Source organism: Mycobacterium florentinum (assembly GCF_010730355.1).
GTDB classification, from domain to species: domain Bacteria; phylum Actinomycetota; class Actinomycetes; order Mycobacteriales; family Mycobacteriaceae; genus Mycobacterium; species Mycobacterium florentinum.
On record NZ_AP022576.1, the window covers coordinates 5024843 to 5082513 of the forward strand.

The 57671-nt window shown below is 67.0% G+C and carries 49 protein-coding genes (2 of these 49 running past the window's edge); 20 read left to right on the forward strand and 29 right to left on the reverse strand.

Annotation, left to right across the window (positions count from 1 at the left end):
* The 3 genes from dapC to G6N55_RS23950 form a co-directional block, all read left to right on the forward strand.
* Window positions 1–295: the end of a succinyldiaminopimelate transaminase gene (gene dapC, locus G6N55_RS23940; RefSeq protein WP_085221075.1), read on the forward strand. Its footprint begins 794 nt before the window's first position; 295 of the gene's 1089 nt are visible here — the last part of the coding sequence; its start codon lies off the left edge, out of view; its stop codon occupies window positions 293–295.
* A 113-nt stretch (window positions 296–408) separates the two neighbouring features.
* Window positions 409–2769 (forward strand): amino acid permease, encoded by a 2361-nt coding sequence (locus tag G6N55_RS23945; protein WP_085221074.1) that lies wholly within the window; start codon window positions 409–411, stop codon window positions 2767–2769.
* A gap of 48 nt (window positions 2770–2817) precedes the next feature.
* Window positions 2818–4074: an alpha/beta hydrolase gene (locus G6N55_RS23950; protein WP_085221073.1), complete on the forward strand. Its 1257-nt coding sequence runs from the start codon at window positions 2818–2820 to the stop codon at window positions 4072–4074.
* A gap of 30 nt (window positions 4075–4104) precedes the next feature.
* On the opposite strand, the gene G6N55_RS23955 is transcribed toward G6N55_RS23950, so the two are convergent.
* From G6N55_RS23955 to G6N55_RS24010, 12 genes are all read right to left on the reverse strand, one after another.
* Entirely contained in the window at window positions 4105–4797 is a 693-nt protein-coding gene (locus G6N55_RS23955) for a GAP family protein (RefSeq protein ID WP_085221072.1), read from the reverse strand.
* A 169-nt stretch (window positions 4798–4966) separates the two neighbouring features.
* Window positions 4967–6073: a YeiH family protein gene (locus G6N55_RS23960; RefSeq protein WP_085221071.1), complete on the reverse strand. Its 1107-nt coding sequence runs from the start codon at window positions 6071–6073 to the stop codon at window positions 4967–4969.
* A 176-nt stretch (window positions 6074–6249) separates the two neighbouring features.
* Window positions 6250–8169 (reverse strand): adenylyl-sulfate kinase, encoded by a 1920-nt coding sequence (gene cysC, locus G6N55_RS23965; protein ID WP_085221070.1) that lies wholly within the window; start codon window positions 8167–8169, stop codon window positions 6250–6252.
* Window positions 8169–9083: a sulfate adenylyltransferase subunit CysD gene (gene cysD, locus G6N55_RS23970; protein WP_085221069.1), complete on the reverse strand. Its 915-nt coding sequence runs from the start codon at window positions 9081–9083 to the stop codon at window positions 8169–8171. The genes cysC and cysD overlap by 1 nt, the downstream gene beginning before the upstream one ends.
* Window positions 9080–9883, reverse strand: a complete 804-nt coding sequence (gene stf0, locus G6N55_RS23975) for a trehalose 2-sulfotransferase (RefSeq protein WP_085221268.1) — start codon at window positions 9881–9883, stop codon at window positions 9080–9082. The genes cysD and stf0 overlap by 4 nt, the downstream gene beginning before the upstream one ends.
* Window positions 9884–10088: 205 nt before the next feature.
* A complete protein-coding gene (gene narI, locus G6N55_RS23980; protein WP_085221068.1) occupies window positions 10089–10823 on the reverse strand; it encodes a respiratory nitrate reductase subunit gamma in 735 nt (244 codons plus the stop codon).
* Window positions 10816–11484, reverse strand: a complete 669-nt coding sequence (narJ, locus tag G6N55_RS23985) for a nitrate reductase molybdenum cofactor assembly chaperone (RefSeq protein WP_085221067.1) — start codon at window positions 11482–11484, stop codon at window positions 10816–10818. The genes narI and narJ overlap by 8 nt, the downstream gene beginning before the upstream one ends.
* Window positions 11481–13064 (reverse strand): nitrate reductase subunit beta, encoded by a 1584-nt coding sequence (narH, locus tag G6N55_RS23990; RefSeq protein ID WP_085221066.1) that lies wholly within the window; start codon window positions 13062–13064, stop codon window positions 11481–11483. Before narH ends, narJ begins: the two co-directional genes overlap by 4 nt.
* Window positions 13064–16771: a nitrate reductase subunit alpha gene (locus G6N55_RS23995; protein WP_085221267.1), complete on the reverse strand. Its 3708-nt coding sequence runs from the start codon at window positions 16769–16771 to the stop codon at window positions 13064–13066. Before G6N55_RS23995 ends, narH begins: the two co-directional genes overlap by 1 nt.
* Before the next feature lie 63 nt (window positions 16772–16834).
* Complete coding sequence (locus G6N55_RS24000) at window positions 16835–17320, reverse strand: hemerythrin domain-containing protein (RefSeq protein WP_085221065.1); 486 nt, start codon at window positions 17318–17320, stop codon at window positions 16835–16837.
* Window positions 17317–18291, reverse strand: coding sequence for a Rieske 2Fe-2S domain-containing protein (locus G6N55_RS24005; RefSeq protein WP_085221064.1), 975 nt, complete (start codon window positions 18289–18291; stop codon window positions 17317–17319). Before G6N55_RS24005 ends, G6N55_RS24000 begins: the two co-directional genes overlap by 4 nt.
* A gap of 344 nt (window positions 18292–18635) precedes the next feature.
* Window positions 18636–20246 carry a PucR family transcriptional regulator gene (locus G6N55_RS24010; protein WP_139826724.1) on the reverse strand — a complete coding sequence of 537 codons (1611 nt, stop codon included), beginning with the start codon at window positions 20244–20246 and terminating at the stop codon, window positions 18636–18638.
* A gap of 83 nt (window positions 20247–20329) precedes the next feature.
* Here G6N55_RS24010 and pruA point away from each other — a divergent pair, with 83 nt between their 5' ends.
* Window positions 20330–21961 (forward strand): L-glutamate gamma-semialdehyde dehydrogenase, encoded by a 1632-nt coding sequence (gene pruA, locus G6N55_RS24015; RefSeq protein ID WP_085221063.1) that lies wholly within the window; start codon window positions 20330–20332, stop codon window positions 21959–21961.
* Window positions 21961–22917, forward strand: coding sequence for a proline dehydrogenase family protein (locus G6N55_RS24020; protein WP_085221062.1), 957 nt, complete (start codon window positions 21961–21963; stop codon window positions 22915–22917). Before pruA ends, G6N55_RS24020 begins: the two co-directional genes overlap by 1 nt.
* A 93-nt stretch (window positions 22918–23010) precedes the next feature.
* On the opposite strand, the gene G6N55_RS24025 is transcribed toward G6N55_RS24020, so the two are convergent.
* Genes G6N55_RS24025 through G6N55_RS24060 form a run of 8 tightly spaced genes read right to left on the reverse strand, consistent with a single transcriptional unit; the run spans window position 23011 to window position 29758 of the window.
* Window positions 23011–23625 carry a TetR/AcrR family transcriptional regulator gene (locus tag G6N55_RS24025; protein ID WP_085221061.1) on the reverse strand — a complete coding sequence of 205 codons (615 nt, stop codon included), beginning with the start codon at window positions 23623–23625 and terminating at the stop codon, window positions 23011–23013.
* A 24-nt stretch (window positions 23626–23649) separates the two neighbouring features.
* Window positions 23650–24816, reverse strand: a complete 1167-nt coding sequence (locus G6N55_RS24030; RefSeq protein ID WP_085221060.1) for a lipid-transfer protein — start codon at window positions 24814–24816, stop codon at window positions 23650–23652.
* Window positions 24813–25268 carry a MaoC family dehydratase gene (locus G6N55_RS24035; protein ID WP_085221059.1) on the reverse strand — a complete coding sequence of 152 codons (456 nt, stop codon included), beginning with the start codon at window positions 25266–25268 and terminating at the stop codon, window positions 24813–24815. The genes G6N55_RS24030 and G6N55_RS24035 overlap by 4 nt, the downstream gene beginning before the upstream one ends.
* Window positions 25269–25279: 11 nt before the next feature.
* Window positions 25280–26380, reverse strand: a complete 1101-nt coding sequence (locus G6N55_RS24040) for an acyl-CoA dehydrogenase family protein (RefSeq protein WP_085221058.1) — start codon at window positions 26378–26380, stop codon at window positions 25280–25282.
* An 11-nt stretch (window positions 26381–26391) separates the two neighbouring features.
* On the reverse strand, window positions 26392–26802 hold the full coding sequence (locus G6N55_RS24045) for a Zn-ribbon domain-containing OB-fold protein (RefSeq protein ID WP_085221057.1): 411 nt from the start codon (window positions 26800–26802) through the stop codon (window positions 26392–26394).
* The gene (locus tag G6N55_RS24050) at window positions 26799–27350 is read right to left on the reverse strand and encodes an FAS1-like dehydratase domain-containing protein (RefSeq protein ID WP_085221056.1); all 552 of its coding nucleotides are present in this window, start codon (window positions 27348–27350) and stop codon (window positions 26799–26801) included. Before G6N55_RS24050 ends, G6N55_RS24045 begins: the two co-directional genes overlap by 4 nt.
* Entirely contained in the window at window positions 27347–28552 is a 1206-nt protein-coding gene (locus G6N55_RS24055) for an acyl-CoA dehydrogenase family protein (protein WP_085221055.1), read from the reverse strand. The genes G6N55_RS24050 and G6N55_RS24055 overlap by 4 nt, the downstream gene beginning before the upstream one ends.
* A gap of 3 nt (window positions 28553–28555) precedes the next feature.
* Window positions 28556–29758, reverse strand: a complete 1203-nt coding sequence (locus G6N55_RS24060) for a cytochrome P450 (RefSeq protein WP_085221054.1) — start codon at window positions 29756–29758, stop codon at window positions 28556–28558.
* Between the two features lie 211 nt (window positions 29759–29969).
* Between G6N55_RS24060 and G6N55_RS24065 the strand changes: the two genes are divergently transcribed.
* Window positions 29970–31439, forward strand: a complete 1470-nt coding sequence (locus G6N55_RS24065) for an aldehyde dehydrogenase family protein (RefSeq protein ID WP_085221265.1) — start codon at window positions 29970–29972, stop codon at window positions 31437–31439.
* Window positions 31436–33652: a CaiB/BaiF CoA transferase family protein gene (locus tag G6N55_RS24070; protein ID WP_085221053.1), complete on the forward strand. Its 2217-nt coding sequence runs from the start codon at window positions 31436–31438 to the stop codon at window positions 33650–33652. Before G6N55_RS24065 ends, G6N55_RS24070 begins: the two co-directional genes overlap by 4 nt.
* On the opposite strand, the gene G6N55_RS24075 is transcribed toward G6N55_RS24070, so the two are convergent.
* Complete coding sequence (locus tag G6N55_RS24075; RefSeq protein ID WP_085221052.1) at window positions 33649–34812, reverse strand: cytochrome P450; 1164 nt, start codon at window positions 34810–34812, stop codon at window positions 33649–33651. The genes G6N55_RS24070 and G6N55_RS24075 overlap by 4 nt on opposite strands.
* 50 nt (window positions 34813–34862) lie before the next feature.
* Here G6N55_RS24075 and G6N55_RS24080 point away from each other — a divergent pair, with 50 nt between their 5' ends.
* From G6N55_RS24080 to G6N55_RS24090, 3 genes are all read left to right on the forward strand, one after another.
* Window positions 34863–35771 carry an alpha/beta fold hydrolase gene (locus G6N55_RS24080; RefSeq protein WP_085221051.1) on the forward strand — a complete coding sequence of 303 codons (909 nt, stop codon included), beginning with the start codon at window positions 34863–34865 and terminating at the stop codon, window positions 35769–35771.
* Window positions 35772–35807: 36 nt separating this feature from the next.
* Complete coding sequence (locus tag G6N55_RS24085; protein WP_085221050.1) at window positions 35808–37229, forward strand: acyl-CoA synthetase; 1422 nt, start codon at window positions 35808–35810, stop codon at window positions 37227–37229.
* 248 nt (window positions 37230–37477) lie between these two features.
* Window positions 37478–38734, forward strand: coding sequence for an MFS transporter (locus tag G6N55_RS24090; protein WP_085221264.1), 1257 nt, complete (start codon window positions 37478–37480; stop codon window positions 38732–38734).
* A gap of 3 nt (window positions 38735–38737) precedes the next feature.
* Here G6N55_RS24090 and dapD read toward each other — a convergent pair whose 3' ends face one another.
* A complete protein-coding gene (gene dapD, locus G6N55_RS24095; protein WP_139826723.1) occupies window positions 38738–39691 on the reverse strand; it encodes a 2,3,4,5-tetrahydropyridine-2,6-dicarboxylate N-succinyltransferase in 954 nt (317 codons plus the stop codon).
* Window positions 39692–39881: 190 nt separating this feature from the next.
* On the opposite strand from dapD, the gene G6N55_RS24100 reads away from it, so the two are divergent.
* Entirely contained in the window at window positions 39882–40619 is a 738-nt protein-coding gene (locus G6N55_RS24100) for a hypothetical protein (RefSeq protein ID WP_085221048.1), read from the forward strand.
* A gap of 34 nt (window positions 40620–40653) precedes the next feature.
* Entirely contained in the window at window positions 40654–41742 is a 1089-nt protein-coding gene (gene dapE / locus G6N55_RS24105; protein WP_085221047.1) for a succinyl-diaminopimelate desuccinylase, read from the forward strand.
* Here dapE and G6N55_RS24110 read toward each other — a convergent pair.
* Complete coding sequence (locus G6N55_RS24110; protein WP_085221046.1) at window positions 41739–43874, reverse strand: AAA family ATPase; 2136 nt, start codon at window positions 43872–43874, stop codon at window positions 41739–41741. The genes dapE and G6N55_RS24110 overlap by 4 nt on opposite strands.
* A 99-nt stretch (window positions 43875–43973) precedes the next feature.
* Here G6N55_RS24110 and G6N55_RS24115 point away from each other — a divergent pair, with 99 nt between their 5' ends.
* The 7 genes from G6N55_RS24115 to G6N55_RS24145 all read left to right on the forward strand — a co-directional run bounded on the left by G6N55_RS24115 (window position 43974) and on the right by G6N55_RS24145 (window position 49705).
* Complete coding sequence (locus G6N55_RS24115) at window positions 43974–44537, forward strand: LOG family protein (protein ID WP_085221045.1); 564 nt, start codon at window positions 43974–43976, stop codon at window positions 44535–44537.
* A gap of 33 nt (window positions 44538–44570) precedes the next feature.
* On the forward strand, window positions 44571–46355 hold the full coding sequence (gene fadD6, locus G6N55_RS24120; protein WP_085221044.1) for a long-chain-acyl-CoA synthetase FadD6: 1785 nt from the start codon (window positions 44571–44573) through the stop codon (window positions 46353–46355).
* A gap of 171 nt (window positions 46356–46526) precedes the next feature.
* A complete protein-coding gene (gene folP / locus G6N55_RS24125) occupies window positions 46527–47351 on the forward strand; it encodes a dihydropteroate synthase (RefSeq protein WP_139826739.1) in 825 nt (274 codons plus the stop codon).
* Window positions 47348–48343 (forward strand): glucosyl-3-phosphoglycerate synthase, encoded by a 996-nt coding sequence (locus tag G6N55_RS24130; RefSeq protein ID WP_085221043.1) that lies wholly within the window; start codon window positions 47348–47350, stop codon window positions 48341–48343. Before folP ends, G6N55_RS24130 begins: the two co-directional genes overlap by 4 nt.
* Window positions 48344–48392: 49 nt before the next feature.
* Window positions 48393–48749, forward strand: coding sequence for a DivIVA domain-containing protein (locus G6N55_RS24135; RefSeq protein ID WP_085221042.1), 357 nt, complete (start codon window positions 48393–48395; stop codon window positions 48747–48749).
* The gene (locus tag G6N55_RS24140) at window positions 48746–49324 is read left to right on the forward strand and encodes a DNA-3-methyladenine glycosylase I (RefSeq protein ID WP_085221041.1); all 579 of its coding nucleotides are present in this window, start codon (window positions 48746–48748) and stop codon (window positions 49322–49324) included. Before G6N55_RS24135 ends, G6N55_RS24140 begins: the two co-directional genes overlap by 4 nt.
* Before the next feature lie 213 nt (window positions 49325–49537).
* A complete protein-coding gene (locus G6N55_RS24145) occupies window positions 49538–49705 on the forward strand; it encodes a DUF3117 domain-containing protein (RefSeq protein WP_003406247.1) in 168 nt (55 codons plus the stop codon).
* A gap of 29 nt (window positions 49706–49734) precedes the next feature.
* Here the strand turns inward: G6N55_RS24145 and glgA are convergent, their stop codons facing one another.
* Window positions 49735–50898, reverse strand: a complete 1164-nt coding sequence (gene glgA / locus G6N55_RS24150; RefSeq protein WP_085221040.1) for a glycogen synthase — start codon at window positions 50896–50898, stop codon at window positions 49735–49737.
* A 210-nt stretch (window positions 50899–51108) separates the two neighbouring features.
* Here glgA and glgC point away from each other — a divergent pair, with 210 nt between their 5' ends.
* Window positions 51109–52323, forward strand: a complete 1215-nt coding sequence (glgC, locus tag G6N55_RS24155) for a glucose-1-phosphate adenylyltransferase (protein WP_085221039.1) — start codon at window positions 51109–51111, stop codon at window positions 52321–52323.
* A 7-nt stretch (window positions 52324–52330) separates the two neighbouring features.
* On the opposite strand, the gene G6N55_RS24160 is transcribed toward glgC, so the two are convergent.
* The 5 genes in view from G6N55_RS24160 to G6N55_RS24180 are tightly spaced (at most 30 nt apart) and all read right to left on the reverse strand, a layout consistent with a single transcriptional unit that may run on beyond the window.
* Entirely contained in the window at window positions 52331–54010 is a 1680-nt protein-coding gene (locus tag G6N55_RS24160; protein WP_085221038.1) for a CocE/NonD family hydrolase, read from the reverse strand.
* Between the two features lie 30 nt (window positions 54011–54040).
* Window positions 54041–54715 (reverse strand): methyltransferase family protein, encoded by a 675-nt coding sequence (locus G6N55_RS24165; protein WP_085221037.1) that lies wholly within the window; start codon window positions 54713–54715, stop codon window positions 54041–54043.
* A complete protein-coding gene (locus tag G6N55_RS24170) occupies window positions 54712–56343 on the reverse strand; it encodes an ABC transporter permease (protein ID WP_139826722.1) in 1632 nt (543 codons plus the stop codon). The genes G6N55_RS24165 and G6N55_RS24170 overlap by 4 nt, the downstream gene beginning before the upstream one ends.
* Entirely contained in the window at window positions 56343–57260 is a 918-nt protein-coding gene (locus tag G6N55_RS24175; RefSeq protein ID WP_085221036.1) for an ABC transporter ATP-binding protein, read from the reverse strand. The genes G6N55_RS24170 and G6N55_RS24175 overlap by 1 nt, the downstream gene beginning before the upstream one ends.
* On the reverse strand, window positions 57250–57671 hold the 3' portion of the coding sequence (locus G6N55_RS24180; protein ID WP_085221035.1) for a TetR/AcrR family transcriptional regulator. 217 nt of this gene lie beyond the right edge of the window; only the last 422 of its 639 coding nucleotides appear in the window; its start codon lies beyond the right edge, outside the window; it ends in the stop codon at window positions 57250–57252. The genes G6N55_RS24175 and G6N55_RS24180 overlap by 11 nt, the downstream gene beginning before the upstream one ends.

The following is a 57671-nucleotide window of genomic DNA, read 5'->3' on the forward strand; positions in this document are numbered from 1 at the left end:
ACTGGACGACGACGACCACGAGAAGGTGCAGCGCGAGTGCTACGCGCGGCGGCGCTTGATCCTCGCGCCGGCGCTGCGCGCGGCCGGGTTCGCCATCGACGATTCCGAAGCCGGGCTGTATCTGTGGGCAACCCGCGGTGAGCCCTCTCGCGACAGCGTCGGGTGGTTGGCCGGCCGGGGCATCCTGGTGGCGCCCGGCGAGTTCTACGGTCCGCGCGGCGGGCAGCATGTCCGCGTCGCCCTGACAGCCACCGACGAGCGCATCGACGCCGCGGTGCAGCGGCTCACCGCATAGCCAGCGCCCTGATTGCGAGAAATTGGGCGTCCGTCTGCCGCTGAGCAGGCGAAGCGGCACAATGCATCGAAGGCATTACCAGCCGCTCGCTCTCGGGTAAGGAATGTTGTGTCGTGACAACTTCGGCTAGCAAACTGCGCCTCCCGCTGTCGGTCCAGGACATCGCCAAGCGCATCTTCTTGGGAGAGCCGCTTATCACCGAGGAGCTGGCAGGCGAGAAACTGTCGAATCCGGTTGCCCTGGGCGCGCTTTCACCCGACGCGATCTCGTCGACCGCCTATGGCCCCGAGCAGATTCTGATCGAACTGCTGCCGGCGGCGGGCCTGGCGGCGTTCGCCTTGTTGCTTCCCATCACCGGCGTCATTCTGCTGATCCTGGTGTTGGTGACCGCGTCCTACCGGCAGGTCGTGATGGCCTACACGCGCGCGGGCGGGTCCTACATCGTGGCGCGCGAGAATTTCGGGCCGCGGGTCGCTCAGGTGGCCGCCGCGGCGCTGTTGATCGACTATGTGGTGACGGTCGCGGTGCAGGCGGCGGCCGGGACCGTGGCGGTGGTGTCGGCCATCCCGTCGCTGGGGCCGCACAGCCTGCAAATCACGGTCGGCGTGGTGCTGCTCATCTGCTTCTTGAACCTGCGCGGGTTGAAGGAAGCGGGCTGGCAGTTCGCGTTCGCCACCTACTTCTTCATCGTCATGGTCGGCCTGACGATCGTGGTCGGCGTCGCGCGGGTGCTGATCGGCGACCTGCCCGTGTACGACCCCATGCAGCTGCCAGGCACGGTGCCGGTGCACAAGGCGGACGGCTTGGTGATGGGCGCGACGATCCTGACCCTGCTGCGCTCGTTCGCCAACGGTGGTTCGTCGCTGACCGGGGTCGAGGCGATCTCCAACACCGTCGACCTGTTTCGAAAGCCGCAGGGCCGCAACGCACGTCGGGTGCTCACCGCGATGGCGACCGTCCTGGGGTTCCTGCTCGCCGGGGTCGCCTATCTCGCGTTCGAGACGCACGCGACGCCGTACGAGAGTGAATATCCGTCGGTACTGTCCCAGATCGCGCGTGCGGTCTTCGGTGGCGGCGTGCTCGGCAACATCTTCTACATCCTGGTTCAGACGGCCACGGCCGCGATTCTGTTCACCGGCGCGAACACCAGTTTCAACGGTTTCCCGGCGCTGGCGAGTTTCGTCGCCGAGGATCGTTTCCTGCCCCGGCAGTTGATGAAACGCGGTCACCGCCTGGTGTTTTCGAATGGCATCATCGCGCTCACCGCACTGTCGGTGGTTTTGCTGGTGGTGACCGGCGGTTCGGTCAACGCGCTGGTGCCGTTCTACGCGATCGGTGTGTTCACCGGATTCTCGATGGCCGGCTACGGCATGACCAAACACCATCTGACCCATCGCGAGTCCGGTTGGCGAACCCGGTTGGTGATCAACCTGTCCGCGGGAATCCTGTCCACCGTCGTGGTCGCCATCTTCGCGGTGGCGAAGTTCACCGAGGGAGCCTGGCTGGTCGTCATCGTGTTCCCGGTGCTGGTTTTCATCCTGATGCGGCTGAATCAGGAATATCGCGCGGAGGCCGCAATTCTCGAGATGTTCCGCACCGAACGGCCCGATTTGGTGAAGTACGCGCGACACAAGGTGTTCGTGTTCGTGAACTCCGTCGATCTCGCCGTGATCGAAGCGCTGCGATACGGCAAGGGATTACGGGCCGACGAGATGATCGCGGTGCACTTCATGGTCGACGCCGCCTACGCCGCGCAAATACGAAAACGCTGGGATCACTTCGAACTCGACACCCGGCTGCGCGTCGTGGACTGCCCGGACCGGCGGATCATCCGCGCCGCGCAACTGTTCATCGCCAAGTCGATTGACGAACAGCGGAACACCAACGTGACGGCGCTGTTGCCACGCCGCACGTACAACCCGTTGGTGGGCCGGCTGTTGCACGACCGCACCGCGGACAAGATCGCCCGGGCGGTCAGCATGATCCCCGACGCCGCGGCGACGATCGTTCCCTACGACGTCCAGACGCGGATCGAGGAGGCGTACCCGGAACGCTTCGAGCAGCGAATCGCGCACGAACTCGAGAAGTTCGGCGAGTGGGTTACCCGCGGTGAGGACGAGAAAGTCGAAGCCTACGAACATCCCGATCCGTCGCGGTCGGTGATCACCGTGGCGAGCCTGATTCCGGGGCGCCGCGCCACCTTCGAAGGACGGGTCAACGAGGTCGAGGACACCAGCAAGGGCCGGCGCACCATCCGGTCGATCGTCGTCGGCGACCACAGCGGCGAGATCACCGTGGTGTTCCCGTCCGGGCACGGGGGAGCCGACATCCAGCCCGGCCAGCTGTTGCGAATCACCGGCAAGCCCAAGCAGAGCGGCAACCGGCCGATGTCGATGGTCGATCCGATGTACCACATCGTGGAAGATCCGGCCCAGGCCGGCAGGCCCGGGGCATCGCAACCCAGCGCCACCTGAGCGTTAACGTGGTGACGGCATAACCGTCGTTGCACGGAAAGGACAGCAGTGAAGCGATTGCGCGCAGTACTGGCGTCCATTGTGAGCCTCGCATTCACCGCCAACGGTTATCGGCCGTTGAGCAAGGGCGGCTACGGCTCGGTCTTCGCATTCGCCTATGGCGTGTTCGCCTCCGAGCTGCCGCTGCAGGTGCTCGGCGTCCAATTCACCACGCTGGCGGCGCTGTCCCGTCGGGTGCCCGCGCGGACCCGGCGCATCAGCTGGCTGCTGACGGCGGTATCGGGGTTGGGCCTGCTGGCGTTGCGCCATTTCGGGCACAAGGCCAACGAACCGCTGACCGCCGCGCTCGACGCCGGGCTGGGAACCCAGCGCCGAACCGAGTCGGGGGACTTGTGGAAACGCCCGGCGCCCGGGGGTGCGACCGCGAAAAAGCCCGGCGCGGCACGCATGTTGCGCATCTATCGCGACTACGCGCATGACGGCGATATCAGCTACGGGGAGTGCGGTTCGCGCAACCACCTCGACATCTGGCGACGGCCCGACCTCGACCGCAACGGGCGTGCCCCGGTGTTACTGCAGATCCCAGGTGGCGCGTGGATGGTGGGAAACAAACGGGGACAAGCACATCCGCTGATGAGCCATCTGGCCGAACTGGGCTGGATTTGTGTGGCGATCAACTACCGGCTCAGCCCGCGCTCCACCTGGCCGGATCAGATCGTCGACGTCAAACGCGCGATCGCCTGGACGAAGGAGCACATCGCCTCCTACGGCGGTGACCCGGACTGGATTGCGATCACCGGGGGTTCGGCCGGCGGACATCTGACATCGCTGGCCGCGCTGACCCCCAACGATCCGCGGTTTCAGCCGGGCTTCGAAAGCGCCGACACCAGTGTGGATGTGGCCGTGCCGTTTTACGGCGTCTACGACTTCAACGCGACCGGCACCGCGATACATCCGCTGATGGCGGCGATGGTGGCCAAGAACGTGTTCAAGGTCAGTCGCACGGACATCGACGAGCCGTTCCGAGCGGCCTCGCCGATCGCCCACGTTCGTCCGGACGCCCCACCGTTTTTCGTGCTGCACGGCACCAACGACTCGCTGGTTCCGGTCGAACAGGCCCGCAGTTTCGTGGCGCGGCTGGGCGAGGTCAGCAACCAGCCCGTGGTCTACGCCGAGTTGCCTTGGGCGCAGCACGCGTTCGACATCTTCGGCTCGGCCCGCGCGGCACACGCCGCGGTGGCGGTCGAGCAGTTCCTTGCCGAAATGTATGTGCGCCGCAATCCGCTGCGGCAAACCGCGGGCTAGCGGGCTTGCGGCGCGCGGGCCGGCCGGGCGCTAAAGACTTCGCATGCCGATGAACACCAGCACGCCACCGGCCGCGGCCAGCAGGCTGGCCACCTCGACGCGCCGGCGCGAGCGGATCCAGATTTGCAGCGCGACCATCCAGTTACGTGTTTGGTCGGGCGCCAGCAGATAGGCCAGCAGCGGGATCTCGACGAGCGCGAACGCCACGACGTGAAATATCAGGAGCGCGCTGAACTGCGTCATGGCGGCGGTGCCGGAGGCCACGATGGCGGCCAGCGCCGCCAGATAGTCCACGGATGGCAGTGCGATCCCGAGACCGGCCACCCCAGCCACCCACAGCGAACGCCCCTGCAGCAGCCGCCTGGAAAACCGGCCCAGGCCGTGATGCTCGTGCAGGTCCGACTCGTCGGCGGAGCCGCGTTTGAACGCGCCGACCTTGTCTCGCAGCGCGACCTGTGCCGTTAGCACCACGGCGACAAGCAGCGCCGAACCGCCAATCAGAATCTGAAGTTTCGGCAAACTTACGTGCGGAGAACTCAGCAGTCTGCGCTGGAGTCCGAACACGACGGACAGGCCCACCGTCATACCCATCGCGAAACCGCCGCAGAGGAATGCGAACAACTGCAGCATCGGCCTGGGTCGGTTCAGCATCAACACGGTCATGCCGATCCGGAACGGCTCGACGCTCATTGCGAAGGCCATGACCAGAAGGGTGATCCACATGTCAGGATTCGGCTGCCCGGACGTCCCACGTGGTGCGCATCGAACCGGGCAGACCAGCGCGTTCGCGTAGCAGAGCAACGACGGACGAGTGCTGCATGGGGATTACGTTACCGTCTGACTCGCGGACCGGCGTGTTGCGCCTCGCGAGAGGCCGCGTCGCGTGCTCTCGCTAGGTGGTTACGCCCCAATGCAATACGCGCGATGTCAGCAGGACGATGCCCAGCGAGACCGTCGCGACAACTGTGAGTCCTATCACAGCCACGACCAGCGGGCGCCACCCGGTGCGCGCGATTTGCCGGAAATCGGTGTTGAGCCCGACCCCGGCGAAGGTGAGCAGAAACGCCCACTTCGACACGTTCGCCAGGTTGGCGGTTTGCCCTTTCGTCAGCCAGCCCGCGGTCGCGATCGCCGATACCACCAGGAAACCCAGCACGAACTTCGGGAACTTCTGCCAGATGAACGCGGCCTTGGCTTTTGCACCTGGGGCGATCTCATCGGCCTGTCCGCGCGCCGCCCAGTACAGCGCGAAACCGAGGACGACGAACCCGATCAGCGCGTTGCGGGTCGACTTCACCAGCACCGCGATCTTGCCGGCGTGGTCGGAGTACAGGTAGCCGGTGGCGGTGGTCTCGGCGGTGTTGTCCACGGAAAGACCTGCCCACAAGCCGAATTCGTGGTCGGTAAGCCCGATCGCGTGACCCAGCGGTGGCAACACGAACAGCGACACCGCGCCGAGCGCCAGGATTGCCGCGATGGCGTAGCTGACGTCGGAGTTACGGGCGCGGATCGCACCCTTGGCCGCGATGATCGCCGACACTCCGCAAATCGATGTGCCGATCGCCAGCAGCGAGCCCAGCTTGCCCGACAACCCGAAAGCGCGCGCGACGACGATGATGACGGTCCCCGCGATCGTCATGTCCACCAGAATCTGGACCAGGCTGATCGCGCCGAGCTTGGCGATGGCGCCGAGCACGAAACGCGCTCCCAGCACCACGATCCCGACCTTGAGCCAGAACTCGTAGGTCTGCACACCCGGACGAAATATCCGGTGCAAGCCGATGGTGTTGGTGATCAGCAGACCAATCACGATGGCCCACAACACGTATTCGATGTCCGGCACCCGCCAGTGTTCGTGTTTGGCCAACGTGTTCCACCAGATCTGGGCGTATTTGCCCAGCAGTCCGACGCCGATCAGCAGCAAAATCCCCGGCACGTAGTCCAGCGGTTGCCTGCTGGTAAACGTTGGTTCGTCCGGTTCGACGCGAGTGGTACTCACGCGATCACCACGGAATCCTCGGGAGCGCGTTGGCTACCGCCAACGCCACGATCACACCGGCGACCAGCGTCGCCCACCAGTCCACCGATATCGAACCGACCCGCTCGCGCCAATCACTCACGGACGCATACTGCCGGGCCCGGCGCCACCGGCCTAGTGATTGGCTCGCGCTGAATCTAGCTGCCGGGTCGCTGCGGGCTGCGTTCGTCGAGCAACGCGATGACCCGAGCCGCGAGCTCGTCGATGTCGGCGTTGGTGTTTTCGAGCACCAGGTCCGGGTTTTCGGGTGGTTCATAGGGCGCGTCGACACCGGTCAACCCTTTGAGCTCGCCTCGGCGGGCCCGTGCGTAAAGGCCTTTGGGGTCGCGTTTTTCGCATTCGGCCAGCGAGGTGGCGACGTGCACCTCGATGAAAGGCAGCTTGGCGGCATCGTTGAGGGCGCGCGCGGTCTCGCGATCCGACTTCAGCGGTGACACCAGCGAGGCCAGCGCGACCACACCGGCATCGGCCAGCAGCCGGGTCAAATGGCCAACGCGCCTGATGTTTTCGGTGCGGTCGCCGGGGGAGAAGCCCAAGTCGTCGGACAGGCCGTGCCGCAGGTTGTCGCCGTCCAGCAGGTAGGCCACCCGGCCGGACTCGACGAGTGCGCGCTCCACGGCCACCGCGATCGTCGACTTGCCGGAGGCGGGCAGGCCGGTGAACCAGATCGTCGCTCCCGACTGTCCGGTGGCTTGCCAGCGGTGGCTGCGGTCCAATGCCGAGGGATGCCAGCGAATGTCGGTGCGCGCGTGGGCGCCCGGCTTGACTTCTCTCGCCTCGATGATGGTGCCGGCGCCGACGGTGTCGTTGGTGGTTTCGTCGATCAGGATGAACGCGCCGCTATCGCGGTTGTCGGCATAAGGGTCGGCGATGACGATCGAGCTGGTCCGCAATGTCACGGTACCGATATCGTTGAGCGTCAACTCAATTGGCTGATCGAGCTCGTCCAGCGTCTCCGGGTCGAGCCGCGAGTGCAGCTCCTGGACCGTCGTTCGCACGGTCCTGGTGGTCTGCTTGAGGGCCAGCCGGTCGCCGGCCCGCAGCGGGGTGTCGATGAACCAGCACACGGTTGCGTCGAGCTCGCGGGCCAGCACCGGCAGGACCGGGTCTTCCGCCCCGCTGACAAAGACGTCACCGCGTCCCACGTCGATGTCGTCGGCGAGTTCGATCGAAACCGACAGCGGGGCAACACCTGTGGAGCGGTCTTCGTCGAGGGTATCCAGCGCGGTCACCGTCGAGCGGGTGCCGGCGGGCAGCGAGATCACCGGGTCGCCGACGGACAGCGTTCCCGCCGCGAGCCGTCCGGTGTAGCGGCGACGCTGGTCTTCGGTCGGTCGTGACACCCACTGCACGGGTAGGCGCAATCGCGACGCCTCGGCGTTCGGTGCGGCCAGCTCGACGCCTTCCAGGTACTCCAGCAGGGTGGGTCCGCTGTACCACGGCGTGTTCTCGGAGCGGTGCACGACATTGTCGCCGTGCTTGGCCACGATCGGGATCACCGCGATGTCCACATTGCCCAGCCGTGCCGCCAGCTGGCCAAGCTCGTCGTCGACTTTGTTGAACCCGGTCTGGTCGAAGTCGATCAGGTCGATCTTGTTGACCGTGGCGACAAAGTGCTTGATGCCCAACAGCTTTGCGATGCGGGCATGTCTGCGGGTCTGGCGCAGTACCCCGGCGCGCGCGTCGACCAGCAGGATCGCCACGTGCGCGTTGGACGCACCGGTAAACATGTTGCGGGTGTAGCGCTCGTGGCCGGGGGTGTCGGCCAAGATGTAGCTGCGCGTGGCCGTTGAAAAGAAGCGGTAGGCGACGTCGATGGTGATGCCCTGTTCGCGCTCGGCGCGCAGACCGTCGGACAGCGCCGCGAGATCCGCCACGCCCTCTTCGTCGGTCACGGCTTCCAGGTGGTCCAGCGGCAGGCTATCGGTGTCGTGCATAAGCCGACCGATCAGGGTGCTCTTGCCATCGTCGACCGAGCCCGCGGTGGTGATACGCAGCAGCTGACGCGTGATGCCCTTGAAATGCGTTGTCGTTTCCGCATTTTGGGTGGTGGTCATCAGAAGTAGCCCTCTCGCTTGCGGTCTTCCATGGCGGCGGCCGACGTGCGGTCGTCGGCGCGGGTCTCGCCGCGTTCGGACACGGTTGCCGCTGAGATCTCGGTGATGACACCGGTGATGTCGGTGGCCTCGGAGCGCACCGCCCCGGTGATGGTCAGGTCGCCGACGGTGCGGTAGCGCACCCACTCGACGGCCGACGATTCGCCGTTCTGCGGGGTGGCGTACGCCGACACCGCCAGCAGGATGCCGTCACGCTGGAATACCTCGCGTTCGTGTGCGTAGTAAATCGACGGTATCTCAAGGTTTTCCAGCTCGATGTAACGCCAGACGTCGAGCTCGGTCCAGTTGCTCAGCGGGAATACCCGGACCTGCTCGCCCTTCTTGATCCGGCCGTTGTACAGCGTCCAGGGCTCTGGGCGCTGAGCCCGGGGATCCCATTGCCCGAACTCGTCGCGGAAGCTCAGGATGCGTTCTTTGGCGCGGGCCCGCTCCTCGTCGCGGCGGGCACCGCCGAAGGCGGCATCGAACTCACCGGCCTCCAGCGCGTCGAGCAGGGTGCGCGTCTGGGCCCGGTTGCGTGATGCGCCGGGGCCCGGATCGGGAACCCGGCCATTGTCGATGGACTCCTGCACCGAGGCGACGATCAGCTTGTGTCCCTGGCCCGTGACTCGGCGGTCGCGAAACTCGATGACCTCGTCGAAGTTGTGGCCGGTGTCGACGTGCATCACCGGAAACGGCAGCGGCAATGGTCGAAAAGCTTTCTCCGCCAACCGAAGCAGCACGATCGAATCTTTGCCTGCCGAGAACAGCAGGACGGGTCGCTCCAGCTCGGCGACCACCTCGCGGATGATGTGCACGGCTTCTGCTTCCAGCAGCCGCAATTCGTCGACACGAGTCTCGGTCGTGGTGGTCATGTCGGGAGTCCCTCTCTTTCGGCGTCCGCCCGGTACCGGTCCACCCATTCGTCGGAACGCTTGTCGGCTTGCCGCTCCAGCACCGGGTCGGGCGCAAGATTCGGGTCCATCCCCAGTGCCTCGAGAATGGAACCCACCACCGAGGTGAGATTGCGCCACAGTACCGGGTACGGAATCTCCATCGGCTTGACGTCTTCCTCGGCGAACCAATTCCGCCAGCCTTGCTCCTGGCCGCGCAGCATCGTGATGACGTGCGCGATCGCGCCCGCGTGGTAGGTGGCACGCGCGTCGCGGACCGGATCGGGCCTGCCCCGCCACACCCGGGTCTGCACCGCCCGCCAGAACGACACCGCCTGCGAGACCACGTCGGGCCGATAGACGTAGACCAGCAGCGGGTCCTCACCGACGACGTCGCGGATCGCGGACAACAGGCCGGGGCCCGACCGGTCGGGCAAGCCGCCCGCGCGCTGCAACAGCAGCGGTGTCTGGTTCCACATCAGCTTGCCGCCCCAGACGCCGTTCGGCGTTCGGCCGACCGTGCGGACGTAGTCGCGCCAGATTTCGGCCGGCGCAAGGTCCGGCTTTCCTTCGTCCAGCGGATCGAGCAGGCTCAGGATCGACTGGTCCCCGACACCGGCGAACCACTCGCGCGGTTGGGGGGACTGGCTGGTGGTCGGCAGGTACTGAAAGAACTCCTGGGGCTCGCCGGCCACGCCGGTCGCGCGCAGCGATTCGACGAGCAGTGTGCTGCCACTGCGCTGGGAAGCCAGCACCAAATAGGACGACGGATTTACTGCCACCAGCAAAGCCTAGCCGGATGCAAACCCGCTGCAACACGCAGAATTACGTTCACACTGAGCATAACTCGCGGCCGAATTCGCGCGGTGCTCGTGCGGTTCGCTGACGAGCACTATTCTGGCTCAATGGCACCGAGGTCTGGATTGCGATCGTCAATTCGGCGGCATTTCGGAGATCCGCCAGCGCCGCGACCCGAACGGCTTTTGGTCACCAACCGCGACGGCGAGGCGCTGTACCGGCCATATCGGTCTCCTTGGCCTTCACTTCGCGGCTGCGGTAGACCATGTAGGGCCGGAACAAGTAGACGACTGGCGCGCTGAACACGTGAACCAGCCGGGTGAACGGCCAGATGGTGAACAGCACCATGCCGATCAGCGCGTGCAGTTGGTAGTCCAACGGCGCGTTGATCATCACCTCGCCGTGCGGCTGGAATATCCAGATCCGGCGGAACCACATGCCGACGGTGTAGCGGTAGTGGAACTCGCCGCCGTGCGGCCCGGTGCCGATCAGATCGCAGTACAGGCCGACCACAATGGCCAGCACCAGCACCACATACATCACCTTGTCGCTGCGGGTGGTGGCCACGGTCACCGCCGGGCGGGTGAACCGCCGGTAGATCAGCAACCCGATTCCGATCAGCGTCGCGATGCCGGCCATCGACCCGAGGGCGACCGCCTGCAGGTGATAGAGGTGGTCGCTCATTTTCAGCATCTGAGTGATCCGCGGCGGGATGAACAGCCCCATCACATGTCCGGCGAACACGGCCAGGATGCCGAAATGGAAGATCGGGCTGGCGATGCTGAGCAGCCGCGACTCGTAGATCTGCGAGGACCGGGAGGTCCAGCCGAATTTGTCATAGCGGTAGCGCCACCAGGTACCGACGATCAGGACCGACAGGGTGACATACGGCGCGATGTCCCAGAACAGGACGTTGCTAAACACGGGGCGTTCCTTTGCGCGGCGGTACGGTTAACTGAAATGGTTGCAGCCCAACAGATTCCGCGGGTGGTCCGGCCTTCGCCAGCCGCTGGGCGCGGCGCACCTCTTGATCGGTCGCCACCGGCAGGGTCGCGCAGACGGCCGCCACGGTGGGCTCGTAGGGCGAGTCGGCGTCGGCCAGCGCGCCCCGCAACACGTCGATCGGGACCCGGTGTTCGGTCAACAGCCGCCGCCCGACCTCGGGATCGACGGTCGCGGCGAATTCGAGAACCACGGGCAGGTGATCCGGCGCCTCGTGCCGCGGCGGCTCCACACCCGCCTTGCGATAGGCGGTGGCGAACTCGAGCATCTCCCGGCCGCGGTTGCGGGTATCTCCCGCGGTCCAATACGTCAGGTACATCGTGGCGCGGCGCCGCATGTCGAACGTCGCGACGTAGTCCGTCGCGGCCGCCATCGGCTCGCGGGCGCGCAACGCGAGGGCGGTCCGCTCGAGCAACTCCGCCGCCGGACCGCTGATGTGGCTGAGCAATTCGTCGACGGTGTCCAAGCGCCCCGGCAGCTGACCGTCCGGGTAGGCCAACAGCAGCGACGCCGCCTGCCACACCAGCCGGTCCTGCATCGTCCGGGTGGCGACCCGATCACGGAATCCGGACGGCAGCCTCATGTCCGGCGCTCCTCCGGAAACATGCCGGCGGGCACCTTGCTGCCGTCCCAGTTGAGCAGGTTCACCCTGGACCGCTGCTGCGCGTGGAATGTCTCCACGGACACCGGCGCCGGTTCCGGCTCGTACATGCCCGGGCCGCCGTCGGTGTCCAGCGAGCAACCCATCTGCTCCAGGTCACGGGCCTGCGGGTCGAAGGCCGTCGGAATGACATAGCGCTCTTCGTATTTCGCGATGGCGAGCAGCCGGTACATCTCGTAGATCTGTTCTTCGGTCATCCCCACCGAGTGCGGTATGTGGGGCTGGGTTTCGCGCCCGAGGTTGATGTCGCGCATGTACGAGCGCATCGCCGCGAGCCGCTGCAGCACGCCCTCGACCACGCCGGTGTCGCCCGCGGTGAACAGTTCGGCCAGATACTGCATCGGGATGCGCAACGCATCCAGCGCGCCGAACAGGTTGCCCAGGTCCTCACCGTCGTGGCCGTCGCGGCTGACAGCGTCGACCACCGGCGACAGCGGCGGGATGTACCAAACCATCGGCATGGTGCGGTATTCCGGGTGCAGCGGCAGCGCCACCTTGTACGTGTGGATCAGCGCGTAGACCGGGGAGCGCTGCGCGGCCTCGATCCATTCCTCGGAGATGCCGCCCTCGCGCGCGGCGGCGATCACCTGGGGATCATTGGGGTCCAACAGGATTCGGCACTGCGCCTCGTAGAGGTCGGTATCGTTTTCCACCGACGCTGCCTCCAGCACCCGATCGACGTCGTAGAGGACCAGGCCCAGATAGCGCAGCCGTCCGACGCAGGTCTCCGAGCAGATGGTGGGCAGGCCGACCTCCATCCGCGGGTAGCACAGGGTGCACTTCTCGGCCTTGCCGGTCTTGTGGTTGAAATACACCTTCTTGTAAGGACATCCGGACACGCACATCCGCCAGCCGCGGCAGCGGTCCTGGTCGACCAGCACGATGCCGTCCTCGCTGCGTTTGTACATCGCACCGGACGGGCACGATGCCACGCAGGATGGGTTGAGGCAGTGCTCGCAGATGCGGGGCAGGTAGAACATGAAGGTCTCTTCGAGCGAGAGCTTCACCTCTTCGCTGACTTTCTTCAGGATCGGGTCCTTGGCCAGGGTCTCCGGCGAGCCGGCCAGGTTGTCGTCCCAGTTAGGGCCCCAGGACACCTTCATCGGTTTGCCGGTGAGCTGGCTCCTTGGCGCGGCCGTCGGGAAGGTGTCACCCGCGGGGGCGGTGGTCAGGTTCTCGTAGTCGTACGTCCACGGCTCGTAGTAGTCGTCGATGACGGGCAATCTGGGGTTGGCGAAAATTCGCAATAGCTTCTGGATGCGGCCGCCGTCGCGCAACCGCAGCCGGCCCCGCTTGTCGCGGATCCAGCCGCCGCGCCACCGCTCCTGGTCCTCGTAGGTGCGCGGATAGCCTTGGCCGGGACGGGTTTCCACGTTGTTGAACCACACATACTCGGTGCCGGCGCGGTTGGTCCACGTCTGCTTGCAGGTGACCGAACAGGTGTGGCAGCCGATGCACTTGTCGAGGTTCATCACCATCGCCAGCTGCGCCATGACTTTCATCAGTAGGTCACCTCCTGGCGGCGACGGCGCACTATGGTCACCTCGTCGCGCTGGTTGCCGGTGGGCCCCAGGTAGTTGAACGCGAACGCGTGCTGGCCGTAGCCGCCGGCCAGGTGGCTGGGCTTGATCCGCACCCGGGTAAGCGCGTTGTGGTTACCGCCGCGCTTGTTGTTGGTCTCGGTGCGCGGCGTGTCCACGGTGCGTTCCTGCACGTGGTAGACGAACACCACGCCGTCGGGCATCCGGTGGCTGACGATCGCCCGGCACACGTAGATGCCGTTGGCGTTGACCGCCTCCACCCAATCATTGTCCTGCACTTGGATTTTGGCCGCGTCGCCCGGGCTCATCCACATGGTCGGGCCGCCGCGCGACAACGACAGCATGTACAGGTTGTCCTGGTAGGTGGAGTGGAAAGACCACTTCGAGTGTGGCGTGAGATACCGCACCGTCAGGCCGATCCCGTCCTCGGTCGGCCCCAGTGCGGGCTGGCCGAACAAACGCTTCATGTCCAGCGGCGGGCGGAAGACCGGCAGGTGCTCGCCGAGTTCCTCGATCCAGTCGTGGGCCAGATAGAAATGCATCCGGCCGGTCAGGGTGTGGAACGGCTTGAGGTTTTCGATGTTGATGGTGAACGGCGCGTAGCGTCGACCGCCCGTTTCGCTGCCCGACCATTCCGGGCTGGTGACCACGGGAACCGGCCGCGCCTGGGTGTCGGCGTAGCTGATGCGCTTGTCCTCGCTGCCCTCGGCCAGATGCACCAGCCGCTGGCCGGTGCGCTTCTCCAGCTCGTGGAAGCCCTCGACGGCGAGCCGGCCGTTGGTCGTTCCCGACAGCAGCAGCAGGACGTCGGCCATCCGCGCGGCGGTGGTGATGGCTGGACGACCTGCTCCCACACCGGAATTCATCACCCCGAACTTGGCGGCGAGCTCCTCGACCTCGCGGAACGGGTGCACCGTGACGCCCTTGGTGGTCAGCCCGAATTTCTCCACCAGCGGCCCCAGCGTGACCCACTTGTCGTAGATCGCGCCGTAGTCGCGCTCCACCACGGTGAGCTTGGCCATCGTCCGCCCGGGCACGGGTGTCGCGCCGGTGTGCAGCCAATCGGATTCGGTGCCATCGGGATAGGCCATCGCGTCCGGTGTGTCGTGCTGCAGCGCGGTGAGCACCACGTCGCTGCGGGTGCCCAAATGCCCCTTGGCCATGGCGCTGAACGCGCGGGCGATCGCGCCGAAAGCGTCGAAGTCCGAACGCGTTTCCCAGGGCGGGTCGGTCGCGGCGCTGAACGCGTGCACGTAGGGGTGCATGTCCGTGCTGGAGATATCCGACTTCTCGTACCAGGTCGCGGCCGGCAGCACGACGTCGGACACCAGCGTCGTCGAGGTCATCCGGAAGTCGATCGACATCATCAGGTCGAGCTTGCCCTCCGGGATGTCCCCGTCGCACGCCACGTCGAGGGGCCGGACTCCGTCCTCCGGCGGCTGCGCCGTGGCGTTGGAATCGGTTCCCAGCAGATGACGCAGGAAGTACTCGCCGCCCTTGCCCGACGAACCAATCAGGTTGGCGCGCCACACGGTAAGCACCCGCGGCCAGTTGCCCGGATTGTCGGGTTCGGTGACGGCGAGCTTGAGCTTGCGCTGACCGAGCTGCTCGGCGACGTACTCGGCGACGTCGCGCCCGGCGGCGCGGGCCTCGTCGGCGACGTCGAGGCTGGAGCGGTCGAACTGCGGGTAGAACGGGCTCCACCCCATGGCCGTCGCCGACGCCAGCAGGTCCATGGTGTGCTTGCCCGCGAACCTGCCTCGGCCCACCGGGCTGGACAGCTTGTCGGCGCCGTACCCGTCGTAGCGCCACTGGTCGGTATGCGCATACCAGTACGAGGCCCCCGGCACCTGCCGCGGCGGGCGCGTCCAGTCGGTGGCCATCGACATCGTCTGAAAACCGGTGAGCGGCCGCACCTTCTCCTGGCCGACGTAATGGGCCCAGCCACCGCCGTTGCGGCCCATCGACCCGGTCAGCATCAGCAGCGCCAGCACCGCGCGGTAGATCGCGTCGCTGTGGAACCAGTGGCAGATGCCGCCGCCCATGATGATCATCGAGCGGCCGCCGGATTCCTCTGCGCTGCGCGCGAATTCCCGGGCCACCCGGATGGCCTGCGCGGCCGACACCCCGGTGATCGCCTCCTGCCAGGCCGGCGTGTTCTGCTGGGTCGCGTCGTCGTAGCCGGTGGGCCATTCGCCCGGCAGGCCCGGCCGCGCCACCGCATACTGCGCGAGCATCAGGTCGAAGACGGTGCACACCAGGTGCTTACCGACGCGGCGGATCGGGACACCGCGCGCCACGGTGGTGCCTTCGCCGTCGACCGTGTCGAAGCTGGGCAGATGTACCAGCGCGGCGTCGTCATTTCCGTTGGCGCCGTGTGCATCCCGCACACTCAGCGCCGGGACCAGGCCGCCGAGGTCCAGGTTCCACTTTCCGACGCCGTCCTCGCCGTAGCGGAATCCCAGCGAGCCGTGCGGCACCACGACCTTGTTAGTGGCGGCGTCCAACAGCGCGGGCTTGAGCGCCGCGTTCTCCGAACTCCTAAAGGCCTCCCCCAGATCCGCTGCCGTCAGGTTCTTCCCGGGCACCAGCATGTCGCCGCGCTCTTCCAGCTTGATCAGGAACGGCAGATCGGTGTAGCGGCGCGCGAAGTCGGCGAAGAACGGAACCTGGTTGTGCACATAGCATTCCGAGAGGATGACGTGGCCCATCGCCATGGCCAGCGCGCCGTCGGTGCCGGCCGCGCACGGCATCCACTCGTCGGCGAACTTGGTGTTGTCGGCGTAGTCGGGGCTGACGGTCACCACCTTGGTGCCGCGGTAGCGCGCTTCGGCCATCCAGTGCGCGTCGGGGGTGCGGGTGATCGGGACGTTGGAGCCCCACATCATCAAATAGGCCGCGTCCCACCAGTCACCGGATTCGGGCACATCGGTCTGGTCGCCGAACACCTGGGGCGAGGCCACCGGAAGGTCCGCGTACCAGTCGTAGAACGACGTCATCGGAGCGCCGATCAATTCGTAGAACCGCGAGCCGGCGGCGTACGAGACCATCGACATCGCCGGGATCGGGGAGAACCCGGCGACCCGGTCCGGGCCGTAGGTCTTGATCGTGTGCACGTGGGCGGCGGCGATCATCTCGGTGGCCTCGGCCCAGGTGACGCGCACCAGGCCGCCCTTGCCGCGGGCCTGCTGATAGCGGCGCCGGCGCTCGGGGTCGGCCTGGATGTCGGCCCAGGCCGCAACGGGGTCGCCCAGCCGGGCCTTGGCCTCGCGGAACATCTCCACCAGCACCCCGCGGGCGTACGGGTAGCGCACCCGGGTGGGCGAGTAGCTGTACCAGGAGAACGAGGCGCCGCGCGGGCAACCGCGCGGCTCGTACTCGGGGCGGTCCGGGCCCACCGACGGATAGTCGGTCTGCTGGGTTTCCCAGGTGATGATCCCGTCCTTGACGTAGATCTTCCACGAGCACGATCCCGTGCAGTTCACACCGTGCGTGGACCGGACCACCTTGTCGTGGCTCCAGCGGTCACGGTAGAAGACGTCGCCCTCGCGGCCACCCTGGCGGGTGACCGTGCGCAGATCCTTCGAGAACTCGCCGGGCGTGAAGAAGCGCCCGCTGCGCGCTAGCAGCTCTTCGAGCGGCCCACCGATGCGAGGTGTGACAGTCAAGGGCCATCCCTCCTCCAGGGCACCGTCCAAGCTGGGCTCGATTTGTCGTGAACGTTCGGTGCGCTATAGGGACCGCACCAGGACCGTCTTGCCCTTAGTACGCAGTCTGTGCAGGCGCGAGCCACGTAATTGCTCGATTTTCGCGGCCATCTTGTTGCCGAGTTCCTCCAGTTCGGCATCGGTGATCGTCACCTCCGGCGGGGCCGGGCACATGTCGCGTTCCTCTTCGTCGGCATGCGCCTCCAGCACGGTCTTGAAGGAGTTCCACTCGTCTTCGTAGCGCGGCGCGCTCTGCGGTGTCTTGAGCAACACCGACAGCTGGTCAATCACCTGGCGGTGCTCGGCGTGGGCGACCGCGATCAACTGGCTGGCCTGTCCGAGCGCGGGATAGAAAAGGTCGTCTTCGATGCGGAAATGAATGTCGAGTTCGAGCATCATCTGGTCGAAAAGGCCATGGCGCTCGGGACTATTCACCGGCGCCTCGCTGACCTTGCGACCAAAGCCCTTGATCACCTTGTGGTGTTCCTTCAGCACGTCGTAGGCATTCATTCCATGATTCCTTTCCGGGCACTGTGTCCTTTCCTGCCGAGAGCGGGTTGCCGCTCGCCGCGGACCTCGACCACCCCGTCAACCAATCTGGCCTCATACCACGGCAAGGCCGTCGACGCGGGGCCACGTACGACCTCGCCCGATTCCGTCGAGAACCACGAGCCGTGCCACGGGCACACGAGCCTGCCGCGATCGATCCAGCCATCAGCCATCGGCGCGGCCAAGTGAGGACAGAACTCCCCGAAAGCCACCACCTGCCCGGGACTTGTCTGGCAAACCACCAGTCCCACCCCGTCGACGTCGACGCGTACCGGCCTGCCGTTCAACGAGGTCGCCGAGAGCACGGGTGTCCATTGCGTGGTGCGCAGCCGACTGCCGGACTGATCGATTCCGATCCCGGACTCGAATACCAGGGCCCCACCGAGATAGCCGCCAGCGGCAGTAATCAGATAACCCAGTGCGGTAAAGGCGATTCCACGACGATTGCGCCCCTTATGGCGGTCCCACCAAGACTGGGCGTACAGCGCCGTCGCCGCCAGGTTCAGTACTCCATGGATGAGCCCCACCCGGCGGTCTTCCTCGTGAGTGTGTTGCCAATCGGTGGCCCCGGTGGCGGCCGAGCCGATGCTGGCCAGGATCCCTACCCCTAAAGCGCGCCGGGCGAACCGTGATGCGACGACGGCCTCGACCCGCGGTTCGAACGGCAGCGCGCTCAGCATATCCAGCGCGACTGTGGTACCCACCGCTCCGGTCGTCAACGAGGCCAGCGGCGGATGCACCGGATGTCCGAGCCATACACCGTTCAACGCATTGGTGACGGTGTCGCGCGCACCGCCCAACGCGTTGTAGCCGAGGCTTAGCGCGTGTTCCAGTCGATAACTTGACCGGTCGAGCCACTCTTGCCGACCGATCGCCGACAGCACTTGCCGTCCGAGCTGCCAGCTCCGGCGGCCTCTTATCCGGGCAACCATGGCGCGAAATCCTTTCCCCCCGGCTGGACGACGACGCCACGAGAGCCCTAGTAAAGGGAGAGCGGCCCGCTGTGCCTGCCGGCGATGGTGTTGACGACGAAGGCTGGCGCTATCGATTTGGTAACCATGCGTGGCATCAGCAACCACCCACCGAGAAGCTGCCGGACATCATCGCCTTCGGCAAATATTTCTTACGCATAGCTTTGCTATAACAAACACGTTAGACGCGCTGTGGGACGTCTGGTCGGCTCTCAGATAGTTAGCAGTCACCTCATAGCAATGCGTCAGGCAAGCCGCCCTGGTCTATTGGCTCTGGCAACCGGCGCAAGGAGACGGCGCGGACGTCAAGCTGAGCGCTCCAGCACCCGCAGTCCCAGCGAAAAAAGCAGCCGCACCTCGGGATCACCCAGCGATGTCGACAGCAGCTTCTCGATCCGGCGCACCCGATAGCGAACGGTGTTCGGGTGTACCTGTAGCCAGTGCGCGGCCGCGCCGATGTCGCCGAAGCTGTCCAGGTAGACCCGTAGCGTCTCCGCCAGCACCGGGTCCTGCGCCCGCAGATCGCGTATCCGTGGATCGACCAACCGCTCGTCGGTTCCGATCGTCGTCACGATCTCGTCGAGCAGGACGGTGGTGCGCGCCTCGGCCAGCGACGTCACCTGCCCGATCGAAATCGGGTGCCGCTCAGCACTATCGAGTACGCGGTCGACCTCGCTGCGCGCCGTTGCGATCCCGGCCAGGCCGGCCACCGGCGCCGCGATGACGGCCCGCAGCTCGACCCCGAGTTCGGTGCGCAGCGCGCTGATCGTGCCGCGGACCCACGACGTGATCGACCGGGCGGTCGACGTCTGGGGCAGTAGCACATACATTCGCGAGCCCTGCGACGCGACCTGAGCGTCTCGTCGAAATGCGCTGGCGCTCAACGCTAAAACGTCGGTGAGTCGGGCGTGACGGGATCCGGTGCCGGTGGTGTCCCAGGCGATCAGCGCGGCGGTGCCGCCGGGGTCCAGGCCCAGCTCGCGGGCGATCCCCGCCACGTCGGCCGGCGCCGCGGCCGTGTCGGGGTCGGTCAGGCCGAGCAGTTGTTGCACCCGTCGCGCATGCGTTGACGGCCGCGCCGCCAGCCGAAACATGATGCGGGCGGCCAACACCGCCGCGCCGTGCAGGATCTCCTCGGCGTCGTCGGCCAGCGGCGCCGACCCCTGTTGCACCCAGATGGTTCCGGCGAACACCGGCGGTCGGCGCGGTCCGGCCGGCCGCTGGTAGATCCCGATCGCCAGCCGCGGGCGCAGACCCAACTCCGGGCGCTCGTCGACGCGCACCACCTCGTCGCTGCTGCGCAGCGCGTCGAAAATGCCCCATTGGCCGATCCACTCCAGGTGCTCGGGTGGCCCCGCCCGGCCCAGGATGGAAAGCCGGCGCAGCTCGTCGGCCTCGTCGTTGGAGGCCGAGTAGGCGAGCACCTGCGACTGCGCGTTTTCGATGCTGACCATGCCGTGGATGCGATCGGCCAGCGATTGCGCCAAGCCGAACAGATCGGTGCCGGAGTCTTCCATCGGATCGGCGCGATCCCCGTGGTGCTCCAAGACGTGGTTGACCAATTGGTAGAGCCGCTCCCAGCGGGCCTGCGGCTCGACGGCCACCACCGCCGACCCGGCCGCGACGGCCGTGGCCACCAGCGTGGTCGACGGCTCCTTGGCGAAGATCGCCACCGGCGCACGCTCGCGTGCCTGCTTGTCGATCCACCGCAGCGCCTCGTCGTCGCCGACCCCCAGCAGGAAGAACACATCGGCGGAGCCCGCCGCCGCCGCCAGGCCCAGCCGGACGTCGTCGGAATCGATCAGCGCCGCCGATGCCACCGGCAGGTCCAGGCCGCGTGGGGCGTCCACCAAGCTGACCAGCGTCGCATCCAGGGCGAGCAGCAGCTGACCCAGTCCGACCCCAGGCACCCGCATGTTGTCCGATCTTACTATACAAATCGGAGGATCTTGTCCGATCAGCCAACAGAACGAGCGGCCGCAGCGAGGATCCTGGCACCATGGATGCGATCACCCAGGTGCCGACGCCGGTCAACGAGCCGGTCCACGACTACGCCCCGCACTCGCCCGAACGCGCCCGACTTCACACCAAACTGGCCGCGCTCGCCGATCATCCGATCGAACTCCCACACGTCATCGCCGGCAAACATCGGATGGGCGACGGTGAGCGCATCGATGTCGTCCAGCCGCACCGGCACGCCGCCACGCTGGGCACGCTGACCAACGCCGGGCACGCCGACGCGACGGCCGCCATCGAAGCCGCCATGGCCGCCAAGAAGGACTGGGCGGCATTGCCTTTCGACGAGCGCGCCGCGGTGTTCCTGCGTGCCGCCGACCTGCTGGCCGGTCCGTGGCGGGAGAAGATCGCCGCCGCCACCATGCTCGGCCAATCCAAGTCCGTCTACCAGGCCGAGATCGATTCCCCGTGCGAGCAGATCGACTTCTGGCGATTCAACGTGGCTTTCGCCCGTCAGATCATGGCGCAGCAGCCGGTCAGCGGACCGGGGGAGTGGAACCGCAGCGAGTACCGCCCGCTGGACGGCTTCGTCTACGCGATCACGCCGTTCAACTTCACCTCGATCGCGGGCAATCTGCCGACCGCGCCCGCGCTGATGGGCAACACCGTGGTGTGGAAGCCGTCGATCACCCAGACGCTGTCGGCGTATCTGACCATGCAGCTGCTCGAGGCCGCCGGCTTGCCGCCCGGGGTGATCAATCTGGTCACCGGTGACGGCCTCGCGGTTTCCGATGTGGCACTGGCCGATCCGCGGCTGGCCGGCATCCACTTCACCGGGTCGACGGCCACCTTCCAGCATCTGTGGCAGCAAGTGGGCACCAATATCGGCCGCTACCACAGCTATCCGCGACTGGTCGGTGAGACCGGCGGCAAGGACTTCGTGGTCGCGCACGCCTCGGCGCGCCCGGATGTGCTGTGTACGGCGCTGATTCGCGGGGCGTTCGACTACCAGGGCCAGAAGTGCTCCGCGGCGTCACGGGCGTTCATCCCGCATTCGGTGTGGCAGCGGATGGGCGACGATTTCCTCGGTGCGACGGCAACACTGAGCTACGGTGACATCACCGACCTCACCAACTACGGCGGCGCGCTGATCGACCGCCGGGCCTTCGCCAAGAACGTCACCGCCATCGAGCGGGCCAAGGGCGCCGCGGGTGTCACGATCGCGGTGGGTGGCGAATACGACGACAGCGTCGGCTATTTCGTCCGCCCGACCGTGCTGCTGTCGGACGACGCGGGCGACGAGGCGTTTTCGACCGAGTACTTCGGCCCGCTGCTGTCGGTCCATGTCTACCCGGACGACCGCTACGAAGACATCCTCGACGTGATCGACACCGGTACGCGCTACGCGCTGACCGGTGCGGTGATCGCCGACGACCGCCAGGCCGTGCTCACTGCCCAGGACCGGCTGCGGTTCGCGGCCGGCAACTTCTACGTCAACGACAAGCCGACCGGGGCCGTCGTCGGGCGCCAGCCGTTCGGTGGATCGCGCGGCTCGGGCACCAACGATAAGGCCGGCTCGGTGCTGAACCTGCTGCGCTGGACGTCCGCGCGCACCATCAAGGAGACATTCGTCCCAGCCACGCAGTACACCTACCCGCACATGGGGTCCGACTGATGGCCGGCGCATTCGCCAACACCCTTCGGCCCGCGATCATGGCCGCCAGCCGGCGCCCAGGATTGCGGCGTGCCGCCGAGGGGCTGCCGGTCACCCGCAAGGTGGTGCACCGCTTCGTTCCCGGCGAGACGATCGGATCGGCGCTCAATAGCGTTGCTGTCCTGCGTTATTCGAACCGCCTGGTCAGCGTCGACTATCTGGGCGAGGACGTCCTGAACGTCGACGGCGCCGATGCGGCGGTGCGGATCTACCTCGACCTGATCGAGAATTCGGGCCGGCTGGGCGAATCCGGCGACATTGCGCCTTTGGAAGTCTCGGTGAAGTTGTCCGCGCTGGGGCAGTCGCTGGAAGGCGACGGCGAGAAGATTGCCCGGGAGAACGCCTGGTCGATCTGCGACGCGGCGCGGCGCGCCGGGGTCTGGGTGACGGTGGACGCCGAGAACCACACCACCACCGATTCGACACTGTCCATCGTGCGCGATCTGCGGGCCGAATTTCCTTGGCTGGGCGCGGTTTTGCAGGCCTACCTGAAGCGCACGCTGGGCGACTGCCGGGAATTCGCCGGGGCCCGGATCCGGCTCTGCAAGGGCGCCTACGACGAACCGGCATCGGTGGCCTATCGCGACCGCGATGAGGTCACCGACTCGTACCTGGCCTGCCTGCGGGTGCTGATGGCCGGCTCGGGGTATCCGATGGTGGCCTCGCATGACCCCGCGATCATCGAGGCGGTCCCGGCCATCGTCGGCGAATCGGGCCGTGGCACGGATGGTTTCGAATACCAGATGCTGTACGGCATTCGTGACGACGAGCAGCGCCGACTGGCCGACGCCGGCAACCACGTGCGGGTCTACGTGCCGTTTGGCACGCAGTGGTACGGATACTTCATGCGCCGGCTCGCCGAACGGCCCGCCAACCTGACGTTCTTCCTGCGAGCTCTGGCCCAACGCGGGCACTGAGTGTGCATCCACGGCGTCGAGTGTGCGCTCAGGGCGGTGAGTGCGCGCCCAGGGCGCCGTCAGCGCACACTCGACGCGGTCACCCGGCGAACGCTATTGAGCGCGGCGCGGTCGTGGGCGCTCGCTGGCGAAGCCGCGTACCACATGGGCGCAGACGAACTCGGTGACTACCTTGGGGTCGTCCATATCCCGGATCGGTGACGGAGTGCTGAACAGCGAGAACAGGATTCGCGCGAACCATTCGCCCGCGGCTTCGATGTCGAGGTCCTTGCGGACGTCGCCGGTCAGCTTGGCCGCAGACAGATAGGGCGAGAGGAAGTCCACGCATTCACGCAGCAGCACCGCCGCGTCCTTGGTCAGCAGCAGGCTGATCGCTTCTTCGTCGAAGTACTCCTCGGACGCCATCACCCGTCGTGCCTGCGTCACGAATACCGCGGCCGCACACAGCTTGTCCTCGAGCGTGCCGCCCCCGTCCATCGCCATGGACATCTCGCGATAGAACCACTCCGACGCATGCTCGGCGCACGCCTCGATGATCGCGGCCTTGTCGCTGAAGTATTCGTAGATGGTGCTGCGGGACACCCCGGCCCGCTTGGCGATGTCGACGATCGTCGCCTTCTGCAAACCCTGCTTGCCGAAGCACCAAAACGCGGACTCGACGATGAGCTCGCGGGTATCGGCCGCCTGGGCCAAGTCCGAAGCCGTCATGGCCCCCTCCCCTTCACGACGCGCCTACCCGGCCGGCGCGAGAATCAAGCCACTCGTCGGCACCCCGGTGCCGGAGGTGACCAACACGTGTTCGACGTTGTCGACCTGGTTGTACGACGTCCCCCGAACCTGACGCACGCCTTCGGTGATCCCGTTCATACCGTGGATATAGGCCTCGCCGAGCAACCCGCCATTGGTGTTGATCGGGAATTCCCCGCCCAGCGACAGCCGCTGCACGGTGGCGAAGTCTTTGGCCTCGCCCCGCCCGCAGAAGCCGAGCTCCTCGAGCTGGGTGAACACGAACGGCGTGAAATGGTCGTAGATGAACGCGGTTTGGATGTCCTGGGGTTTGAGGCCCGAGTCACGCCATAGCCGGTCGGCGACCACGCCCATCTCCGGGAGTCCGGTGATGTCGTTGCGGTAGTAGCTGGTCATCATTTCCCCGTCGGCGGCCGCGCCCTGCGCGGCGGCGGTGATGATCGCCGGCGGTTGCTTCAGGTCGCGGGCGCGTTCGGCACTGGTCACCACCAGTGCGACACCGCCGTCGCTCTCCTGACAGCAATCCAGCAGTCGCAGCACGGGTTCGACGATCCAGCGGGACTTCTGGTGGTCTTCCAGCGTGATCGGGCGCTGATAGAACCACGCGTCGGGATTGGTTGCGGCGTGCTTACGGTCGATGACGGCGATACGGCCGAAGTCGGAGTTGGTGACCCCATAGGTCGACATGTAGCGCTGCGCGTGCATCGCGACCCACGATGCGGGAGTGAGCAATCCGAATGGCGCGTAGTGCGCCATGAACAGCGGTGTCTCCGCCATGCTGCGTCCGCTGCCGCCGAACCGGAATCCCGAGCGTTCGTTGAAGGCACGCCAGCACACCACCACATCGGCGACACCGGTTGCGACGGCCATCGCCGCATGCACGACGGTGCCCGCGGCCGCACCACCGCCGTGATGCACGCGGGAGAAGAAGCTGAGGTCGCCGATGCCGACATTGCGGGCGATGTCGATCTCGTCGCTGGAGTCCATCGTGAAGGTGACCATGCCGTCGACGTCGGCGGGCGTCAGGCCCGCGTCGTCGAGTGCGGCGCTGACCGCCTCGCACGCCAATTGCAGCTCGCTGCGCCCGGATTCCTTGGAGAACTCGGTCTGGCCGATGCCCGCGATCGCGGTTGCGCCGGGAAGCCGGCTCATGCGCCCGCTCCGTCGAGCAGGCTGAGGATCGCGGTGCCCGAGACATGATCGCCAAGGCTGTTGGCGCCCCTGAAGGTAACCTCGACGAAGTTCTCGCTCCCCGCCCCTTCGGTCTTGCCGGTCACGCTGCCGGTGAAGCGCAGCGGGTCGTCGGGGAAGCACGGCACGCCCAGGCGGATGGACAGATTCTTGACCATCGCCTCGGGGCCGGCCCAGTCGGTGAGGAAGCGCACGCAATACCCGTTGGTGGTCAAGATGTTCATGAACAGGTTGGGCGAGCCCTGCTTCTTGGCGTATTCGACATCGTGGTGCACCGGCATGAAGTCACGCGAGGCGATCGCGCCGGCCACGATCATCGTTGTGGTGATCGGGATTTCGAGCGGGGTGACCTCGTCCCCGATGTTGATGTCGGCCCACTTCAAGGTGGTGGTGCGGTTTGCGGTCGTCGTCATCGGTTTCCTTCTCAGTAGGTGCTGCCGATACCGGCCAGCTGCGCGGGGGCGGGACCAAGAGCGAGCTCGTTGTGCTTGGCCCAGAGGAAATAGCGGTGCAGGGGATAGGTGATGTCGATCCCGATGCCGCCGTGCACGTGCTGGGTGGTGGACGCGACACGGGCGCCCGCGTCGGCGGCCCAGAACTTCGCGATGCGCGCCGCCCGCCCAGCGTCTGTCAAGGGGCGCTCGTTCGCGATCAGCCAGGCCGCGTGCCACGTGGTCCAGCGCATCGCCTCGACGTCGATGAACGCGTCGGCCAGCCGCTGTTGCACGGCCTGGAAGCTGCCGATCGGACGCCCGAATTGCTCACGCCCGCTGGTGTATTCCGCGGCGATCTGCAGGGCCCGCTCCGCCACGCCGAGCTGGATCGCGCACAGCCCGAGCAGCGCCCGGGTGTACAGGGATTCGATCGGTCCGTCCAGCCGGTCGGCCGCCGAAACGGTTGCACCATCGAGGAATACGTCGGCATGCGGTTCACGGCTGGTGGTCGCGACCGGGCGGATCTCGACGCCGGGGGCATCGCAGGCCAGCAGGAACAGACTGACCTGATCGTCGTCGGTGCCGGCGGGCACCAGCACGGTGTCGGCGAGCTGGGCGGCCGGTACCAGTTCTTTGGCGCCGTCCAGCCGCCAGTTCTGGCCGTCGCGAACGGCTTTGGTGGCCGGGCTCGTCGGGTCGGAACGCCCGGGTTCTTGCAGCCCGGCGGTCACGATGCGTGTTCCGGAGATGACGCCGGGCAAGAATCTTTGCTGCTGCTCCGGATTCCCGTGCCGGGCAATCGAATCCGCGCCCAGCACCAAGGTCGCATAGGCCGGCACCGGGGCCACGCTGCGACCCACTTCGGCCAGCAGCACGCCGAGTTCCAGGAAGCCGCCGCCGTTACCGCCCAACGATTCCGGCAACCCGGCACCCAGTAGATCGGAGGCCGCGAGTTCCTTCCAGAGTGCGGCGTCGTAGCGGATCTCGCCGGCTTCGAGTTCGGTGAGTCGCTCCGGGGTGGCGCGACGCTCGAACAGCTCGCGGGCCAGCTTGCGGATGGTCTCTTGTTCTTCGGTGAAGGTGAAGTCCATGACTCCTGGGCCTAGCTGCTCGGCCGGAACTGGTGCAGCACAAGGTCTTCGGAACCAGAACCGTCGAATGCCTGGTAGAAAACCTCGACCGGCATTCCGACGGTAACGTCCGCCGGGTCGATCTCACACAGGTTCGACACCAGCCGCACCCCTTCGTCGAGCTCCACAAGCACCACGATGTAGGGGTACTCGAAGAACGGGAACTTGGGTTCGTGCGGCATCACGTAGCTGTAGACGGTGCCGCGGCCCGAGGATTCGATGGCTTCCCACTCCAGGGAACGGCAGTGCGGGCACATGGGCCGCGCGGGATTGCGCAGCGTTCCACATCCCTTGCAGCGCTGGATCAGCAGCTTGTGCTCGCGCAGCCCGTTCCAGAAGAACTCGGTGTCCGGACTGATGGCCGGGGCCAGCCGGGTGCTCATGCGGTCTCCGGCTTGAAGCGCAGCACCCGAAATCGCTGCCGGCCCAACACTTCGCCGTTCTGATCGGAGTAGGTGATCACCCAGGTCAGGAAGAAGCCGGATCCCTTCGCCGTCTTCTTCTCCTCGGAGACCTCCTCGAACACCGACGTCGCGCTGATCACGTCGCCGAGCCGGGGGTAGCGCTCGATCTCGAATTCCGAGTTGGTCGCCACCGTGCTGCTGTATCCGGCGTCGTCGAGGAACGCCGTGGGGTTGTCCTTGATCTCCATCGGCGCGCCGCCGCGCTCTCCGATCCCCTCCAGCTTGGGCGACGGCATCGTCCAGGTCTGCAACATCACCGGCGGCGACACGATGCCGGTGAACCGCGACGCGGCCGCGAACTCCGGATCGAGGTACACCGGGTTCATGTCGTCGAGCGCGTAGGCCCAATGCCGGATCATCGGCTGGTTCACCGGATCCGGTGCCACGGTGGGCTTTCCGCTGCCCGCGGTGGGCTTATTGACGAGCCCCCGCAACTTGGCGAGGAACTCGGGATCTTGGTTGGTCACGTGCTGGATCCTCCTGACTTGTCTGTGGCCCGTAGGTCGCGAGGTGCTCGCGGCATGCCCAATCCCGCCATAGCGATGATGTCACGTTGAATTTCGTTGGCTCCGCCGCCGAACGTGTTGATGACCGCGAACCGGTACGCGGACTCCAGTGCCCCGCGCAGCGGTGCATCGTTGCCCCGGCGTAATCCGTTGTGGTCCAGCACTTCCAGCAATTGGCGGGCCACCTGTTGGGTGAGTTCGGTGCCGAACACCTTGGCGGCCGACGCCTCGCCCATGTTGAGCACGCCCTTGGTCATCGCCGCATTGACCCGCATGTTGACCAGCTTGTACGCGGCGACCTGCGCTTCGACCCGGGCCAGGGTCAGCCGAACCCACGGCTGGTCGATGACGCGCCCGTCGTCGAGCTCGGTGCGACGGGCCCAGTCCAGTGTCTTCTCGAACAGCGGCTCGAGCGCACCGAGATTGCCCAGGGCCGCGCGCTCGAAGTTCAACTGCGTGGTGATCAGCTGCCAGCCTTGATGCTCACCGCCGACCAGGGCGCTGGCCGGGACCCGCACGTTGTCGTAGAACGTGTAGAAGGTGGAAATGCCCGGCATGGTGTGCAACGGCTGCCAGGAGAAACCGGGCGACGACGTCGGCACGATGAGGATCGAAATCCCCTTGTGCTTCTTGGCATTCGGATCGGTGCGGGCGGCCAGCCAGATGTAGTCGGCATACGCGGCGCCGCTGGTGAACATCTTCTGCCCGTTGATCACGTAGTCGTCTCCGTCGCGAACCGCGGTGGTACGTACCGATGCCAGGTCGCTGCCGGCCCCGGGCTCGGAATACCCGATCGCGAACTCGACGCTCCCGTCGAGAATCGACGGCAGGAACCTCTGCTTCTGTTCTTCGGTGCCGCACTGCATCAGCGTCGGCCCGACCGTGTTGAGCGTCACCAGCGGGATCGGAGCGTCGACCCGGCGTGCCTCCTCGGAGAAGATGAACTGCTCGATCGCCGAGAAGCCGCGCCCGCCATACTCTTTGGGCCAGCCGACGCCGAGCAGATCGGCCGCGGCCAGGGCGCGCACGCACTCGCGTACTTCCGGCCCGCCCTCGATGCGATCCTTGATCGCGTCAATGCGCTCGGGTGTCATCACCCGTTCCAGCGTGCTGCGGATCTCGGCGCGCAACTGCTCCTGCTCGGGTGTGTACTCGAGGTGCATCGCTCAGCCGCCCGTCCCGAGCCGCACCGGCATGCGCTTGACTCCCGGCACCATCGTGGCCCGCATCCGGTCCACCTCACCCACCAACTCCAGCGTCGGGAAGCGCCGCAGCAGTTCGTCGAACATGACCGTGGCTTCCAGGCGCGCCAATTGGGCACCGATGCAGGAATGTTCGCCGCAACCGAACGCGATGTGCGGGTTCGGATGCCGGGTCACCCTGAATTCTTCGGAGTCCGAACCGAATATGTCCTCATCCCGGTTGGCCGAGCCGTACAGCATCACCACCACCTCGCCGGCGCGGATCCGCTGACCGCGGATCTCGACATCGGCGGTCGCGGTGCGGGCCATGTGAACCACCGGGCTGTTCCACCGCAGCATCTCCTCGACGGCGGCCGGGATCAGCGTCGGGTCCTCGACCAGCAGGCGGCGCTGGCCGGGGTGGGCGATCAGCGCGAGTGTGCCGAGCGCGATTAGATTGCGGGTGGTTTCGTTTCCGGCGACCAGCAACAGGAACGCGAAGTTGAGCAGGTCCTCGTCGGTGAGCCGTTCCTCGTCGATCTCGGCGTCGGCCAACACGGACAGCAAATCGTCGCGGGGATGGATGCGCCGGGCGGCGATCAGCTGCTGGAAGTACTCGTAGAGTTGCCCGGCCGCCACCAGCGGGTCGAGCTCGATCTCCGGATCGGCCGTTCCGGTGGCCGCATCCGACCAGGCCCGGAATTGCTCCCAGTCGTCGGGCGGGGCGCCGATCAACTCGGCGATCATCCTCGTCGGAAGGGGAGCGGCGATCTGTTCGGCGAACTCGTGGACCGAACCCGGTTCGATGCCATCGAGAATGCCCGCCACGATCTCGCGGATCTTCGGCTCGAGCACCGACACCCGGCGCCGGGTGAATCCCGAGTTGATCAGCTTGCGCATCTGCCGGTGGCGCGGTGGGTCGGTGAAGATGAGGCTGCCCTGCTGCACCGGGTTGGGCAGCTGCGGATCGGGAATGGTGACGCCCTGGGTCGAGGTGAACAGGGCAGGGTTGCTCGACACGAAGCGGATGTCCTCGTACTTCAGCAGCGCCCAGAAATTGGTGACGTCGTTCCAGCACACCGGCGCGCTTGCGCGCAGTTCCCGGTACGCCGGGTAGGGATTGCCCGCATAGAAGTCGGGGGAGTGCAATGGAAAACTCGGCGAGCGCAGCGGTGGATGAGTCTGCACGGCCGGCCTCCCTGGCGCTTCGGCGGGATCGCAATCCGACATATTGCCGCAAAGTGTCCTGCGACGTTGTGTCTACTCTGAGCTGCCCAACCCTGTCAATATGTCTGCAACGCGTGTAATAGCCCGGAATTCACGAGATTGGTGATTGACGTCACAGGTGCATGGGTGTACACCGGGTGTTTAGATGACCGACCGTCGGGTGAGGATGCAGATGACCGAGCTACAAACTCCGAAAACTCTTGTCGACACCTACCAGCTCTACATCGACGGCAACTGGGTCGAGCCGGCCGACGGTCGCTACGACGACATCTCCCCGGCCAGCGAACAGGTCATCGCCACCGCGCCCGACGCGAGCATCGCGCAGGTCGGCGACGCGATCGCGGCCGCGCGGCGTGCCTTCGACAGCGGACCGTGGGGCACGATGAGCGCCGCGCAGCGCGCCGCGTGCCTCAGTCAGCTGGGCGATGCGCTGATGAAGCACGCCGACGACTTCTTCGCGCTGTCTCAGTCGGAGTGGGGCTGCGTCGCCAACGAGCGCGTCATGCAGATCGACGGCGCCGGGTTCATGTCCATCTACGCCGCGCAGCTCGCCACCGAGCTGGCCGACCAAGAGGTCACCGGGATGGGCGCGGGAACCACCGTGCTGCGCCACGAACCGCTGGGCGTGGTGTCGGTGCTGACGCCGTGGAATTTCCCGCACTGTCTCAACGTCATGAAGCTGAATCACGCCCTGGCCGCGGGAAACACCGTGGTGCTCAAGCCCTCACCGCTGACACCGCTGGCCGGACTTGCGCTCGCGCGGATCATCGACGAATTCACCGACATACCACCGGGTGTCGTCAACGTGGTCACTCCCTCGGGCGTCGAGGCGGCCAAGCTGCTCACCACGGATCCGCGCATCGACATGGTCAGCTTCACCGGCAGCTCCGTCGTCGGGCGCCAGGTCATGTCCGCCGCCGGGGACACGATGAAGAGGATCTTGCTGGAGCTCGGCGGCAAGTCGGCGAGCATCGTGCTCGACGACACGGAGATCACCGACGACATGCTGCAGCAGATGCTGTTCGACGGCTGCTCGCTGCACGCCGGGCAGGCCTGCATCCTGCACAGCCGGCTGCTGCTCCCCGATTCGCTGCACGACGAGGTCGTCGATCGGCTCGCCGCACTGGCCCGGGCGGTCAAGGTCGGCGACCCCACCGATCCCGAGGTGCAGATGGGTCCGCTGATCAGCGCGGCGCAGCGCGACCGGGTCGAGGCGCACGTCGTCGGTGCGCTCAATGACGGCGCCACGCTGGTGACCGGCGGGCGTCGTCCGCCGGGACTGGACTCCGGCTTCTACTTCGAGCCGACGATTCTGACCGGCGTCGCGCCGAATTCGACTATCGCGCAAGAGGAAGTGTTCGGTCCGGTGATGACCGTGCTGCGCTACCGCGACGACGAGGACGCCGTCGCGATCGCGAACAACTCGCAGTACGGACTTTCCGGCGCCGTCTGGGGTGGCGACGTGGATCGCGCCGTCCGCATCGCGCGCCGCATCCGCACCGGGCAGATCGCCGTCAACGGTTGCAGTCCGGGTGGCGCACCGTTCGGCGGCTTCAAACTGAGCGGACTGGGCCGGGAGGGCGGTGGCATCGGCGGGATACACCAGTACATGGAGCAGATGGCCATCGGGGTACCCGCGTGACGGGACCCCTCACCGGGCTCCATGTCGTCGAAATCGCTTCTGAAATCTCGGGTCCCTATGCGGCCAAGCTGCTTGTCGACCTCGGTGCCGACGTCGTCAAAATCGAGCCGCCCGACGGAGATCCGTTGCGGCAGTGGGGCCCGTTTCCGCCCGGGCGTGCCGGCCGGGAAGGCGGACTCTTCGAGTACCTCAATGCCGGCAAACGTGTTGCCGCGCTGGACGATGCCCGTGAGCTGATCACGCACGCGCACCTGCTGGTCGAAAACTGTCTGCCCGGCACGCTGGACCTATGGGGATTCGACCGCGACACTCTGAACGAGATCAACCGGAACCTGTTGGTGCTCCGGATATCTCCCTTTGGGCAGTCCGGGCCGTGGCGAGGCCGGTCGGCCACGTCGCTGACCCTGCAGGCGGTGTCGGGTTGGGTCAGCGCCCGCGATCCCGACCGCCCGCCGGTGCAGGTGGGCGCCCGGATCTCCGAATATGTCGCGGGCGCCTATGGCGCGTTGGGCGCCTTGACCACGCTGCGACTGCGGCCCGCTGGTCAGGTGCGGGAAGTCGACGTCTCCGAATTCGAGTCGCTGTTGTCGACGCTGCCCTATCCGATGCTGATGGCGCAGAAGATGCAAAGTCTCGGCTTGCCCAGCAACGCTCGGGGAGCCCCGATGCTGGGTGTCGTTCGCGCGGCCGACGGCTGGGTAGGGATCAACTGTCTGACGGGTCAGCACTGGCTGGACGTGTGTGCGATGCTCGGCCTGCCAGAGTTCGCCGAGCAACAGATCGCGATCATGATGGGTGGCCCGGAGCGCGCCGAATTCTATGTTCGCGCAGAGCGTTTGCTCGCTGAGCAAACCGTCGCGGAGATCGTCGAGCTGTGTCAGGCGTTGCGCATTCCGGCCGCCCCGGTCAACGACGGCGCCACCGTGCTGGAATGTCCGCAATACGTCACACGCGAGTTCTTTGTCGATGACGGGGAATTCCGGCGCCCCGGATCGCCGTTCCGGTTCACCAAGGGGCCGGTGGGACAGCATCAACCGGCGCCCGCGCAGACGTCGGGGCCCCTTCCGTTCGCGGGACTGAAAGTCCTTGACCTGAGCACCTTCTGGGCCGGGGCCTATTTGACCTGCTACCTGGGCGCGTTCGGCGCCGACATCGTCAAGGTGGAGTCCATTCAACGGCCCGACGGTTTTCGCTACTCGGGCGCGTTTCCGTTCGAGGGCGATGACTGGTACGAGCGCAGTGGACTATGGCAGGCCACCAACCTCAATAAGAAAGATCTGACGCTGGACCTGACGTCGCCGCGGGGCCTGGAGATCGCCAAGCGGCTGGTCGCGCAGGCCGATGTTGTGGTGGAGAACTTCTCACCGCGCGTCGTCGAAAACTTCGGTCTGGACTACGAGTCCCTGGTGGCATTGAATCCCGACGTGATATTCGTCAGGATGCCAGGTTTCGGCTTGCACGGGCCTTGGCGCGATTACGTCGGTTGGGCGTTGAACTTCGAGCAGACAGCCGGGATGTCAGCAGTCACGGGATATCCCGACGGGCCGCCGTGCAACCCGCAAGGGCCCGCCGACCCGATCGTCGGCGTGCACGCAGGGGTCGCGCTGCTCGCCGCGCTCGAACATCGCACCCGTACCGGCTCAGGCCAGTTGATCGAGGTCGCCCAGATCGAGGTCGCCGCGTGTGTGACCGCCGAGCCGGTGATCGAGTATTCGATGAATGGGGTCGTCTCGCCGCGGCAAGGCAACCGCCAGCGTGGCTACCTGCAGGGCGTCTACCCGACGGCCGCCGACGGTGCTTGGGTAGCGGTGTCGCTGCCCGACGACGGCGCGCTCGACCACGACGCGTTCGATGAGCTGGTCGCCGCCTGGACGCACCCGCAGCAGCCGGCCGACATCGTTGAAACCCTTCGTGCACAAGGTATTGCGGCCGAGCAGGTGATCACCGGCGAGCAGATGTATGACCCGGAATTCGCCGTCCAACTCGACGCGCGCGGCTTCTACGAAGAGTTCGAACATCCCATCACCGGCCCGCACCGCTATCCCGGCTGGCCATTTCGCATCACCCCCGGGCCGCGCCGCCACCACCGCAGCGCCCCACCCACCCTCGGGCAGCACAACGCGGAAATCCTGCGCGCCCTGGGTTTGTCCGACGACGACGTGGCCGCGCTGCGGGCAGAACGGGTGATCGGCGAGCGGGTGCAGGGCGCCTAGCTGCCGAAGCGAACCGGCATGCGTGTCACCAGGGGCAGCATCGTGGCCGGCATCCGGTGCACCGCGCCGGCCAACTCCACATCGGGAAAGCGATCCAGCAGCTCACCGAAGAACACCGTCGCCGTCAGGCGGGCCAATTGCGCACCGACACAGGCATGTTCACCGCAGCCGAAAGCGATGTGCGGGTTCGGGCTCCGGGTCACCCTGAATTCCTCGGAGTCGGAACCGAATACCTCCTCGTCCCGGTTGGCCGACCCGTATAGCAGCACCACCATGTCGCCCTCGGCGATCCGCTGACCGCGAATCTCGACCTCGGCCGTCGCGGTGCGGGCCATGTGTGTCACCGGGCTGGTCCAGCGCAACATCTCCTCGACGGCGCCCGCGATCTTCGCCGGATCCTCGACGAGTAGCCGGCGTTGATCGGGATGCGCGATCAACGCCTCAGTACCGAGCGCGAGCAGACTGCGGGTGGTCTCGTTACCGGATGCCAGCAGCAGAAACGAAAAGTCAAGCAGCTCTTCGTCGCTGAGTCGATGCCCGTCGGACTGCGCGTCGGAAAGCACCGAGAACAACTCGGCGTCCCGAACCGCAATCAGCTGGCGCACGCAATGGAAGAGCCGGCCGCCGGTCTCGAAGGGGTCGAGATCGGTCGCGGTCTGGGCGGTGCCGATCACGGTATCCGTCCACGCCCGGAATTGTTCCCAGTCGTCGCGCCCCACACCGAGCAGCGCGGCGATCACTCGCGCGGGCAGGGGCGCGGCGATCGTGTCGATGAAATCGTGCACGGAGCCGGGTGTAACGCCATCGAGTATCCCGCCCACGATCTCGCGGATTGTCGGTTCCAGCAGGGCGGCTTGGCGCCGGGTGAATCCGCAGTTGATCAGCGTGCGCAGCTGCCGGTGCCGCGGCGGGTCCATGAAGATGAGGCTGTTCTGCTGGACCGGATTCGGCAGGCCCGGCGCGGGAATGTTGATTCCCCTGGTGGAGGTGAACAGGGCCGGATTGGTCGACACGAAACGGATGTCGTCGTAGCGCAGCAACGCCCAGAACTTGGCGACGTCGTTCCAGCACACCGGCGCGCTCGCGCGCAGCTGCCGGTACACCGGGTATGGATCGCCCGCGTAGAAGTCGGGGGAGTGCAACGGAAACGAAGTCTGCATGGCAACAGCCTGCCTTCCGTCGTCGGCACGTCGCATGCCAAGCTGCTGACATGGTCTTCGAAATCGCCCGCCCAAAACTAGAAGGAAACGTCGCTGTCGGCGAGGACCGCCAAATCGGGTTCGCCGAATTCGGTGACCCGCAGGGCCGGGCGGTGTTCTGGCTGCACGGCACACCGGGCGCCCGCCGGCAGATTCCGACCGAGGCCCGCGTCTACGCCGAGGACCACGGCATCCGGTTGATCGGCCTGGACCGCCCCGGAATCGGATCGTCGACACCGCATCTCTACCGGAACATCGCCGCCTTCGCCGACGACCTGCGCACGATTGCCGACATTCTCGGCATAGACAAGATGGCCGTCATCGGCCTGTCCGGCGGCGGTCCGTACGCCCTCGCGTCAGCCGCGCGGCTGCCCGATCGGGTGGTGGCGGCCGGGATCCTCGGCGGCGTCGCGCCGTTCGTCGGCGACGAAGGCATCACCAGCGGCCTGATGAACCTGGGCAAGCGGGTGGCGCCGCTGTTGCGCCTGGGCGGTGACCCGTTGCGGATCGGCGCCAGCCTGCTGGTCCGGTCGATCCGTCCGGTCGCGAACACCGCGCTGTCTCTGTACGCCGCGATATCGCCCGAAGGCGACCGGCGGCTGCTCACCCGGCCCGAGTTCGGGGCCATGTTCCTCGACGACCTCCTCAACGGCAGCCGCAAGCAGCTGGCCGCGCCGTTCAACGACGTCGTCCTGTTCACCCAGGACTGGGGCTTCCGGCTGGACGAGATCAAGGTCCCGGTCCGCTGGTGGCATGGCGACAGCGACCACATCGTGCCCTTTGCCCACGGCGAGCACGTGGTGGCCAAGCTGGCCGACTGCGAACTGTTCGTGCTGCCGGGCGAAAGCCACCTCGCCGGGTTGGGCCGTGGCGAAGAGATCCTCTCCACGCTGATGAAAATATGGGATGAGCAGGCCTGACGTCACCTCCCCGACGACTGTCGGTAACCTGCTGAAGTGCTGCTGGAATCGCTGAACCCCTCTGCCGTCACCGCCACCGACATCCCCGATGCGGTCAAGATCGACGGCACCGTATTGAGCCGCAGTGACCTGGTCGGTGGTGCGACGTCGGTGGCCGAACGCGTCGCCGGCGCGGACCGGGTTGCGGTGCTGGCCACCCCGAGCGTGTCGACCGTGCTGGCGATCACCGGCTGCCTGATCGCCGGCGTCCCGTTCGTCCCGGTGCCCTCCGATGTCGGCGCGGCCGAACGCCGGCACATGTTGACCGACTCCGGCGCGCGGGCCTGGTTGGGCCCCGAGCCCGACGAGCTGGAGGGCTTGGCGCACATCCCGGTGCGCCTGCACGCCCGCTCCTGGCACCGCTATCCCGAGCCGGCGCCCGAGGCCACCGCCATGGTCATCTACACCTCGGGCACCACCGGAGCGCCCAAGGGTGTGGTGGTCAGCCGCCGGGCGATCGCCGCCGACATCGATGCGCTGACGCAGGCCTGGCAGTGGACACCTGACGACGTGCTGGTGCACGGGTTGCCGCTGTTCCACATCCACGGGTTGGTGCTGGGCCTGCTCGGCTCGTTGCGGGTCGGAAATCGCTTCGTACACACCGGAAAACCGACACCGGCCGGCTATGCCAAGGCCCACACGGAATCCGGCGGCACCCTGTACTTCGCGGTGCCGACGGTGTGGTCGCGGGTGGTGGGCGATCAGGCGTCCGCCGAGGCGCTGCGCTCGGCACGGCTGCTGGTGTCGGGTAGCGCGGCGCTGCCGGTGCCGGTGTTCGACCGGCTCGAGCAGCTGACCGGGCACCGGCCCATCGAACGCTACGGCGCCTCGGAGTCGTTGATCACGGTGTCGACGCGCGCCGACGGTGAGCGCCGCCCGGGCTGGGTCGGCCTGCCGCTGGCCGGGATCGAGACCAGACTGCTCGACGACGCGGGCAACTCCGTTCCGCATGACGGGGAAACCGTTGGAAAGCTTCATGTTCGGGGTCCGACCCTGTTCGACGGATACCTGAATCGGCCGGAGGCCACCGCCGAGGTTTTCGATGCCGACGGCTGGTACCACACCGGCGATGTCGCGGTGGTCGACGCCGGGGGGATGCACCGCATCGTCGGCCGCGAATCGGTCGACCTGATCAAATCGGGCGGATACCGCATCGGTGCGGGCGAAATCGAGACGTCGCTCCTCGGGCATCCGGGTGTGCAGGAAGCGGCCGTGGTCGGCATGCCCGACGACGACCTGGGCCAGCGCATCGTCGCGTTCGTCGTCGGCGCGTCGGATCTCAACACCGATGAACTGATCAACTTTGTCGCCCAAGACCTTTCGATACACAAGCGGCCGCGCGAGGTGCGGCTCGTAGAAGCGTTGCCGCGCAACGCGATGGGCAAGGTCGTCAAGAAGCAGCTGCTGTCCGAGGGCTGAGCTCACGCGTTAGGCCCGCATCGACGTGGTAACCGACACATCACAATGTGTGTTGTCAGCTGCCGCTTTGCGTGACACGCAGGATATTGCCAGGCTAGTCGTGCGGCGAGATTTCGCACCTTCGCCTACCTTCGTTGGGGAACGACCGCAGGGACCACCGACGCAAAAAGGGGCACTAACGGATGGGTGAGTCGATGCGTCCGGCGGGCGCTGTGACGACGATCGCGGACCAGCCGCGCGCCACACCCATGGCGCGTGTCGCGGTCTCGTGCCTGGTCGGCTCGGCAATCGAGTTCTACGACTTCCTGATCTACGGCACCGCCGCGGCGCTGGTGTTCCCCGCCGTGTTCTTCCCGAACCTCACACCCGGCGTGGCCATGATCGCCTCGATGGGAACCTTCGCCACGGCATTCCTGTCCCGGCCCGTCGGTGCGGCCGTCTTCGGGTACTTCGGTGACCGGCTGGGCCGCAAGAAGACGCTGATCTCGACGCTGGTGATCATGGCGGTGGCCACCGTGAGCGTCGGCCTGGTGCCCAGCACCGCGTCCATCGGGATGGCGGCGCCGTTGATCCTGATGGGGCTGCGGCTGCTGCAGGGGTTCGCGGTGGGCGGCGAATGGGCCGGGTCGGCCTTGCTGAGCGCCGAATACGCGCCCGGCGGCCGACGCGGCCTGTACGGCATGTTCACCCTGCTCGGCGGTGGTGTCGCCGGAGTGCTGAGCAGCCTGACCTTCCTCGGTGTCAACGTCACGATCGGCGAATACAGCCCCGAGTTCCTGCAGTGGGGATGGCGGATCCCCTTCCTGATCAGCGCGGCATTGATCGCGCTGGCGTTGTATGTGCGGCTCAACATCGACGAGACGCCGGTGTTCGCCGAGGAAAAAGCCCGCGACCTGGTGCCGAAAGCGCCGCTGGCCGAGGTGTTTCGCCTGCAGGGCCGCGAGATCCTGTTGGCCGCCGGCAGCGTGCTGTCCACGATGGCGTTCTGCTACATGGGCAACACCTACTTCACCATGTACGCACACACCCACCTGGGCTATACGCGAGGCTTCATCTGGTCGGTCGGTGTGCTCAGCGGTCTGGTCAGCATCGCGAGCGTGGTGGCCTCCGCGGTGCTGTGTGATCGAGTGGGCCGGCGCCGGCTGATGCTGGTGGGCTGGGCGGCCTCGGTGCCGTGGGCGTTCGTGGTGGTCCCCTTGATCGACACCGGCAACAAGGCGTTGTATGCCGTCGCGATTGTCGGCACCTTCGCCGTCTCCGGCATCGGCAGCGGACCCGTCGGGGCTTTCATTCCCGAACTTTTCGCCACCCGCTACCGCTACAGCGGCTCGGCACTGGCGATAAACCTGGCCGGCGTGATCGGCGGGGCCCTGCCGCCGCTGATCGCGGGAACGCTGCTGGCGACTTACGGCAGCTGGTCGATCGGAGTCATGCTCGCCGCCCTCGCGTTGATCAGCCTGGTCTGCACCTATCTGCTGCCGGAGACCCGCGGCACATCGCTGTAGCCGTTAGTTGGCGTGCAGGTCCTCGTTGAGGGCGATGCCCTGCCCGCCGCGGGCCACCACCTCCACGGCGCCGCTGACCGAATTGCGGCGGAACAACAGGTTGTTGCCGCCGGAGAGCTCCAGGGCCTTCAGCGTTTTGCCCTCTGGCGTAAGAACTTTGGTGCCCGCGGTGACATACAGGCCGGCCTCGACGACACAGTCGTCGCCCAGCGAGATGCCCAGTCCCGCGTTGGCACCGAGCAGGCACCGCTTGCCGATCGAAATGACTTCCGTGCCACCGCCGGACAGCGTGCCCATGATCGATGCGCCGCCGCCGATGTCCGACCCGTCGCCGACCACCACGCCGCCGGAGATCCGGCCTTCCACCATCGAGGCGCCCAGCGTGCCGGCGTTGAAGTTGACGAAGCCCTCGTGCATCACGGTGGTGCCCGGCGCCAGATGCGCACCGAGGCGGACCCGGTCGGCGTCGGCGATGCGGACGCCGGTGGGCATCACGTAGTCGACCATCCGCGGGAACTTGTCGACGCCGTAGACGGTCACCTGTCCCTTGCGGCGCAGCCGCGCGCGGACCGCCTCGAAACCCTCGACCGCGCAGGGCCCGTGATTAGTCCACACCACATTGGTCAATACCCCGAACAAGCCGCCGGCGTTCAGCCCATGCGGCGCAACCAGGCGGTGAGACAGCAAATGCAGCCGCAGGTAGGCGTCGTAGGCGTCGGCGGCCACATCGTCGAGTGAGCCGATGACCGTGCGCACGGCCACCGTGTCGGTATTGCGGTCGTCGTCGCGTCCGACCAATGCGGCCAGCTCGGGCGGCACATCGGACAGCGCGAGGCGCGAGGTACCGCTGGTGCCCGACTCCGTCAGTTCCGGTGCGGGGAACCACGTGTCGAGGATCGATCCGTCCGGGGCCAGTGTCGCCAGCCCGATACCTGCAGCTCCAGTCACGGCGGTCAGGTTACTTTCCCGTCCGAGCGGACACCAAAAGGCCCCGGTTTGCGATAACTAATGCTTGCGTTACTCAGCTCCGGGCGGCTATTCTGCTAAGTAACGACATAGTTAGTCAGAAAATGTGTGCCGCAGGCAACGCCAACTGTGCCGAAATTGATTGTCCTGCAGCACAACCAGATGCTGAGGAGTGCACAGCATGAGCGATCTACTCGACGACGTCCTCGCCGCCTACGGGGGGCTGAAGCGGTGGCGTGAGGTTCGCACCGTCTCCACCGGTGTGCGGTCGTGGGGGCGGACCTGGACGGGCAAGGGGCAGCCGACCCTGTTCGGTGGTGTCACCGCCGAGGCTCAAACGACCCGGCAGGCGTCGGCTGTCCATCCGTTCACCGACGAGTCTTCCCGCGGCTTCTACACCCCGGACCGGGTGTGGATCGAGTCCGCGGACGGGACGGTTCTAGAAGATCGGCACCAGCCGCGGGATGCCTTCGCGGGCCACGTTCGCGAAACGCCGTGGGATCACTTGCACGGCCTGTACTTCGGCGGCTACGCCCTGTGGAACTACTTCAACCAGCCGTTCGTGGCCGCCCTGCCCGGCGTCGACGCGCAGGAGATCGACCCCTGGCACGAGGGGCCCGGGCAGGACTGGCGGCGGCTGCGGCTGACATTTCCTCGGCATGTCCACACCCACAGCACGGTCATGGATCTCTACATCGACAGCGACGGGCTCATCGCCCGCGAGGACTACGCGCCCGAGGTGCTCGGTGGCGGCCCGGCCGCCCACTATCTGTACGACTACGCCGAACACGACGGCATCATGTTTCCCGGTACGCGAAAGGTGGTGCCGCGCCCCGCGGATGACCGCGCGGTGGTGCCGAGCGATCCCGACTCTTTGCTGATCGGGATCGAGTTCAGCGGCGGCTACGTGCTGGGCTGACCGTTTTGGCCCAACCGCCCATTACGCTGGTTGCGTGCTGGACTTGCATGGGGATCCGATCGCGTTGACCGCGGCGCTGGTCGACATCCCCAGCGAGTCGCGAGACGAAGCGCGTATTGCCGACGAGGTCGAGGCCGCGCTGCGCGCGCAGACGTCGGGCTTCGAGATCGTGCGCAACGGCAACGCCGTGCTGGCACGCACCCAGCGCAACCGGCCGTCGCGGGTGCTGCTGGCCGGTCACCTCGACACCGTCCCCGTCGCCGAAAACCTGCCCAGCCATCGCTCGACCGCCGACGAGGGCGACGTGCTGTACGGCTGCGGCACCTCGGATATGAAATCCGGCGACGCCGTCTTCCTGCATCTGGCCGCCACGGTGGCCGAACCGGCACACGACCTGACGCTGGTGCTCTACGACTGCGAGGAAATCGACGCTGCCGCAAACGGTTTGGGCCGCATCGAGCGCGAGTTGCCGGACTGGCTGGCCGCCGACGTCGCCATCCTGGGCGAGCCCACCGCGGGCTACATTGAGGCCGGTTGCCAGGGCACGCTGCGAGTCGTCGTCAGCGCCACCGGAACTCGCGCACATTCGGCACGTTTCTGGTTGGGCGACAACGCAATTCACAAACTGGGTAGCGTGCTGGAGCGGTTGGCCCAGTACCGGGCGCGCACCGTCGACATCGACGGCTGCCAGTACCGAGAAGGCTTGTCGGCCGTGCGGGTCGACGGCGGCGTGGCAGGCAACGTCATTCCCGACGCCGCCTCGGTCACCGTCAATTACCGCTTCGCGCCCGACCGCTCGCTGACCGAGGCGCTGCAACATGTGCACGACGTGCTCGACGGGCTCGACGTGCGGATCGAGCAGACCGACGGCGCGGCGGGTGCGCTACCCGGCCTGTCGCAGCCGGCCGCCAAGGCGCTGGTCGAGGCCGCCGGGGGACAGGTGCGGGCCAAATACGGCTGGACGGACGTGTCCCGGTTCGCCGCGCTGGGCATCCCGGCGATCAACTTCGGGCCCGGCGATCCCAACCTGGCGCACACCCGCGACGAGCGGGTGCCCGTCGCCGCGATCACCGCCGCGGTCGACATGCTCCGGCCCTACCTGGGTGGTTCAGCAGGCGGCTAAGCGCACTGCTGGGCCTGCGCGGCCGCATTGGCGGCCGCCGCGTGCAAGCCGACGGCCGTCAGCTCCTCGGCCACCGCGCGCAGCGCTTCTCCGTCGTTAGTCGCCCGCGCTTTGGCATGAGCCAGCGCGAGCTGACCCGCCACGCAGTCGACCTCGTCGCACAGCCGGGCCAGCGGATCCACCGCGCGGATATCGCCGAGGCGGACGGCCTCGTGCCAGACGCGCAGCGCCACCGCCGACTGGCCGCGGCGTTCGGCCATCCGGGCCGCGTCGCGGGCCGCCGCGATCGCCCCGTGGGAGTCGCGTTCGGCAGCCAGCCGCCAGGCCCGGGCCACCCCCAGCTCGGGGGTGAACAGCGCCGACTTGGTCCCATGCCGAGATTCGGCTCTGCTCAAGGCTTTTGCCGAGCCGGCGATGTCACCCTGCTGGGCCAGCGCGGTGGCCAGCAGCATCAGCGACAGCGGCCCCCACGAATAGCCGGTGCGTTCCAGGGCGGCGGTCGCCGGGCCCAGCAGTGCGGCGGCCTCCGCGAATCTGCCGGCGGCGATCAGCATGTGCGCCAGCAGCACCTCACCGATCGCCCGGCCGGGCTGCTGCAATTCGGCGAAATCGGTGAACTGCTGGGCCAGTTCGGTCGCCGTCTCGACCCGGCCCGCCATCAGCAGGGTCGTCGTCTCGCCCAGCCCGACCGTGAAGCGCAGCAGCCCGGGGTGCTCGGCGTTAAGGGCACGCTGCGCCAGCGGCTCGACGTCGGCGAACCGGCCCTGGCGGGCCGAGCACAGCGTCGCCGCGCTCGCTGCCCAGGCCACCGCCTGGTCGTCGGCGGCCGGCGAGTCCAGCACCCGATGCGCGATCTCGACCGCGCCCTCGATGTTGCCGGCGTTCATCGCGAAGGTTGCGCTCAGCGCGTCGAGCGTGAGGCGCGGGCCGACATCGGCGACCCGATTGCGGATGGTCAGCAGGAATGCGGTGGCCCGCTCCGGCTCGCTGAGCATGAAGAATTGATTGGCCGCCCGCAACAGGGTCCACGCCATCAGCTCTTCTTCGGACAGCGCCGCGGAGTCGACCGCGGCCAGCAGCTCCTCCGCCTCTCGGCCACGGCCCTGAAACGCCAGCGAATTCGCCAGCGGCAGCCGCGCCGCCAGTGCCGCGGAGTCGTCGCAGCGCTGCAGCGCGGAGCGGGCGAATCGCTCGCCGAGCGTGAGATCACCGAGCCGCAGCGCCTGCTGGGCGGCGTCGACAACCTCGGCCACCGGCTGCGGGGCGTCGCTGTCCAGCGCCAGGGAGGCCAGCCGCAGCCGGTCGGACAGGTGCTCCGACGGATGTCGGGACTGCAGCTCGACCAATTCGGTGCGCCGCCGCCGGGCACCGTCGGCGCCCAGCGCGGCACGGGCGCGTTCGGAGAACAGCGGATGGGCGGTGTAAACCACCGGATCGTCGGCATGCTCGTCGCGCACCCGGGTTTCCGCCGCACCCCAGTCCTGCGCCTCGCTGACCGCGCCGTCGCCGGCCAGCACGGTGAGATCGGCCAACGACAGCGGCTCTTGGACGGCGAGATAGTCGAGCACCGCGCGTGCCGCCGTGGGCAACTCGGCGATGAAGGTGTCGACCTCGCCCGCGCTGGTGGCTTCGCCGGGCGCGTCGACGTCGATCCGTTCCAGCAGGCCGTCGGTCCACAGCGCCGCGATGGCCTCGGGTGCCGCGTCCGCGCGGGCGGTGACGATCATCCGGGCGGTGCCGGACAGTGCCAGCTGGTAGACCAGGGTGGCGGACAGGATGTCCAGGTCGTGGGCGTCGTCGACGATCAGCAACAGCTCGCCCTGCCGGTCGCGGCTCAGCGATGCCCGGGCCGCCCGCAATAACGCGGCCGGCTTGCCGATGTCGGCGATGTCCACGATGTGGCTGAAGGCGCCGAACGGGACCACGCGCTCGGTCGGGGTGCCGGTGACCCAGCGGATGAACGTGCTCGGGTTGCCGTTCGAGAAGTGTTCGGCGGCCAGCCGCGCCAGGGTGGACTTGCCGACACCGTCGGGTCCGAGCACCACCGCACCGCGCCGCGCCCCGTCACCCAGGGCTGATTCCAGTTGTTCCAACGTGGACGCGTGCTGCGGGACGTTCCATCGAATCGGCATCGCCGAATTTTATTGCGATGCGGTGTCCGGCCGGTGACTAGCCAGCGTGAAAGACCCATATTTGCACGGTTCGAAGGGCTTTGGTCTACGTTGGCGGTTATGCGCCCCGACGGCGATCCCTCAAGCGAGTGGGCGGTCTGCGTCTACTGTGCGTCCGGCCCGACGCACCCCGAATTGCTTGATCTGGCCAGCGAACTCGGCGAAGCGATCGCCGATCGCGGCTGGACTTTGGTGTGGGGCGGCGGCCACGTTTCGGCGATGGGCGCGGTGGCCAGTGCGGCACGTGCGCACGGCGGCCGGACGGTGGGCGTGATCCCGGAACACCTGATGCGGCGCGAGCTCGCCGACAAAAAAGCCGACGAGCTTATCGTCACCGACACGATGCGCGAGCGCAAGCGCGTCATGGAAGACCGCGCCGACGCGTTCATCGTGCTGCCGGGCGGGATCGGCACCCTCGACGAGTTGTTCGAGGCGTGGACGACAGGCTATCTGGGTATGCACGACAAACCCGTGGTGATGCTGGATACCTGGGGTCACTACGAGGGCTTGTGGGTGTGGTTGAACGACTTGCTTGACCGCGGTTACATCTCGCAGGTGGCGATGGACACGCTGGTGCTGGTCGATAAGGTGAATGACGCAATCGAGGCGTGCGCCCCTGTCTGAGGTCGGCTGCGTCAAGGGGAATCGAGGGAGCACGTGTCCGGTCTCGGCGGGGGAGCACGCAGACGGATCGGCGTGACGGACATCGCGTCGGGACTGCCGGGCGTACTGGCCGACATGCCGGTGATCGTCCGCGGCGCGCTGACCGGGCTGTTGGCCCAGCCGGGCTCGCACCGGTCGATCGGCAGCGTGTTCCAGGACCGTGCCGCACGCTACGGGGACAAGGTCTTCCTGCGCTTCGGCGACCAGCAGCTGACCTACCGTGAGGCCAACGCGGTCGCCAACCGGTACGCCGCCGTCCTGGCCGCGCGCGGTGTCGGCCACGGCGACGTGGTCGCGATCATGCTGCGTAACTCGCCCAACACCGTGCTGGCGATGCTGGCCACCGTCAAATGCGGGGCCGTCGCGGGCATGCTCAACTACCACCAGCGCGGCGAGGTGCTGGCGCACAGCCTGGGCCTGCTCGGCGCCAAGGTGCTGATCGCGGAGACCGACCTGGTCAGCGCCGTCGCCGAGTCGGGTTCCGCGGGCACCGCCAACACGCTGACCATCGAGGACGTGGAGCACTTCGCCGCCGGCGCGGTGGCCACCAACCCGCATTCGGTGGCGGCCGTACAGGCCCGCGACACCGCCTTCTACATCTTCACGTCGGGCACCACCGGGTTCCCCAAGGCCAGCGTGATGACGCATCTGCGGTGGCTCAAGGCGCTGGCGGCGTTCGGCGGATTGGGGTTGCGGCTGAAGAGCTCCGACACGCTGTACAGCTGCCTGCCGCTGTATCACAACAACGCGCTGACGGTGGCGCTGTCGTCGGCGATCAACTCCGGGGCGACGCTGGCGCTGGGCAAGTCGTTTTCGGCCTCCCGGTTTTGGGACGAGGTGATCGACAGCCAGGCCACGGCGTTCATCTACATCGGCGAGATCTGCCGCTATCTGCTCAACCAGCCGCCCAAGGACACCGACCGCAAGCACAAGGTGCGCCTGATCGCCGGCAACGGACTGCGCCCGGAGATCTGGAAGGAATTCACCAAGCGCTTCGGCATCTCGCGGGTGTGTGAGTTCTACGCCTCCAGCGAGGGCAATACGGCGTTCATCAATATCTTCAACGTGCCCGGGTCGACCGGCATCGCGCCGATGCCGCTGGTGTATGTCGAGTACGACCCCGACACCGGGGAGCCGCTGCGCGACGCCGACGGCCGGGTGAACCGCGTGCCGGCCGGTCAGCCCGGTCTGTTGCTCAGCCCCGTCAACCGGTTGCAACCGTTCGACGGCTACACCGACAAGACGTCGAGCGAAAAGAAGTTGGTGCGCAACGCTTTTCGCGACGGCGACTGTTATTTCAATTCCGGCGACGTGATGAGCCCGCAGGGCATGCGGCACGCGGCGTTCGTCGATCGGCTCGGCGACACCTTCCGCTGGAAGGGGGAGAACGTCGCCACCACACAGGTGGAGGCGGCGCTGGCGTCGGACGAGACCGTCGAGGAGTGCACCGTCTTCGGCGTCGAGGTGCCAGACACCGGCGGGCGTGCCGGGATGGCCGCGGTGCAATTGCGCGACGGCGCGGAGTTCGACGGCAAGGTGCTCGGACGTGCGGTGTACGGGCAGCTGCCCGCATACGCGCTGCCGCTGTTCGTGCGGGTGGTCAAGACGCTCGAGCACACCACGACGTTCAAGAGCCGCAAGGTGGAGTTGCGCGAGCAGGCCTACGGGCCCGCCGTGACCGACCCCCTGTACGTCCTGGCCGGCCGAGACGACGGGTATGTGCCCTACTACGACGAATATCCGGATGAGGTAGCGGCGGGTAAGCGCCCGCAAGGCTGAAGCCCGACGGCGCCGAGTGCGCGCTGACGGCGACGACACGCCGTGACAACGCGCCATGGCGTCACACTCGATCGCCGATCCCCGGGCCAGGCGCCGGCGGTGACCGGGCAGTATGGACGTGTGCAGTCAACTCTGTGCGGCCGACCCGTGGCCGGGGATCGCGCGCTGGTCATGGCGATCATCAACCGCACACCGGACTCGTTCTTCGACAACGGTGCGACCTTCAGCGACGAAGCGGCCCGGGATGCCGTGCACCGGGCGATCGCCGATGGTGCCGACCTGATCGACGTGGGCGGCGTCAAGGCGGGCCCGGGCGAGAACGTCGACGCGAACACGGAGATCGCCCGGCTGGTGCCGTTCATCGAATGGCTGCGGGGCGCGTATCCGGATCAGCTGATCAGCGTCGACACCTGGCGCTCCGAAGTCGCCAGGCTGGCCTGCGCGGCGGGCGCGGACCTGATCAACGACACCTGGGCCGGCGTCGACCCCGCCTTGCCGGAGGTCGCCGCCGAGCTCGGGGTGGGCCTGGTGTGTTCGCACACCGGCGGAGCGCAGCCGCGCACCCGTCCGTTCCGGGTGAGTTTCGGCACAACCACCCGCGGAGTGGTCGACGACGTGATTCGTCAGGTCACCGGGGCCGCCGAACGCGCGGTCGCGGCCGGAGTGGCCCCCGACCGGGTGTTCATCGACCCGACTCACGACATGGGCAAGAACACCTTCCACGGGCTGGTCCTGTTGCGCCACGTGAGCGAACTTGTTAATACCGGATGGCCCGTGCTCATGGCTTTGAGCAACAAGGACTTCGTCGGGGAGACTCTGGGTGTGGGATTGACGGAACGCCTTGAGGGAACGTTGGCGGCGACCGCGCTGGCAGCGGCCGCCGGCGTGCGCGTGTTCCGGGTGCACCAGGTCGCGGCGACCCGGCGGGTGCTGGAAATGGTCGCCTCGATCCAGGGCATTCGCCCGCCGGCGCGCACCGTGAGGGGACTGGCATGACGGCATCGGAGTTGGTGGCCGGCGATCTCGCCGCCGGGGCCGTCGCGGCCCGGCCCGGCGACGTCTGGCTGTCCAACCGCAGTTCGAGTCGTCCCGGCCGGACGCTGCGGCAATTGGAAGAGGCGAAGGCGGGGCGCACGATCTCGGTGGTGCTGCCGGCGCTCAACGAGGAAGCAACCATCGCCTCGGTCATCGACAGCATTTCACCGCTGGTCGACGGGTTGGTCGACGAGCTGATCGTGCTGGACTCCGGCTCGACCGACGAGACCGAGATCCGCGCCATCGCGGCCGGTGCCCGCGTGATCAGCCGGGAACAGGCGCTGCCCGAGGTCGCGACCCGGTCCGGCAAGGGCGAGGCGTTGTGGCGCTCGCTGGCGGTGACCAGCGGCGACATCGTCGTGTTCGTCGACTCCGACCTGCTCGACCCGCACCCGATGTTCGTGCCCTGGCTGGTCGACCCGCTGCTTACCGAAGACGGCGTTCACCTGGTCAAGAGCTTCTACCGGCGGCCCCTGATGGTCCGCGAGGCCGACGGTGTCGAAGATGAGGATGGCCGTGCGCCCTCCACCGGTGGGGGGCGGGTGACCGAGCTGGCCGCCCGGCCGTTGCTGGCGGCGCTGCGGCCTGAGCTGGGCTGCATCTTGCAGCCGTTGGGCGGCGAATACGCGGCCAGCCGGGAGCTGCTGAGCTCGCTGCCGTTCGCGCCGGGCTACGGCGTGGAGATCGGCCTGCTGATCGACACCTTCGACCGGTTGGGGCTGGACGCGATCGCCCAGGTCAATCTCGGTGTGCGGGCGCACCGCAACCGGCCGCTGGCCGAGCTGGGCGCGATGAGCCGCCAGGTGATCGCGACTCTGCTCTCGCGCTGCGGCGTTCCCGACTCCGGGGCTGGATTGACCCAATTCTTCGCCGACGGCGAGGGCTACACCCAGCACACCTGGCCGGTGTCGCTGGCCGACCGGCCGCCGATGAACGGGGTCAGGCCCCGATAGGGCCCCCACGCTCCCCGCCCTGTCGGTGGTATAGGGCACTATCGATTCCGTGGCGTTGGTCTTGCTCTACATCGTGGTGTTGGTGCTGGTGGCGATCGTGCTGTTCGGCGCGGCGAGCTTGCTGTTCGGGCGTGGTGAGCAGTTGCCGCCGCTGCCGCGGGGGACGACGGCGACGGTGCTGCCCGCCTACGGCGTCACCGGCTCCGACGTCGACGCCGTCAAGTTCACCCAGGTGCTGCGCGGATACAAGACCAGCGAGGTGGACTGGGTGCTGGACCGGCTGGCCCGCGAGCTCGAGGCGCTGCGGGGTCAGCTGGCGGCGGTCAACGCGGCCGGGACGGACGCGCGCACCGACACCGTCGACGCGGTCCACGGCGAGGACGGCCCGGGCGAGGATCCGGCGTGACCGATGACGGGCTGATTCGCTGCAGCTGGGCGGTGGGCCGGCCCGGGCCCGACTTCGATCTGTACCGCGACTATCACGACCAGGAATGGGGCCGCCCGCTGCGCGGCCGGGTGGCGCTGTTCGAGCGGATGAGTCTGGAGGCCTTTCAGAGCGGCCTGTCGTGGTTGACGATCCTGCGCAAACGGGAGAATTTCCGGCGCGCCTTCTCCGGGTTCGACATCGAGAAAGTTGCGCGCTTTACCGACGCCGATGTGCGACGGCTGATGGCCGACGCCGGCATCGTCCGCAACCAGGCCAAGATCGACGCGACGATTGCCAATGCGCGCGCGGCGGCGGAATTGGGCACGTCGGAAGACCTGTCCGACCTGCTGTGGTCGTTTGCGCCGCCGCCGCGGCCCCGTCCCGCCGACGAATCCGAAATCCCTTCCGCTACCCATGAATCCAAGGCAATGGCGAAGGAACTCAAACGCCGCGGATTCCGTTTCGTGGGCCCCACCACCGCGTACGCGCTGATGCAGGCGACCGGGATGGTTGACGACCACGTCCGTGATTGCTGGGTTCCCCCGCCTCGCTGACGACCCGGGACACCGACCCGGCAAACCCGCCTCCTAACCCCCGCAGAAGTCGCTACGGACGGGTCTTGTGCATTTAGTGAGCGGAATAGGGAACAATGGGGGGGTGATTTGGCAGTTCAAAGTCGGGTATGGCTGGAAATCCGCTGGCGGGACTAGCTCGCCGCCGACCAGGCTCGCGAGGACGGGCCAACTCGAATCTGGAGGGAGCACTCGATGGCGGCGATGAAGCCCCGGACCGGAGACGGTCCTCTGGAAGCGACTAAGGAGGGGCGCGGCATCGTAATGCGGGTACCACTTGAAGGTGGTGGCCGTCTCGTTGTCGAGTTGACACCCGACGAAGCCGCCGCCCTGGGCGACGAACTCAAAGGCGTCACCAGCTGAGTCCTCCGCACCGAAGGTGTCGGGGGCAGCTAAGAACACACCTTCCGGTAGATCTCTAGCGTCTGCTCAGCGACGTGCGCCCAGGAGAACTCCTCGATGCAACGCTGACGTCCGGCGCGCCCGTAGCGCTCGGCTCTCGCCGGGTCCGTGACGAGTTCATTGACCGCTTGAGCCAATCTCCGCTGATATCCGCGTGCGTCCTCGGCGTCGTAATGCACCAGCGTGCCGGTGACTCCGTCGACCACCACCTCCGGAATTCCGCCAACGTCGGAGGCCACCACCGCGGTTGCGCACGCCATCGCCTCGAGGTTCACGATGCCCAATGGCTCGTACACCGACGAGCACACGAAAACTGTCGCCGCCGAAAGTATTTCGCGTAGTTCCCCGATGGGCAGCATTTCCTGGATCCAGAACACGCCGCTGCGGGTGCGGGCGAGCTCGTCGACCGCGGTGCGGACTTCGTCGGCGATCTCCGGGGTATCGGGAGCGCCGGCGCACAACACCAATTGCACGTCGGGGCTGAAATGGTGCGCGGCAGCGACCAAGTGGCCGACGCCCTTCTGCCGGGTGATCCGGCCGACGAACGCGACCATCGGCCGGTTCGGGTCGACCCCGATCTCGGCCAGCACCGACCCGGTGTCCACCGGTCCGGCCGGATACCAGACGTCGCTGTCCACCCCGTTGCGGATGACATGCACCTGGCTGGGATCCAGCGTGGGGTAGACCCGCAGCACGTCCTCGCGCATCCCGGAGCTCACCGCGATCACCGCATCGGCCGCCAGCACCGCGGTGCGCTCCACCCAGGACGACACCCGGTAGCCGCCGCCGAGTTGCTCGGCCTTCCACGGCCGCAGCGGTTCCAGCGAGTGGGCGGTCAGAATGTGCGGGATGTCATAGAGCAACGCGGTCAGGTGCCCGGCCATCCCGGTGTACCAGGTGTGTGAATGCACGACCGTCGCCTCGGCCGCGGCACTGGCCATCACCAGATCCGTGGACAGCGTGGCCAGCGCGGCGTTGGCGTCGTGCAGGCGCGCGTCGGGCTCATGCGCGATCGCGCCCGGGCGGGGTGCACCCATGCAGTGCACGTCGACCGCGCACAGTCGGCGCAGTTGGGCGACGAGTTCGGTGACGTGTACGCCGGCTCCCCCGTAGACGTCTGGTGGGTACTCCCGAGTCATCATCGCCACCCGCATACACCGCACCGTAGTTTGCTTGCGATGTCGCTCGCGAGTCGGATGGAAAAGCCGCTGGTGAATTCCGCGCCGCCGCGCGCCAGGCGGCGCAATCGATTACGGTGAGCGGCGCGTCAAGTTTGCCAAATACCTTGACGGACAGCCCGTCAGAACGGCGGCCGGGGGGATTCCCCCTGGCAGCGGTTCGCGACGGCCGATAGGTTTGGAGCCATGAGGGAAGCACCACACGTGCTGGGTATCGTCCTGGCCGGCGGTGAGGGCAAGCGGCTGTATCCGCTCACCGCGGACCGGGCCAAGCCCGCAGTTCCCTTCGGCGGCGCCTATCGCCTGATCGACTTCGTGCTCTCCAACCTCGTCAATGCTCGCTATCTGAGGATCTGCGTTCTCACGCAATACAAGTCGCATTCACTTGACCGACACATTTCGCAGAACTGGCGGTTGTCCGGCCTGGCCGGCGAGTACATCACCCCGGTGCCGGCACAGCAGCGTCTCGGCCCGCGCTGGTACACCGGCTCGGCGGACGCGATCTATCAGTCGCTGAACCTGATCTACGACGAAGACCCGGACTACATAGTGGTTTTCGGCGCCGACCACGTGTACCGGATGGACCCCGAGCAGATGGTCCACTTCCACATCAACAGCGGGGCCGGCGCGACCGTCGCGGGCATCCGGGTGCCGCGCACCGAGGCCTCGGCGTTCGGTTGCATCGACTCCGACGACTCCGGGCGGATCCGCAGCTTCGTCGAGAAGCCGCTCCAGCCGCCGGGCACCCACGATGACCCGGAGACCACGTTCGTCTCGATGGGCAATTACATCTTCACCACCAAGGTGCTCGTCGACGCGATCCGCGCCGACGCCGACGACGACCACTCGGATCACGACATGGGTGGCGACATCATTCCGCGGTTGGTGGGCGACGGGTTGGCCGCGGTCTACGACTTCAACGACAACGAGGTGCCCGGCGCCACCGACCGCGACCGGGCCTACTGGCGCGACGTCGGGACGCTGGACGCGTTCTACGACGCGCACATGGATCTGGTGTCGGTGCACCCCGTCTTCAATCTGTACAACCGGCGCTGGCCGATTCGCGGCGCCACGGAGAACCTGGCGCCGGCGAAGTTCGTCAACGGTGGCTCCGCCCAGGAGTCGGTGGTCGGCGCCGGCAGCATCATCTCGGCCGCCTCGGTGCGCAACTCCGTGCTGTCGTCGAACGTGGTGGTCGACGACGGCGCCATCGTCGAGGGCAGTGTGATCATGCCGGGGACCCGGGTGGGCCGCGGCGCGGTGGTTCGCCACGCGATCCTGGACAAGAACGTCGTGATCGGACCCGGCGAAATGGTCGGGGTGGATCTGGAAAAGGATCGGGAACGCTTTGCGATCAGCGCCGGCGGCGTGGTCGCGGTCGGCAAGGGCGTCTGGGTCTAGTTCCCGGTCAGCCGGGGATTTCCGGTATCAACAGATGCGCGTCGTACCGCGGGCCCCAGTGCAGCGTGATGCGACCTTTCGCTGAGTTGGCGTAGGCGGCGGGCATCTGACCGATCAGCGGATTGGTCGGGCACAACCACCGTCCCGCGACCACCAGGCGCAGCTGTTCGCCCGCGCGGAACTGCGTCGCCGACGGGCCCAGCGCGACGTCGACGGCGACCACCTCGCCGCCGGAGAGCGGTTGCGGCTCGGTGCAACGCGGGACGGGTTCCCATGGCTGCGACAGCGCGGGGTCGAGCGCGCGCAACGCCACCCGCTGCCACCCGGTGGTCACCCGGTCGCGGCCGTAGCCGTAGGACCCCTCGAATCCGACGTAGCGTCCGTGGCGCCACTTCTCGACGCCGACGAACAGGTTCGCGTCGTCGCAACCTTCCAGCTCAACCCACAACCGTGCGGCCATCGGCCCGGTCAGCTCGAGGTCCGCGGGGAGCGTCCAGCTGAATGCGGCTGCGCGAGAGCGTGTTTCGAAAGCCACGCTGCCCGGCGTCTGGGGCTGCTCGGGTGTCAACAGCCCGGGTTCACCCAGATATAAAGCCCGCCAACGTGTTCGGGCCAGTGGCCACTCGGATTCTTCGCGGATGGCGGTGACGGTCTCGCGATCCTCGCGCACCTCGAGCCGTATGCTGCGCGAACCGGCCACGCCGTTCAACACGTCGCGGAAGAAGCTCAGCTGCTCGGTCCGGCCGGCGTCGGAGTAGAAGGTCACCCATTTGCCGCCGCGATGGGTGTAGAGGCGGGCGTGCTTGGAGCCGCATTGGGTGAACGCCCGGATCGAGCCGCGGCTGTGCAGGTTGTTGTCCGAGAAGCTGCCGCACACCAGCATCGGCACCGTGATCGCGGTCAGGTCGGGCACCACCGAGCGCCACAAGTCGTCGCGCAGCGGATGATCCTGCTGTACCCGTGCGAAGTCATAGCTCTGCCGCGTGCGGCGCAAGTTGCGGGACCAGAGCCGAGTGAAGCCGGTCTCGCGGACGCCGCCCGGAAAGGCCAAGTCGCGGTAGGCGTCGGTGAAACCTTCCCAAGGGCAGATCGCGCGCAACGCCGGCGGTTGCAGGGCGGCGACGGCGTACTGGCTGATGGCCAGATAGGACACACCGAGCATGACCACATTGCCGTCGCACCAGGGCTGGTCGGCGATCCACTGCACCAGGTCGTAGGTGTCCTCGGCCTCTTGCCGCGACAGCAGCTTGCCGGTACCGGCGGAATGCCCGCAGCCGCGCGAGTCGGCATTGACCACGATGAATCCCTGCGGCACCCACCACGCCGGGTCCGGCGCCTCCCAACCCGTCAGGGTGGAGAAAGCCAGTGGGGTGGGCTGGCGCAAGACGCGGTACTGGGTCGAGAACGTCGACTTCTTGCCGCGCCGCCTCGGTAGCTCGTCCTTGCCGTACGGATGGATGCTCAGGATGACCGGGCGCGCTTCTTGGCCCTTTCGAAAGATGTTGATACGCAATATGGTTCCGTCACGAGTTGGCACGTCGACGTCGCGATCGATCGCGATGTCGGCCGGTGGCTCGGTGACGGTGACCGGTGGTCTAGCGATCCCGCGAATCCGGTCCAGCGCGTACCGCAGGGCGCCGGGGCGTCGCCATGGTGCGTCCAGGGCAGGGGCTGAATTTTGGACCACGCCTCCACCCTAGAACGGCTCCGGCGTGGCCTACCAGACGTAGGGCAGCAACCGATAGCGCACGTGCTGGGTGTATTGGCGGTACCCGGGCAGTTGCTCGGTCAGCAGCTTCTCTTCGTCGAGGATGCGGAAGATGATCACCGCCTGGGCAGGGATCACGAACAGCAGTCCCCAATAGGAGCCGAGCGCCAGCGGGATGCCGATCGTCATGACGAAGTTGCCGACGTACATCGGGTGCCGCACATGCTTGTAGACGCCGCTGGATACCAGCGTCTGGCCCGATTCCACCGTGACCGTCGCCGCGGCGTAGGCATTCTGGATCACCACCACCATCGCGATACCGAGCCCGATCGCGACTAGGGCATCACCCAGCAGCGACACCCAGCCGGGCACCCGCGACCAGCCCATTCGTTGGTCGTAGGCACTGAACACCAGCATTGCGGTGAAGGCCACGAATGCGCCGGTGATCACGACCTTCTGCAAGGTTCGCCCTTCGGCCCCGGGGCCGGCGTGCATCCGGCGTTCCAGCGCGGCGGGGTTGGTGCGGTACAGGTAGATCGTCGGCAGGATCGTCACCACTATGGCGGTCGCGATGAAAGCCCATGCCTGCCAATAGTCGAGCGTCCCGGCCGGCAGGAACAGCAGCAGCCCCAGGATGGCCAGTCCGAAAACCGACGATGCCGTCGCCCGAATAGCGGTGTTCATGAGCGCAGGTCCCTTCGACGGAATGCCATGACTCCCAACATGATCAGCGCCGCGTCGAGGACCAGCAGCCACAGCAGCGGCACGGCACTGAAGCTGTCGCCGACCCGCGGAACATGGGCGAACGGCTCGAGATCGAGGATCCATTGCGGGAAGCCCGCCAGCGAACCGATCAGGTATAGGGCGATGAACGCGATCAGTACCCCCCACGCCACCGGCGTGAAACGTGGTGCGACACCGAACAATGCGACCGTCACGGCCGACGCCAGCCAGACGGCCGGCAACTGTGCGGCCGCGGTGCCGATCACCATGGCCAGCTTGCCGTCGAGGTCGCCGGCCGCGACGCCGTAGAGCAGCCCGCCGGCCGCTCCGGCGACCAGCATCGCCACGGCCGACCCGAGCAGCGCGGATACTAAATGGCTTGCCAACCAACGAGTTCGGGATACCGCGCCGGCCAGTGTCGTCTCGGCGCGCAGGCCGGATTCTTCTTGGTGCGGTCGCAGCGTCAGCGAGATGGCAAAGGCGGATGCCACCATGCCCATCATGTTGAACGCCACTGCGATGAAGGCATCCTCCAGCACGGAGGTGCCGCCCATCCGTGCGACGATGTCGCGTGCCATGCCGCCGCCGATCTCGTCGCCGATGCCATGCGCCACGCTGCCCATCACCAGCCCGTACAGGCACAGGCCCACCGTCCACAGCAGCAGTGCGCCGCGGTCCAGCCGCCAGGTCAGCCCGAACACGTTGCTCAACGAGGGCGTGGCGGTGGCCGGGCCGGCACGCTCGGCGACGAGTCCGGCTCCGACGTCGCGGCCGGCCAGCAGTCGATACGCCATGGCGGTCAGGGCGATCGCGGTGGCCAGATGCAGCAGCAGCACCCACCAGTGATCACCCGCGTAGGGCCGCACCTGCAGCGACCAGCCCAGCGGCGAAAACCAGGACAGCGTGCCGGAGCTGGCATCGCCGATGGCCCGCAGCGTGAATGCGGCTCCCAGCACCGCGAAGGCGGCACCGCGAGCGAAGCGCGCGCTCGGCGATAGCTGGGCGGTCACCGCGGCCACCGCCGTGAACACCATGCCGGAACCGGCCAGCGCGGCACCGAATGCCAGCGACCCGCCGGCCGGGACCGTGGTGGTCAGCAAGCCCGCCGCACCGATCGCGCCGGTCGCGATCGAGGCGCCGAACGACAGGATCAGCGCCGCGGTCAGGCTGGCGTACCGGCCCACCCCGGTCGAGTCCACCAGTTCGGTCCGGCCGCTTTCCTCGTCGGCACGGGTATGCCGGATCATCGTGAGAATGACGGCGACGGCGATCAGCACGTGGAACATCCCGGCTTTCCAAATGCCCACGGCGCCAAGGCTGTCGTTGTAGACCTGACCGTAGAGGGCGCGCTGCGCCGGGCTGGCCATGATGGTCGCCGCGAATCCGGCGCGGGCGGCCTGGGTGGAGTACACCTTCTCGATACTCCCGATGTAGACCGTCGCCAACGGGAGCGACAGCAGCAGAATCCACAGCGGCATCGAGACCCGGTCGCGGCGCAGATACAGGCGCAGCATGCCCAGCGTTCCGGTGAAGTTCGAACTTCGCTGCGGGGCCGAGTGTTCCGGGCGTTCCAGGGTTGGGGTGCTCATTATGCCGAGACCTTCTTTTCGGTGCGTCCGGTGTTGTAGTGGCGCAAGAAGAGCTCCTCGAGCGTTGGGGGCTGGCTGACCAGGCTGCGCACACCGGCGTCGCCCAGCACCCGGATGAGTTCTCCGAGACTTTCGCTGTCGACCTGCGCGCGCAGTGTGTTGCCCTCGACGCTGACGTCCTCGACGCCTTTGATTCGGGTGAGATCGCCCGGATTGCCGATCATTTCGGCCTTGATGGACGTGCGGCTCAAATGCCGCATCGAGTCCAGCGAACCGCTCTCGATGGTCTGGCCGGCCCGGATGATGGTCACCGTTTGGCACAGGGCTTCCGTCTCGGCCAGGATGTGGCTGGACAGCAAGACCGTCGCGCCACGGTCGCGCGCCTCGGCAACACATTGCTGAAAGATGTTCTCCATCAGCGGGTCCAGGCCGCTGCTGGGCTCGTCCAACAGCAGCAGACTGGCCCGCGATGAGAAGGCCGAAATCAGGGAGACCTTTTGGCGGTTGCCCTTGGAGTAGGTCCGCGACTTCTTGGTCGGGTCGAGGTCGAAGCGCTCGATCAGCTCCGCGCGGCGGGCGTCGTCGATGCCGCCGCGCATGCGGGCCAACAAGTCGATGGTCTCGCCGCCGGTTAATGACGGCCAGAGCGTGACATCACCTGGCACATAAGCGATTTGGCGGTGTAGTTCGACGGCGTCGGTCCACGGGTCACCGCCGAGCAGCCGCACGCTTCCGCCGTCGGCCTTCACCAGGCCCAACAGGATGCGGATGGTGGTCGACTTGCCGGCGCCGTTGGGGCCGAGAAAGCCGTGGACTTCACCTTGACGCACCGTGAGGTCGAGACCGTCCAGCGCCCGCACCGCACCGAAGTTCTTGGTGAGGTTGCGGATTTCGATGGGCGCGATATCAGCTGCCATGGGATTCTCCTTGATCATCGGCGGCCAGGAATGCGTCGTACATGGTGCGGTCCGTCATCAGACCTTCGGTGTAGATCTCGAGGGCGGGCAGTACCATATCGCGGGCGTAGTCGCGAAGAACGGCCCGCAAATCTGTTGGGGTTGGATGCATTTGGATGTAGAGCAGCAGACCGCCGCCCGAGGTGATGGCCAAAAACTTAGCCCTGGCGTGCGGATCGCGGCTGGGCTTGATCGTCCCGGCCCGCACGCCGTCGGCGAAGTAATCCTCGGCGTTGTCAATCATTCGCTGCCACAACATCATCGCCAGCTCACCGCCGGTCTGCAGGCTGCGCACCACGTAGCCCGTCAACGCCGCGTAGGACTCGATCTCCGCCATCTGCGCGAGCCAGCTGGCCGGATCGTTGGACGTGA

Bases quoted from the DNA above. Each gene is read 5' to 3' on its own strand.
- G6N55_RS23955 (WP_085221072.1), bottom strand. From the start codon at position 4,797: ATGTGGATCACCCTTCTGGTCATGGCCTTCGCAATGAGCGTCGAGCCG.
- cysC (WP_085221070.1), bottom strand. From the start codon at position 8,169: ATGACCACCACCCAAAATGCGGAAACGACAACGCATTTCAAGGGCATC.
- cysD (WP_085221069.1), bottom strand. From the start codon at position 9,083: ATGACCACCACGACCGAGACTCGTGTCGACGAATTGCGGCTGCTGGAA.
- narJ (WP_085221067.1), bottom strand. From the start codon at position 11,484: ATGAGGCTGCCGTCCGGATTCCGTGATCGGGTCGCCACCCGGACGATG.
- narH (WP_085221066.1), bottom strand. From the start codon at position 13,064: ATGAAAGTCATGGCGCAGCTGGCGATGGTGATGAACCTCGACAAGTGC.
- G6N55_RS24000 (WP_085221065.1), bottom strand. From the start codon at position 17,320: ATGAATGCCTACGACGTGCTGAAGGAACACCACAAGGTGATCAAGGGC.
- G6N55_RS24005 (WP_085221064.1), bottom strand. From the start codon at position 18,291: ATGGTTGCCCGGATAAGAGGCCGCCGGAGCTGGCAGCTCGGACGGCAA.
- G6N55_RS24010 (WP_139826724.1), bottom strand. From the start codon at position 20,246: ATGCGGGTGCCTGGGGTCGGACTGGGTCAGCTGCTGCTCGCCCTGGAT.
- pruA (WP_085221063.1), top strand. From the start codon at position 20,330: ATGGATGCGATCACCCAGGTGCCGACGCCGGTCAACGAGCCGGTCCAC.
- G6N55_RS24020 (WP_085221062.1), top strand. From the start codon at position 21,961: ATGGCCGGCGCATTCGCCAACACCCTTCGGCCCGCGATCATGGCCGCC.
- G6N55_RS24025 (WP_085221061.1), bottom strand. From the start codon at position 23,625: ATGACGGCTTCGGACTTGGCCCAGGCGGCCGATACCCGCGAGCTCATC.
- G6N55_RS24030 (WP_085221060.1), bottom strand. From the start codon at position 24,816: ATGAGCCGGCTTCCCGGCGCAACCGCGATCGCGGGCATCGGCCAGACC.
- G6N55_RS24035 (WP_085221059.1), bottom strand. From the start codon at position 25,268: ATGACGACGACCGCAAACCGCACCACCACCTTGAAGTGGGCCGACATC.
- G6N55_RS24040 (WP_085221058.1), bottom strand. From the start codon at position 26,380: ATGGACTTCACCTTCACCGAAGAACAAGAGACCATCCGCAAGCTGGCC.
- G6N55_RS24045 (WP_085221057.1), bottom strand. From the start codon at position 26,802: ATGAGCACCCGGCTGGCCCCGGCCATCAGTCCGGACACCGAGTTCTTC.
- G6N55_RS24055 (WP_085221055.1), bottom strand. From the start codon at position 28,552: ATGCACCTCGAGTACACACCCGAGCAGGAGCAGTTGCGCGCCGAGATC.
- G6N55_RS24065 (WP_085221265.1), top strand. From the start codon at position 29,970: ATGACCGAGCTACAAACTCCGAAAACTCTTGTCGACACCTACCAGCTC.
- G6N55_RS24075 (WP_085221052.1), bottom strand. From the start codon at position 34,812: ATGCAGACTTCGTTTCCGTTGCACTCCCCCGACTTCTACGCGGGCGAT.
- G6N55_RS24080 (WP_085221051.1), top strand. From the start codon at position 34,863: ATGGTCTTCGAAATCGCCCGCCCAAAACTAGAAGGAAACGTCGCTGTC.
- G6N55_RS24090 (WP_085221264.1), top strand. From the start codon at position 37,478: ATGGCGCGTGTCGCGGTCTCGTGCCTGGTCGGCTCGGCAATCGAGTTC.
- G6N55_RS24100 (WP_085221048.1), top strand. From the start codon at position 39,882: ATGAGCGATCTACTCGACGACGTCCTCGCCGCCTACGGGGGGCTGAAG.
- G6N55_RS24110 (WP_085221046.1), bottom strand. From the start codon at position 43,874: ATGCCGATTCGATGGAACGTCCCGCAGCACGCGTCCACGTTGGAACAA.
- G6N55_RS24115 (WP_085221045.1), top strand. From the start codon at position 43,974: ATGCGCCCCGACGGCGATCCCTCAAGCGAGTGGGCGGTCTGCGTCTAC.
- folP (WP_139826739.1), top strand. From the start codon at position 46,527: ATGGCGATCATCAACCGCACACCGGACTCGTTCTTCGACAACGGTGCG.
- G6N55_RS24130 (WP_085221043.1), top strand. From the start codon at position 47,348: ATGACGGCATCGGAGTTGGTGGCCGGCGATCTCGCCGCCGGGGCCGTC.
- G6N55_RS24145 (WP_003406247.1), top strand. From the start codon at position 49,538: ATGGCGGCGATGAAGCCCCGGACCGGAGACGGTCCTCTGGAAGCGACT.
- glgA (WP_085221040.1), bottom strand. From the start codon at position 50,898: ATGCGGGTGGCGATGATGACTCGGGAGTACCCACCAGACGTCTACGGG.
- glgC (WP_085221039.1), top strand. From the start codon at position 51,109: ATGAGGGAAGCACCACACGTGCTGGGTATCGTCCTGGCCGGCGGTGAG.
- G6N55_RS24165 (WP_085221037.1), bottom strand. From the start codon at position 54,715: ATGAACACCGCTATTCGGGCGACGGCATCGTCGGTTTTCGGACTGGCC.
- G6N55_RS24170 (WP_139826722.1), bottom strand. From the start codon at position 56,343: ATGAGCACCCCAACCCTGGAACGCCCGGAACACTCGGCCCCGCAGCGA.
- G6N55_RS24175 (WP_085221036.1), bottom strand. From the start codon at position 57,260: ATGGCAGCTGATATCGCGCCCATCGAAATCCGCAACCTCACCAAGAAC.